At 71.1% G+C, this 52226-nt stretch carries 45 protein-coding genes and 1 pseudogene; 25 read left to right on the forward strand and 21 right to left on the reverse strand.

Features of this window, described 5'->3' with window-relative positions; translation table 11 throughout:
* Positions 1-454: pseudogene (locus ABT061_RS13475) on the reverse strand (hypothetical protein); the annotation flags it as partial.
* 743 nt (positions 455-1197) lie between these two features.
* Here ABT061_RS13475 and ABT061_RS13480 point away from each other — a divergent pair.
* The gene (locus tag ABT061_RS13480; protein WP_502991438.1) at positions 1198-1365 is read left to right on the forward strand and encodes an alpha/beta fold hydrolase; all 168 of its coding nucleotides are present in this window, start codon (positions 1198-1200) and stop codon (positions 1363-1365) included.
* A 172-nt stretch (positions 1366-1537) separates the two neighbouring features.
* On the opposite strand, the gene ABT061_RS13485 is transcribed toward ABT061_RS13480, so the two are convergent.
* On the reverse strand, positions 1538-3550 hold the full coding sequence (locus tag ABT061_RS13485; protein ID WP_350916065.1) for an ABC transporter ATP-binding protein: 2013 nt from the start codon (positions 3548-3550) through the stop codon (positions 1538-1540).
* Positions 3547-5280, reverse strand: coding sequence for an ABC transporter ATP-binding protein (locus ABT061_RS13490; RefSeq protein WP_350916067.1), 1734 nt, complete (start codon positions 5278-5280; stop codon positions 3547-3549). Before ABT061_RS13490 ends, ABT061_RS13485 begins: the two co-directional genes overlap by 4 nt.
* Before the next feature lie 642 nt (positions 5281-5922).
* On the opposite strand from ABT061_RS13490, the gene glyA reads away from it, so the two are divergent.
* Together glyA and ABT061_RS13500 are read left to right on the forward strand one after the other, a co-directional pair.
* A complete protein-coding gene (gene glyA / locus ABT061_RS13495; protein ID WP_350916068.1) occupies positions 5923-7260 on the forward strand; it encodes a serine hydroxymethyltransferase in 1338 nt (445 codons plus the stop codon).
* A 188-nt stretch (positions 7261-7448) separates the two neighbouring features.
* On the forward strand, positions 7449-7802 hold the full coding sequence (locus ABT061_RS13500; protein WP_350916070.1) for a DUF3140 domain-containing protein: 354 nt from the start codon (positions 7449-7451) through the stop codon (positions 7800-7802).
* A gap of 168 nt (positions 7803-7970) precedes the next feature.
* Here the strand turns inward: ABT061_RS13500 and ABT061_RS13505 are convergent, their stop codons facing one another.
* From ABT061_RS13505 to ABT061_RS13515, 3 genes are all read right to left on the reverse strand, one after another.
* Complete coding sequence (locus ABT061_RS13505; RefSeq protein WP_350916072.1) at positions 7971-8945, reverse strand: NAD-dependent epimerase/dehydratase family protein; 975 nt, start codon at positions 8943-8945, stop codon at positions 7971-7973.
* A 133-nt stretch (positions 8946-9078) separates the two neighbouring features.
* Positions 9079-9549 (reverse strand): MarR family winged helix-turn-helix transcriptional regulator, encoded by a 471-nt coding sequence (locus tag ABT061_RS13510; protein WP_350916074.1) that lies wholly within the window; start codon positions 9547-9549, stop codon positions 9079-9081.
* A gap of 174 nt (positions 9550-9723) precedes the next feature.
* Positions 9724-10179: a hypothetical protein gene (locus tag ABT061_RS13515; protein WP_350916076.1), complete on the reverse strand. Its 456-nt coding sequence runs from the start codon at positions 10177-10179 to the stop codon at positions 9724-9726.
* A gap of 660 nt (positions 10180-10839) precedes the next feature.
* Between ABT061_RS13515 and ABT061_RS13520 the strand changes: the two genes are divergently transcribed.
* Positions 10840-11877 (forward strand): iron-containing redox enzyme family protein, encoded by a 1038-nt coding sequence (locus ABT061_RS13520; RefSeq protein WP_350916078.1) that lies wholly within the window; start codon positions 10840-10842, stop codon positions 11875-11877.
* A 62-nt stretch (positions 11878-11939) separates the two neighbouring features.
* On the opposite strand, the gene ABT061_RS13525 is transcribed toward ABT061_RS13520, so the two are convergent.
* The 4 genes from ABT061_RS13525 to ABT061_RS13540 all read right to left on the reverse strand — a co-directional run bounded on the left by ABT061_RS13525 (position 11940) and on the right by ABT061_RS13540 (position 15167).
* Positions 11940-12530 (reverse strand): hemerythrin domain-containing protein, encoded by a 591-nt coding sequence (locus tag ABT061_RS13525; RefSeq protein WP_350916080.1) that lies wholly within the window; start codon positions 12528-12530, stop codon positions 11940-11942.
* 116 nt (positions 12531-12646) lie between these two features.
* Positions 12647-13081, reverse strand: a complete 435-nt coding sequence (locus tag ABT061_RS13530; RefSeq protein ID WP_350916081.1) for a hypothetical protein — start codon at positions 13079-13081, stop codon at positions 12647-12649.
* Entirely contained in the window at positions 13078-13653 is a 576-nt protein-coding gene (locus ABT061_RS13535) for an RNA polymerase sigma factor (protein WP_343965779.1), read from the reverse strand. Before ABT061_RS13535 ends, ABT061_RS13530 begins: the two co-directional genes overlap by 4 nt.
* Before the next feature lie 65 nt (positions 13654-13718).
* Positions 13719-15167 (reverse strand): S8/S53 family peptidase, encoded by a 1449-nt coding sequence (locus ABT061_RS13540; RefSeq protein ID WP_350916083.1) that lies wholly within the window; start codon positions 15165-15167, stop codon positions 13719-13721.
* Between the two features lie 131 nt (positions 15168-15298).
* Between ABT061_RS13540 and ABT061_RS13545 the strand changes: the two genes are divergently transcribed.
* On the forward strand, positions 15299-17926 hold the full coding sequence (locus ABT061_RS13545) for a CHAT domain-containing protein (RefSeq protein WP_350916085.1): 2628 nt from the start codon (positions 15299-15301) through the stop codon (positions 17924-17926).
* A gap of 19 nt (positions 17927-17945) precedes the next feature.
* Here ABT061_RS13545 and ABT061_RS13550 read toward each other — a convergent pair whose 3' ends face one another.
* From ABT061_RS13550 to ABT061_RS13580, 7 genes are all read right to left on the reverse strand, one after another.
* Complete coding sequence (locus ABT061_RS13550) at positions 17946-19841, reverse strand: helix-turn-helix transcriptional regulator (protein ID WP_350916087.1); 1896 nt, start codon at positions 19839-19841, stop codon at positions 17946-17948.
* A gap of 111 nt (positions 19842-19952) precedes the next feature.
* A complete protein-coding gene (locus tag ABT061_RS13555; protein WP_350916089.1) occupies positions 19953-20834 on the reverse strand; it encodes an SRPBCC family protein in 882 nt (293 codons plus the stop codon).
* Positions 20827-21384, reverse strand: coding sequence for a helix-turn-helix domain-containing protein (locus ABT061_RS13560; RefSeq protein WP_350916090.1), 558 nt, complete (start codon positions 21382-21384; stop codon positions 20827-20829). The genes ABT061_RS13555 and ABT061_RS13560 overlap by 8 nt, the downstream gene beginning before the upstream one ends.
* A gap of 35 nt (positions 21385-21419) precedes the next feature.
* Entirely contained in the window at positions 21420-22895 is a 1476-nt protein-coding gene (locus tag ABT061_RS13565) for a glycoside hydrolase family 130 protein (RefSeq protein ID WP_350916092.1), read from the reverse strand.
* Positions 22896-22986: 91 nt separating this feature from the next.
* Complete coding sequence (locus ABT061_RS13570) at positions 22987-24030, reverse strand: glycosyltransferase (protein WP_350916094.1); 1044 nt, start codon at positions 24028-24030, stop codon at positions 22987-22989.
* A complete protein-coding gene (locus ABT061_RS13575) occupies positions 24027-25166 on the reverse strand; it encodes a glycosyltransferase (RefSeq protein WP_350916096.1) in 1140 nt (379 codons plus the stop codon). Before ABT061_RS13575 ends, ABT061_RS13570 begins: the two co-directional genes overlap by 4 nt.
* A 288-nt stretch (positions 25167-25454) precedes the next feature.
* Positions 25455-25706: a hypothetical protein gene (locus ABT061_RS13580; protein ID WP_350916098.1), complete on the reverse strand. Its 252-nt coding sequence runs from the start codon at positions 25704-25706 to the stop codon at positions 25455-25457.
* A 329-nt stretch (positions 25707-26035) separates the two neighbouring features.
* On the opposite strand from ABT061_RS13580, the gene ABT061_RS13585 reads away from it, so the two are divergent.
* The 6 genes from ABT061_RS13585 to ABT061_RS13610 all read left to right on the forward strand — a co-directional run bounded on the left by ABT061_RS13585 (position 26036) and on the right by ABT061_RS13610 (position 32041).
* Positions 26036-27229, forward strand: coding sequence for an esterase-like activity of phytase family protein (locus ABT061_RS13585; protein WP_350916100.1), 1194 nt, complete (start codon positions 26036-26038; stop codon positions 27227-27229).
* Between the two features lie 325 nt (positions 27230-27554).
* Positions 27555-28328 carry a MerR family transcriptional regulator gene (locus ABT061_RS13590; RefSeq protein ID WP_350916102.1) on the forward strand — a complete coding sequence of 258 codons (774 nt, stop codon included), beginning with the start codon at positions 27555-27557 and terminating at the stop codon, positions 28326-28328.
* Entirely contained in the window at positions 28325-28888 is a 564-nt protein-coding gene (locus ABT061_RS13595; protein WP_350916104.1) for a GyrI-like domain-containing protein, read from the forward strand. The genes ABT061_RS13590 and ABT061_RS13595 overlap by 4 nt, the downstream gene beginning before the upstream one ends.
* Positions 28889-29344: 456 nt before the next feature.
* Complete coding sequence (locus ABT061_RS13600) at positions 29345-29950, forward strand: GOLPH3/VPS74 family protein (protein WP_350916106.1); 606 nt, start codon at positions 29345-29347, stop codon at positions 29948-29950.
* Positions 29951-29978: 28 nt separating this feature from the next.
* On the forward strand, positions 29979-31451 hold the full coding sequence (locus tag ABT061_RS13605) for an APC family permease (protein WP_350916108.1): 1473 nt from the start codon (positions 29979-29981) through the stop codon (positions 31449-31451).
* Positions 31448-32041: a GNAT family N-acetyltransferase gene (locus tag ABT061_RS13610; RefSeq protein ID WP_350916110.1), complete on the forward strand. Its 594-nt coding sequence runs from the start codon at positions 31448-31450 to the stop codon at positions 32039-32041. The genes ABT061_RS13605 and ABT061_RS13610 overlap by 4 nt, the downstream gene beginning before the upstream one ends.
* 197 nt (positions 32042-32238) lie before the next feature.
* Here the strand turns inward: ABT061_RS13610 and ABT061_RS13615 are convergent, their stop codons facing one another.
* Entirely contained in the window at positions 32239-32481 is a 243-nt protein-coding gene (locus tag ABT061_RS13615; RefSeq protein ID WP_350916112.1) for a hypothetical protein, read from the reverse strand.
* Between the two features lie 195 nt (positions 32482-32676).
* Between ABT061_RS13615 and ABT061_RS13620 the strand changes: the two genes are divergently transcribed.
* From ABT061_RS13620 to ABT061_RS13635, 4 genes are all read left to right on the forward strand, one after another.
* Positions 32677-33339 carry a response regulator transcription factor gene (locus ABT061_RS13620; protein WP_350916114.1) on the forward strand — a complete coding sequence of 221 codons (663 nt, stop codon included), beginning with the start codon at positions 32677-32679 and terminating at the stop codon, positions 33337-33339.
* Between the two features lie 53 nt (positions 33340-33392).
* Complete coding sequence (locus ABT061_RS13625) at positions 33393-34508, forward strand: sensor histidine kinase (RefSeq protein WP_350916116.1); 1116 nt, start codon at positions 33393-33395, stop codon at positions 34506-34508.
* Positions 34509-34855: 347 nt separating this feature from the next.
* Positions 34856-35911 carry a TRM11 family SAM-dependent methyltransferase gene (locus tag ABT061_RS13630; RefSeq protein ID WP_350916118.1) on the forward strand — a complete coding sequence of 352 codons (1056 nt, stop codon included), beginning with the start codon at positions 34856-34858 and terminating at the stop codon, positions 35909-35911.
* Between the two features lie 288 nt (positions 35912-36199).
* Complete coding sequence (locus ABT061_RS13635) at positions 36200-37570, forward strand: multicopper oxidase family protein (protein ID WP_350916120.1); 1371 nt, start codon at positions 36200-36202, stop codon at positions 37568-37570.
* A gap of 13 nt (positions 37571-37583) precedes the next feature.
* Here ABT061_RS13635 and ABT061_RS13640 read toward each other — a convergent pair whose 3' ends face one another.
* On the reverse strand, positions 37584-38258 hold the full coding sequence (locus tag ABT061_RS13640; RefSeq protein WP_350916122.1) for a GntR family transcriptional regulator: 675 nt from the start codon (positions 38256-38258) through the stop codon (positions 37584-37586).
* Between the two features lie 73 nt (positions 38259-38331).
* On the opposite strand from ABT061_RS13640, the gene ABT061_RS13645 reads away from it, so the two are divergent.
* From ABT061_RS13645 to ABT061_RS13660, 4 genes are read left to right on the forward strand one after another with little or no spacing between them, the layout of a single operon-like run.
* Positions 38332-39552 carry a sarcosine oxidase subunit beta family protein gene (locus ABT061_RS13645; RefSeq protein ID WP_350916124.1) on the forward strand — a complete coding sequence of 407 codons (1221 nt, stop codon included), beginning with the start codon at positions 38332-38334 and terminating at the stop codon, positions 39550-39552.
* Positions 39553-39581: 29 nt separating this feature from the next.
* Positions 39582-39863, forward strand: coding sequence for a sarcosine oxidase subunit delta (locus ABT061_RS13650; RefSeq protein WP_350916126.1), 282 nt, complete (start codon positions 39582-39584; stop codon positions 39861-39863).
* Positions 39860-42742, forward strand: a complete 2883-nt coding sequence (locus ABT061_RS13655) for a sarcosine oxidase subunit alpha family protein (protein WP_350916128.1) — start codon at positions 39860-39862, stop codon at positions 42740-42742. Before ABT061_RS13650 ends, ABT061_RS13655 begins: the two co-directional genes overlap by 4 nt.
* A complete protein-coding gene (locus tag ABT061_RS13660) occupies positions 42735-43325 on the forward strand; it encodes a sarcosine oxidase subunit gamma (RefSeq protein ID WP_350916130.1) in 591 nt (196 codons plus the stop codon). Before ABT061_RS13655 ends, ABT061_RS13660 begins: the two co-directional genes overlap by 8 nt.
* A 59-nt stretch (positions 43326-43384) precedes the next feature.
* On the opposite strand, the gene ABT061_RS13665 is transcribed toward ABT061_RS13660, so the two are convergent.
* The gene (locus ABT061_RS13665) at positions 43385-44518 is read right to left on the reverse strand and encodes an AbrB family transcriptional regulator (RefSeq protein ID WP_350916131.1); all 1134 of its coding nucleotides are present in this window, start codon (positions 44516-44518) and stop codon (positions 43385-43387) included.
* Between the two features lie 243 nt (positions 44519-44761).
* Here ABT061_RS13665 and ABT061_RS13670 point away from each other — a divergent pair, with 243 nt between their 5' ends.
* Together ABT061_RS13670 and ABT061_RS13675 are read left to right on the forward strand one after the other, a co-directional pair.
* Complete coding sequence (locus ABT061_RS13670) at positions 44762-45427, forward strand: response regulator transcription factor (protein ID WP_350916133.1); 666 nt, start codon at positions 44762-44764, stop codon at positions 45425-45427.
* Positions 45424-46737: an ATP-binding protein gene (locus tag ABT061_RS13675; RefSeq protein WP_350916135.1), complete on the forward strand. Its 1314-nt coding sequence runs from the start codon at positions 45424-45426 to the stop codon at positions 46735-46737. The genes ABT061_RS13670 and ABT061_RS13675 overlap by 4 nt, the downstream gene beginning before the upstream one ends.
* 51 nt (positions 46738-46788) lie before the next feature.
* On the opposite strand, the gene ABT061_RS13680 is transcribed toward ABT061_RS13675, so the two are convergent.
* Positions 46789-48108 (reverse strand): sensor histidine kinase, encoded by a 1320-nt coding sequence (locus ABT061_RS13680; protein WP_350916137.1) that lies wholly within the window; start codon positions 48106-48108, stop codon positions 46789-46791.
* A 67-nt stretch (positions 48109-48175) separates the two neighbouring features.
* Between ABT061_RS13680 and ABT061_RS13685 the strand changes: the two genes are divergently transcribed.
* The 4 genes from ABT061_RS13685 (at position 48176) to ABT061_RS13700 (ending at position 52153) form a co-directional block, all read left to right on the forward strand.
* Positions 48176-49411 carry an MFS transporter gene (locus tag ABT061_RS13685; protein ID WP_350916139.1) on the forward strand — a complete coding sequence of 412 codons (1236 nt, stop codon included), beginning with the start codon at positions 48176-48178 and terminating at the stop codon, positions 49409-49411.
* On the forward strand, positions 49408-49788 hold the full coding sequence (locus tag ABT061_RS13690; protein WP_350916141.1) for a BlaI/MecI/CopY family transcriptional regulator: 381 nt from the start codon (positions 49408-49410) through the stop codon (positions 49786-49788). The genes ABT061_RS13685 and ABT061_RS13690 overlap by 4 nt, the downstream gene beginning before the upstream one ends.
* Positions 49788-50660, forward strand: a complete 873-nt coding sequence (locus ABT061_RS13695; RefSeq protein ID WP_350916143.1) for a M56 family metallopeptidase — start codon at positions 49788-49790, stop codon at positions 50658-50660. The genes ABT061_RS13690 and ABT061_RS13695 overlap by 1 nt, the downstream gene beginning before the upstream one ends.
* 428 nt (positions 50661-51088) lie before the next feature.
* Positions 51089-52153, forward strand: coding sequence for an iron ABC transporter substrate-binding protein (locus tag ABT061_RS13700; protein WP_350916145.1), 1065 nt, complete (start codon positions 51089-51091; stop codon positions 52151-52153).
* The last annotated feature ends 73 nt before the right edge of the window (positions 52154-52226 follow it).

The raw sequence follows: 52226 nt of genomic DNA on the forward strand, positions 1-52226 counted from the left end.
TGCGGGCTTCTGCCTCGGCCTTCTGTCGGGCTTCTGCTTCGGCCTTCTGCCTGGCCTCTGCCTCTGCCTCGGCCCTGTTCCTGGCGTCCGCATCGGCCTTCTGCCTGGCCTCTGCCTCCGCATCGGCCTTCTGCCTGGCGATACTGTCGGCGTCGGCAGAAGTGTTCAGATGGAAGTTGACATTCTGGTGAATTCTCTGCGACTGGTTCTGCAATTGGCGCTGGAACTGGCGATGCCACGACCGTTGCCTCTGGAACTGCCTCAGCACCTGATGACGCCAGGAACGCCCACAGCCGCTGCCACCGCACCAACTGCCTAGAGCGGCGCCGGCTGTAGCGCTGGCTGCAGCGTTGGCCGTGGTGGCGGCGGTCGCGGCACCGAGGCCAACGGCTCCGCCTGTCAGCATCGTGCTGCCGACGGCGAATACTGCGATGGCGTTTTTGATCTTGGACACTACATGTCCCCCTCGAAAGGATTGATTGCCCCCTGCTTCGACGTTCTCAAAATCGGCCGGAAAGTATCTTCTCTAGCCCTTAGGGATCATCGCTGCGAACCCTTGATTTCCTTTTGTATCGAGGGATAAACGGTGATCATCCACCTCTTTTGCTTGATTACCTCTTGTTGGCGATATTGAACTTATTTGTTAACTTACGCACCTCTGTATCAAGGTGCAATGTCGCCAAGTTTACGATCTTTTCGGCAAGTGACTATAATCTCAATCATTCAACCTCAAGTCCGATAGCCAACCTTTGGTGCTGAATGCTCCTTTTTTGATGGCATCTATCGAGGCAAGGGTGGATTGCCGCACAATGCAGTTGGATGTCGCTGGTGAATGGATTATTGGCTTTGATCATCCAGCTTCGTGAAATATACTTATCCGACATGCGACTGATTTAATGGGTGACGGCCCTGTATATGGTGTTTCGATCCACTGGGCCAAAAGAACTTTCGCGGGTCTTCCGAGTCGACCGGGGCGGTGCTGTCGCCTGACCGCTGTCGCACTCCTGCGCTGGGCGCGTGCGCGGGCTCGCCGGCGACATCTTCGATGGCGGAGCGGGGCGAGGGGGCATCGCCCGCCGGGATCGGCTCCGCAGCCGTCCTTGCTCGGGAGAAGGGGGAACTTGTCGGTCGCGGCCCGCGTCAGGTTCTGACTCCCGCGAGAACGGGCCGCCGGTTCTGCCGGTGCGGGGGCGTGGCGTGTCGGTCGTCGTCCGCCGGATCCTGCCGATCGGCGCCACCGCGCGGCCCTTCCACAAGCCGGCTCCGCGGGCCACCTACGTCGAGATCGAGGGCGCGCCCCATGGCCTGCTCTGGACCCACGCCGCCGAGGTCACCGAGGCACTCCTCGGCTTCGTCAAAGGCTGAACGGTCACGGTGAGACCGTCTCGCCACCGGTGACGGGCGGCTCGGGCGAGTTCGGTCGTTCTCGGTGACCGCGTCGTGGCCGGTCGCCTCCGGCCGGCGTTCCGTGCTCCCGGGGGCGGCCGTGGCGACAACGATGCCACGGCCGCGCCGACCCGTCACCAAGCCGGACGGATCACGGTGAGACCGGCGTGGGCACCTCCTCCGCGGTCGTCTCGTCGCCCTCGATCGCCGCACCGCTGAACTGCGCGGAGTACAGGCGGTGGTAGGCGCCGCGGGCGGCGAGCAGCTCGTCGTGGGTGCCGTGCTCGACGATGCTTCCCTCCTCCATCACCAGGATGAGGTCGGCGTCGCGGATGGTCGACAGCCGGTGGGCGATGACGAAGCTGGTGCGGTCCGAGCGCAGCGCGGCCATGGCGTGCTGCACCAGGACCTCGGTGCGGGTGTCGACCGAGCTGGTGGCCTCGTCGAGGATGAGCAGCGACGGGTCGGCGAGGAAGGCGCGGGCGATGGTCAGCAGCTGCTTCTCACCGGCGCTGACGTTGCTCCCCTCCTCGTCGATCACCGTGTCGTAGCCGTCCGGCAGGGTGCGCACGAAACGGTCGACGAAGGTGGCCCGCGCGGCGGCGAGGATCTGCTCCTCGGTGGCCCCGGGGTTGCCGTAGGCGATGTTCTCGCGGATGGTGCCGCCGAACAGCCAGGTGTCCTGGAGCACCATGCCGATGTGCGAGCGCAGGTCGTCGCGGCGCATCGCGGTGATGTCGATGCCGTCGAGGGTGATCCGGCCCGAGTTCAGCTCGTAGAAGCGCATGATGAGGTTGACCAGGGTGGTCTTGCCCGCGCCGGTCGGGCCGACGATCGCGACGGTGTGCCCGGGGTCGGCCACCAGGGACAGGTCCTCGATGAGGGGCTGCTCCGGGTCGTAGCTGAAGGACACGTGCTCGAACTCGACGCGGCCCCGCCTGGCGGTGGGCACCACCGGGTCGGCCGGGTCGGGCTCCTGCTCCGCGGCGTCGAGCAGCTCGAAGACCCGCTCGGCCGAGGCCACCCCCGACTGCAGCAGGTTGGCCATCGAGGCGACCTGGGTCAGCGGCTGGGTGAACTGCCGGGAGTACTGGATGAATGCCTGCACGTCACCCAGGCTCATCGCCCCGGTGGCGACCCGCAGGCCGCCGACGACGGCGATGGCGAGGTAGTTGAGGTTCCCGATGAACATCATCATCGGCATGATGATCCCGGAGATGAACTGGGCGCCGAAGCTGGCCTTGAACAGCTCCTCGTTCCTCTCCCTGAACACCTCCTCGACCTCGGGGCGGCGTCCGAACACCTTCACCAGCTCGTGGCCGGTGAACGCCTCCTCGATGTGGGCGTTCAGGCTGCCGGTGTGCTTCCACTGCGCGACGAAGTGCTTCTGCGAGCGCTTGGCGATCATCCCGGTGGCGACCATCGTCAGCGGGATGGTCACCAGGGCGATCAGCGCGAGCAGCGGTGAGATCACGAACATCATCGCGAGCACGCCGATCACCAGCAGCAGCGAGTTCAGCAGCTGGCTCATGGTCTGTTGCAGGGTCTGCGAGACGTTGTCGATGTCGTTGGTGACCCGGCTGAGCAGCTCGCCGCGCGGCTGGCCGTCGAAGAACCTGAGCGGAAGCCGGTGCATCTTCTCCTCGACCTCCTCCCGCAGCCGGTAGACGGTGCGCTGCACCACGTCGTTGAGCAGGTAACCCTGGTACCAGGAGAAGAGCGACGACGCGATGTAGAGCCCCAGCACCCAGAGCAGGACCGTGCCCAGCGCGCCGAAGTCGATGCCCTGACCGGGGACGACGTCCATCCCCGCGAGCAGGTCGGCGAAGTTGTCGTTGCCGGAGGCGCGGGCCGCCTCGATCGCCTGCTGCGTGCTCGTCCCGGCGGGCAGTTGCTTGCCGATCACCCCGGTGAAGATCAGGTCCGTCGCGTACCCGAGGATCTTCGGCCCGATGACGGAGAACACCACGCTGATCACGGCGAGGCCGACCACGGCCAGCAGCCTCGGGCGATCGGGGTTCATCCGCCGGACCAGCCGTCGCGCGGAGGGCCCGAAGTTCATCGACTTCTCCACGGGCATCCCGGCCCCGCCCATGGGGCCCCGGCCGAAGCCTCCGCCGCCGACGGGTGGTCGCGGTCGCGCGGTCGTGGGACTGTCACTCATGCTGCGGTCTCCGCGGCTAGTTGGGACTCGACGATCTCGATGTACGTCGGGCAGGAATCCAGCAGCTCGTCATGGGTTCCCAGGCCGACGATCACGCCGTCGTCCAGGACGATGATCTGATCGGCGTCGGCGATGGTGGAGACCCGCTGGCCGACGATGATGACGGCGGCCTCGGCGGTGTGCGGGCGCAGGGCGGCGCGCAGCCGCGCGTCGGTGGCCAGGTCCAGGGCCGAGAACGAGTCGTCGAACAGGTAGATCTCGGGCTTGCTGACCAGTGCCCTGGCGATGGACAGTCGCTGTCGCTGCCCGCCGGACACGTTCGTGCCGCCCTGGGTGATGGGCGCCTCCAGGCCCTCGGGCATCGCCTCGACGAAGTCGCGCGCCTGGGCCACCTCCAGCGCCTGCCACAGCTCCTCGTCGTCGGCGTCCGGGTTGCCGTAGCGCAGGTTGCTGGCGACGGTGCCGCTGAACAGGTACGGCTTCTGCGGCACCAGGCCGATGCGCGACCAGAGCACCTGGGGGTCGAGGTCGCGGACGTCGACGCCGTTGACCGAGACCGTGCCCGAGGTGGCGTCGAACAGCCTGGGCACCAGCGAGACCAGTGTCGTCTTGCCGGAGCCGGTGCTGCCGATCACGGCGGTGGTCTGTCCCGCCGTCACGCGGAAGGAGACGCCGGACAGTACGGGTGCCTCCGCGCCCGGGTAGCGGAACTCGACGTCGCGCATCTCCAGCTCGGCGCGGCCGCTCACCTGCCGTACCGGGTCGCTGGGCGGCGTCACCGACGACTCGGTGTCGAGCACCTCGGTGATGCGCTCGGCGCAGACCGCGGCGCGCGGGATCATCATCGAGATGAAGCTGGCCATCATCACCGACATGAGGATCTGCATCAGGTACATCAGGAACGCGGTCAGGGCGCCGATCTGCATCTCGCCGCTGTCCACCCGCCCGGCGCCGAACCAGAGCACGGCGATGCTGGAGACGTTGAGGATCAGCATCACGGTGGGGAAGATGAGCGCGGTCAGCCGTCCCACCCGCAGCGCGGTGTCGGTCAGCTCGTCGTTGGCGCCGGCGAACCGGCGGGTCTCCTCACGCTCGCGGACGAAGGCGCGCACCACGCGGATGCCGGTGAGCTGCTCGCGCAGCACCTGGTTCACCCGGTCGATGCGCTCCTGCATCGCGCGGAACTGGGGGACCATGCGGACGATGATCAGGCCGATCGAGATCAGCAGCGCGGGGACGCAGACCAGCATGAGCCAGGACAGGCCGAGGTCCTGGCGCAGCGCCATGATGATGCTGCCGACGCCCATGATGGGGGCTGAGACCAGCATCGTGCAGGTCATCACGACGAGCATCTGGACCTGCTGCACGTCGTTGGTCCCGCGGGTGATCAGGGAGGGGGCGCCGAAGTGGGAGACCTCCCTGGCGGAGAAGCCGCCGACCTGGTGGAAGATCGCCGAGCGGACGTCGCGCCCGAACCCCATGGCCGCGTGGGAGCCGTAGTAGACCGCCGCGATCGAGCAGGCGATCTGCACGAGGGAGACGGCCAGCATCCAGCCTCCCGCGGTGAGGATGTAGCCGGTGTCGCCGGTGGCCACGCCCTGGTCGATGATGTCGGCGTTCAGGCTGGGCAGATAGAGCGAGGCGATGGTGCCGACCAGTTGCAGCACCACCACGGCGGTCAGCACCGCCGAGTAGGGGCGCAGGTAGGTGCGGAGCAGGCGGGTCAGCATGGGGTCTCTTTAGGTGGGGTGGCCGGGAGAGGGGCGTCGTGCCGGGGGACCGGCCGTCGGCCGGTCTCGCCCGTCGTCCCGGTAGCCGGGATCATGAGGATTTCCTCCAGCGGGGGAGTGTCGGACTCAGCCTGCGACCTGAACTTCGGTTGAGGTCAAGGGAGCGGGCCGAGGTGGGGATAGGTGCGGTCCCCGACCGGCGGCTTGGAAACGGTCTCCGAGAGCGGCGGCGGGTCGCCTTCGACGAACTCCCGATGGTCGCGCGCGACAGGCGGCGGCCATGGCGCAGCCGGTCGTGGGGGCTCGATCGGGCCGGTGAGCACCTGCCGGATGAGGGAGCCCTGGCACGTCGGTCATCCTACAAAGCAAGTGGACAGGCTGCTCGCCCATTTATTGCGGTTCAGCCGCATGTGGTGTTCGGGGCGGCGTTTCGAGGGCCAGAAGGTACGGGTGGGGCTCCTGTGAAAGAAGTGATCGTTTCCGACGGAGCACGGAATCTTTTTCCGGCAAATGTAGGAAAACAGCGCGAAAAACCCCATCTTTCACCCGATGCGGCGGGCATCATCTGCGATCTAACGTCGTGTGGCAGACAACCAGACATCACCACGACAGCCGTCTGCCTGTCGGCCAGGAGATCACCTGATGCCCCGTGCCCTCGCCCACCGTCCGTGGGTGCCCACCGTCACCGAGGATCGCGTCCAGTCCGTACTGAAGGCCGTGACGGACCAGACCGCCTCCTCGATCCAGAGCGAGATCGAACGGCTGGTGGCCGGCAACCACCGCATCCACGACATCGAGTCGGTCAACCTGAACCCGGCCACGAACATCATGAACCCCCGGGCCGAGGCGCTGCTCTCGGCCGGCCTCGGGTCGCGGCCGTCACTGGGGTACCCGGGCGAGAAGTACGAGATGGGCCTGGAGGCGATCGAGCAGATCGAGATCATCGCCGCCGAGCTGGCCGCCGAGGTCTTCGGCGCCGGCTACGCCGAGGTACGCGTCGGCTCGGGAGCGCTGGCGAACCTCTACACCTTCATGGCCGTCTGCGAGCCCGGTGACACGATCATCGCCCCGCCGGCGAGCATCGGCGGCCACGTCACGCACCACGAGCCCGGCGCGGCCGGCCTGTACGGGTTGAAGATCGTTCCCGCCCCCATCACGCCGGACGGCTACACGGTGGACGTCGACGCCCTGCGCGAGCTCGCCGAGCGGGTCCGGCCGAAGCTGATCACCATCGGCGGCAGCCTCAACCTGTTCCACCACCCGGTGGCGCGCATCCGCGAGATCGCCGACTCGGTCGGCGCCCGCGTGCTCTTCGACGCCGCCCACCTCTGCGGCATGATCGCCGGAAAGGCGTGGCCGCAGCCGCTGGTGGAGGGCGCCCACCTGATCACCATGAGCACGTACAAGAGCCTGGGCGGGCCGGCGGGCGGGCTCATCGTGACCAACGACGCCGAGCTCGCCGAGCGGCTCGACGCGATCGCCTACCCGGGACTGACCGCCAACTTCGACGCGGGCAAGACCGCCGCGCTCGCCATGACCATGCTCGACTGGAAGGCGGCGGGGCCCGCCTACGCGCAGGAGATGATCGCGACCGCGCGGCGGCTGGCGGACGAGCTGCTCGCCCTCGGCGTCCCGATCTTCGCCGCCGACCGGGGGTGCACCCGCTCCCACCAGTTCTCCGTGCTGGCCCACCGCTACGGCGGCGGGCAGCGGGCCGCCCGGCGGCTGCGCGAGGCGAACCTGCTCAGCAGCGGCATCGGCCTGCCGGTGGAGGCGGTCGAGGGGGACGTGAACGGCCTGCGGATCGGTACGCCGGAGATCGTCAGGCTCGGGATGACCGAGGCGGACATGCCGGAGCTGGCCTCGTTCATCGCCCGCGGCCTGGACGAGAACGTCGACCCGGGCACCGTGGCGCCGGAGGTCACCGAGTGGCGGAGCCGCTTCTCCGGCGTGCGCTTCACGGTGGACAACCCCTCCTGAGGGGGGCATACGTCGCGCCGTGCTGAAATCCGCCCATACCCCGGTTCCCGTGTTAGCGGCGTGGCAGCCGGGGTAGGGGCGGCCGTGCGCCCGCCGTCGCGCGTCCCCACCAGGGGAGATCCGATCCGCCGGCGGCCGGTCCTTGTCCGGGGCGTGACCGCAGGGGCCCGGTGTGAGAGGAGAGCACGGTGGCCGACCAATCGGATCTGATCCTCGATCTGGTGTGGCAGGAGTTCCACGAGGTCGTGAACATGACGTCGGAGGAGCTGCGCGCCTTCCTGCTGGCGTCGGCCTCGGCGGACGGGGGCGTCGCCAGGAGTCCCGAGTCGGTCATGCCGCCGCTCGGACGCCAGGTGCTCGGGGTCCTCGGCAAGCGGAAGGACGACCTGACCGCGGACGACATCGAGACGATGCGGCAGGCCGTCGACCGCGTCGAGGACACGCTGGCCGAGGGGAGGGTCGGCGATGACGACGACGACCGGCGGCGGGCGCTGCTGGAGGTCGGGCACAACCCGCTCCGGCCGTCCCGGCTCCGGGGCTGACCCCGGCCGAGGGCACCCGCGAGCCGTGCCGGAGCCGTGCTGTGTGGCAGGGCTCGAAAGCCACCCATGACCTGGAAGGCGACCTCGGGGAGCGGCCCTGAACGGGAGAGCGCACCGGACTCGCCGGTGGGTCGCCCGCCGCCGCGTCCCCGATCCGCGAAACACGCCTCAGGCGCGGGCCGACCAGCGGGAGAGCAGTTCGGCCTCCCGGTCGGGGGTGATGGTGGCGGCCGTGCCGAAGGACGCCTCCGCCTCGCGGATCTCGCGGATCGACCGTCCCAGGGGGCGCGGGTCGAGCCCCGCGGCGCGGGCGGCGGCGGGGTCGGCGGCGTTGATCGACTTTTGCGGGTCGCCCTCGGACCACAGGGGCAGCGACAGGCCGTTCTCACCCTCGGCGAGCAGGAAGTCCTGCCCGACCCAGGTCAGGGTGGTTCCCGGCGGCCCGACCTCGGCCACGATCGCCTCCAGCAGGTCGCCGAAGGAGAACGGCGGGGGAGGGCTGACCGCGTGGAAGGTGCCCGGATGCCTCCCCTCGACCATGGAGACGATCCAGGAGGCCATGTCGCGGGCGTCGATCACCTGGATGGGGTCGCCGGGGTCGCCGGGCGCGAGGACCTCGCCGCCGCGCGCGATCCGGTTGACCCAGTAGGTGAAGCGGCCGGTGTGGTCATGCGGGCCGATGACGTACGTGGGCCGTACGACCAGCGTCGAGGTCCCGAACGCGTCCACCGAGGCCCGCTCGCACAGCACCTTCATCGGCCCGTACACCTCGCCGGTCACCGTCTCGGGGATCGGCCCGTCGAGCTCCGCCAGCGGGGAGTCCTCGGTGAAGCCCGGCCGCTCGGGCGCCCGGTAGACCGCGGTGGTGGAGACGAAGGCGTACTGGCCGGTGGAGAGCGCGCCGGCGAGCGAGGTGACCTGCGACGGGTGGTAGGCGCTGACGTCGATCGTCGCGTCCCACCGGCGGTCGCGCAGCACGGACAGGTCGGCATTGCGGTCGGCGAGCAGGTGCTCGGCCTCGGGGAACAGTTCGGGGCCCGTCATACCCCGGTGCAGCAGGGAGATCTGGTGCCCGGCCGCGATCGCGGCCGCGGTGATGTGCCGGCCGACGAACCGGGTACCGCCGATGATCAGGATTCGCATACCTCACATTGTGGCGAATCTAGTGAGGTAACTCGCGACGCGTTTCGCGTCTGGCCGGGGTGACGGCGGATCGGTCGAAAGGCCGCCGGGCGGCGGCTCCGCGAACGCCGGCACCCGTTCCGGCGATCAGCGGTCAGGAGCCGCCGAACCAGCCGGGGACGTCGAGCCGGAAGACGTCCCCCGTGGTCACGGCGCGCAGGTCGGACTCCAGGGCGCGCAGGCGGTCCTCACCGAGGGTCCTCGCCCAACCGGCGCGCAGGTCCTCGAAAATGCGCGCGGACCGGGCGAGGCTGTCGACGCCCCGCTCGGTGAGCCGCACTACCTTGCGGCGGGCGTCGTCGGGGTCGGAACGCCGCTCGACGTAGCCCAGCTGCTCCAGGGTGTCCACGGTCTTGCCCGCCGCCTGCTTGGAGACGCCCAGCCGCCGGCCGAGTTCCACGGCGGTGGTGCCCTCGGGGCCGATCGCCTGCAGCGCGAACCCATGCATCGGACGCATGTCGGGGTGTCCTTGGCGGGCGAGCTCCGCGTGGAGCTCGTCGATGAGCATCCGGAAGCCGAGGAAGAGCCTGAGCGGGAGTTCGAAGCCCGGGGGGTCGGCCGGCACGATCGCCTCCCGCCTCGCTGTTTCGACAATGGTGTTGTCGAGCTTAGGGACTCTCGCCGTACCTGTCATCCGCGGGGTGGCACACACCCCGGGTGGGCATTCGGGCGGGCGCCGACCCCACGCGCGCCGACGGCGTCGCCCGGCCGGGCGCACCGGCTCCGCGAAGGGTCACCCTCACCGCAGCCGCCCGTCGGGGCGGCGCGGGTCCTGGAGCCACTTGTCGGTCTGGCGGGTCGCGTTGGGCGCGCCGGGGGTGCCGGGCGAGCGGCGGGTGGCGCGGGTCTCGGTCACGGTGAAGTCGGCCACCACGTGCCGGTTGTGCAGCAGGAAACCGACGACGCCCGCGATCGCCTGCACGCTGCCCCCCGCGCGGGCGCGGCCGGTCAGGAGGTAGACCAGCGGCGTGGACGGCTGGTCGAGGGCGAAATGGCGGCCGTGGTGGTGCGCGTCCTGGAGCGTTCTTATCGGGATCGGCCGTGAGGTGGTGAACCACGCGGCGACCTCCCAGAAGGGCTGGGCCTGGTCGCCGTCGGTCGACTCCTCGTAGCAGGTCGTGCAACCCCGGCGAGCGTCCTGCCCGTGGGGGCACGCCCAGGCGGCGAGGTCGTGCGGCATGCTGCGCTCGGACATGAGCTGACCGTACCTTCCCGTACGGGGAGACCGGCGTTTCGCCGTCCCCCCGCGCCGGGGCATCGGGTTTTCCGCTGGATGGCCCCGGCGTCGTGCTGTCTCGGTGCTGTCGCCTGCCCGTTTCCGGTCCCGGTACTCGTCCGCTCACGCGAGTGCGCCCGGGAAATATCCATGTATTTCGTGGTTTCTGCAGGTCATCGAGAGGAAGGAGCGATCTTGGGGGCGTTTCGAGGGCTTCGGTGTGGGCATCGGACCGATCGGGGGGCATCGAACGGGGGACGCATGGCGCGTGGGTTTGACGCGTCCGCTCACTACGGGCGGCGCATCGCCGACGTTCACGACGGCGGCATCACGGTGAACGACTCACCCGGGGGCGTGTGCAGACCCCTGACGGCTTCCGGGCTCCCGGCGGACCCGGATCTCCCGGCGTCTCCGGAGCCGCCGAGGTCTCCTGGGCAGCCGCGTCTTTCGGATCTCCCGGAGTCCTCGGCACTGTCGCGCCTCCCCGAACTGCTGGGCTCTCCCGGACCGTCACGTGCCACGAAGCCCCCGGGCTCCCCGAAGGCCCCGAGATCCCTGAAAGCCCCGAGATCCCTGAAGCCCGCGAAGTCTCCGGAGCGCTCGAAGCTCGCCGAGCGCCCGGACCCGCTGGACCTGCCGGTGCCGGGCAGGGCTCCGGCGCTGCCCGCCGCGCGGGGCCCGATCAGCGCCCTGCTCTTCGAACGGCTGGTACACCCACCGCACCGCTTCGGCCTCCTGTCGCTCCCGCTGCTGTCGTTCCCCGCCCGTTTCGCGGGCCCGGTCCTCGCGGACGAGGACGTGCAGCTGGCGCTCTTCGTCTGCTACGAGCTGCACCACCGGGGCTTCGAGGGCGTGGACGAGCGGTGGGAGTGGAACCCCTCGCTGCTGGAGGTGCGGGAGATCCTGGAGGCACGGTTCGAGGAGGGACTGGCGCGGGCCGTGTCATGCCCGCCCACCCAGCGGGCCGAGCAGATGAGCCAGGCCCTGACCGATCTGGTGGCCGCCGCCGTCGACGGCCCCGACCTGCCGGGGTTCCTCCAGCGGCAGGCCGACCTCGCGCAGTTCCGCGAGTTCGTCGCGCACCGGTCGATCCACCACCTGAAGGGGGCCGATCAGCGCACCTGGGCGATCCCCCGGCTGAGCGGACGTCCCAAGGCGGCGCTGGTGGAGATCCAGGCGGGCCAGTACGGCGGCGGGCGCGTCGAGCGGATGCACTCCGAGCTTTTCCGTACCACCATGCGCCGGCTGGGCATGGACGACTCCTACGGCGCCTACCTCGACCAAGTCCCGGCGATCACGCTGGCCGTCTCCAACACGATGTCGCTGTTCGGGCTCCACCGGCGCCACCTCGGAGCGCTGCTCGGCCACCTGGCGGCCGCCGAGATGACCTCCTCGGTCCCCAACCGTCGCTACTCCGGGGGGTTGCGGCGACTGGGGGTGGGCGAGGCGGCGAGCCGTTTCTACGACGAGCAGGTGCGGGCCGACGCCGTACCCGAGCAGACCGCCGCGCACGACATGTGCGGCGGGTTCGTACGGCAGCACCCCTCGCGGGCCGATGACGTCCTGTACGGGGCGGCCTGCGCGCTGACCCTGGACCGGCTCTTCGCCGAGCACGTCATGAGCCGGTGGCGGCGCGGCGTCTCGTCACTGCGGGAGGTGGGCGCGGCGCGGCCGTGACCCCGGCCACCGGTGGCGTGACGACCGGACCAGGTGGTACCCGGCGGGGGGAGGCCCGTACCTCAGTCTCCGCGCCCGCCCATGGCCTGGCGGATCACGTCGCGGGTCCGGTCCACGAGCGCCAGCGGCGTCCCGAGCAGCAGGTTCCTGACCGCCGACTCGGTGCCCGGATGCGGGTGGGTCGGCGCCAGCGCCTCGGCCGCCTTCACCCCGGCGGCCAGGGCCCGGCGCTCGGCCTCGCTGGTCTGGGTGCGGAACCGGGGAAACTCGTGGCGTTCCTCGGCGTGGGCGTGGGCCAGCACCGCCGCCCGCAGGACCTGCAGGTGCCCGGAGAAGTCGGGATGGTCGGTGCCCAGTCTCTCCAGGTCGGAGAGCATCTGCTTGGCCTCCCGCTCCTCGGCGAGGCGCTCGTCGACCACCTCGTCCCCACCTTCGATCTTGCGGCGTGCGTAGGGGTGCACGACCTCCTCCTCGGCGGTCTCGTGCACGGCCAGCATCCGCACCAGGCGCTGGAACGCCTCGGCCCGCCGGCTCCCCGTGGGAGCGTCCTCCACCTCGTCGAACAGATCCCTGATCATCACATGCTGGCGCACCAGCAGGTCCACGACGTCGTTCTCATCCATCAGCTCGGGCACGTTCCTGTGGTCACTCATAGGTCCCCCTTGTCAACAGAACGCTTACCCCCATCCGGGCACCGAAACCTGGGGCGACCCGGCACGGGTCGCGCACCGGTGACCGCGTACCCGGAGACGTCCGCGCGAAGCCGCGGTCAGACGGTGATCCACTCGGTGACGACGGTCGCGCCCGCGAGGTGGCAGCGGAGGCTGAAAGGCCCGGCGGGGACGTCGTCGTGGACGAACCTGCCCAGCTCGTCCGTGGCCAGCGTGACCGGATGGTGCCCGAGGACCTCGACCTCCGCGGGACCCGGCGGCATCAGCTGGCCCACCACGCGCCCGCCGCCGGCGGTCACGGTGACCTCCAGGTCGACGGTCAGCTCCGCACCCTGGAAGGTCAGCATCCGCGGCGCTCTGTCACCCCGCACCCGTGAGGGCCCGCTCAGGGAGTCGAAGACCAGCTCGGCCAGCTCGGCGTCGAGCGCGCGGAGCGCGTAGGCCTCGACGGCGGTCTGCAGGAGGTCGGAGGGAACGGGATCGAACAACTCGACGGCGCGGCGCAGCTCCGCCTCAAGCGCGTCGTCGCTCATCGGAACCCCCGTTCCGCGAGGAGGACACGCAGCCGCCGCAGGCAGCGCTGCCTGATCGGCCCGATGCTCCCGACGGCGATGCCGAGTGTCGCCGACACCTCCTGGTAGCTGACCGGCGGCGAGGCCATGAGCAGGCGTAGCAGCCGTCGGCAGTTCTCACCCAGTTCCTGGAACGCCTGCCACATGGCCCGCATCCGCTCCCGCTCCATCGACGCCTCCTCGGCGTCGACCACGGCCTGCTCGGGTGTACGACCGTCGGCGGCGCGGTCGAACACCTCGGGGTCGTCGCTCGGCGAGACCCGCCGGGCGGTTCTGATCACCTTGACGCACTCGTTCCGCGCCGTGCTGGCCAGCCAGGCCCCGACCCTGTCCGGCTCGCGGATCCGCGCGAGGTTCTGCGCGAGCCGGAACCAGGTCGTCTGGTAGACCTCCTGCGCGTCCGCGTCCCTCAGCCCGTGGGCGCGCACGACGGACCACACGAGCGGGCTGAGGCCCTCCACCAGGGATTTCCACGCCGCTGTCTCCCCGTCCACCGCGGCGCGGAAGAGGATGCCGGTCGAGTCTCGATCCACGGTGACGTCCCCTTGCCTTCGGGACTGTCATCGTACGACGGAGGGCCGATTCGGCCGCACCGGTTTCAGGGCACGACCGGGACACTTTGCACGCTCGACGGCGTCCAGGTCGAGGGGATGAGGGCGGGGGCGGTCAGGCCCTGTACCCCCCTGCCGGACAGGGGGGTGGTCAGGAGTTCGGCGGCGGCCTGCCGGGAGTCGGTCACGTTGTTCCGCACCATGTGATTGACGATCATGCCGACGACCAGGGGCGCGGAGAAGGAGGTGCCGCTCCACTGCGCCAGCCCGTCGAACTCGACGCGTTCGCGGATCGCCTTCGGCGACGCCGCCATCTTCTCGCTGAGCTCGCCCCGGTGTGGGGGGAACTGGCAGGTGCAGTCGTAGGCGGAGCCGTACCGGCAGTGGTCGTAGGTCGAATGCTGGTAGTCGTAGGGCACCGGGGTGTCGTCCACCGCGGTGAAGGCGCTCACCAGGCGCTCCCCGGGAGCGTACGCCGTCACCCACGGCCCGTGACCGCTGAAGCAGGCCCGGTCCTGGCCGTCCTTCCGCAGCGCGCCCACCGACACGACGGCACCGGCGTAGTCGGGGTCGTCGGCGTAGGCCGCGGGATGGAACCGCTCGTCGCTGCCGTTGTTCCCCGCCGCGGCCACCAGCAGTGTCTCCGGATGGTCGGTCACCAGCTCCCGCATGAAGTCCTCGAGCCCCATGAGCGTCCTGTGGTCCGTGCTCAGGGTCCCCGCGGACAGGTTGATGATGTCCGGCCACCTGTTCAACGGCCGCATCTCCCTGAGCAGGAGGTCACCCAGGCACTTCTCGGAGATGGCGCCCGCGTTGACGAGCGCCCCGTTCACCGTGATGGCGGCGCTGGGCGCGACGGCGCTGATCAGCCCGGCGATGAAGGTGCCGTGACCGACGTACTGCTTGAGTATCCCCTCGGAGTCCAGCTCGATCTCCTTGCCCTCGCCCTCGACGAGGCTCATCCACGGGTGCGACCTGTAGTTCTCCACCAGTCCCGTGTCGATCACCAGGACGGACACCGGGCCGGCCGTCGCGCCGACGACCCGCTTGGCCACCGCCGGGTTGGGCGGCCCGCATCGGGCCACGGGTACCGGCTCGTCGCCGGGGCAGCAGTTCACCGCGATGGACACGATGTGGTTCCTGGACACCATCCGGCGGCCGTTGGCACGCTCCAGCTCGCCGACGGCCCGCAGCGCGTCCGACACGTCCCGGTCGCTCCAGCGCTCCGCACGGTTCAGCGGCCCGACCCGGATCCTGGACACGCCGCTCGGGCCGTCCTCCTCCTGCAACTCCACGCCACGGTCAGTGCCGCGCTCCCGGCGGAACGCCCTCCGGATCACCTGGGTGACCTCGGGGGCCTCGTCCCGCCTGGCGAGGACGCAGCCCTTCTCATAGAGGAACCTGGGCGAGTCGTCCGGGCCCGCCGCGAGCACGACCTCCTCTCCCATGGCGGCCTGGATCTGGTCGAACTGTTCCTGGAACCTGTCTGGTGCCATGTTCACTGTCCTGTCTTGGAGATTCCTCACGTCGCCATGGGTTAGGAGCCACGGGGCGCCCGGTTGATACACCCCTGCGTACGAGCACAGCGGCATGGACGCTCCGAACACATCACGTCTAACATCGATCCGTGACCGGGGGAAGCCCGCGGGTCCCGCCTTCCGTGGGAGATGCTCTCGACCTGTTGCCCCTGGTGTTCGCCCGTCCCGCCGACGCGCTGGCCGGAGCGCGGGCCGTGCTGGCGGGCGCCCCCTCCTTTCATGACGCCTCCGTCGCCCACCAGGTGATCGGCATCTGGCAGCGCGACTTCGGCGACCTCACGACGGCGATCGGCCATCTGCGGCAGGCCCGCGCCCTGGCGGCCAGGTCCGGCTCCGCGGACCGCGAGACGGACGTGCTGTCGACCCTGGGGGCCGCCCTCGTCCACGCGGGCCGTACCAGGCAGGGGATGACGGCGCTGGAGGCGGCGGTCGAGAGGGGCGGCGGGCTCACCGGGGCCCGCGCGCTGTTCCGGCGCGGCTACACCTGGTGGGTCCTCGGCGGGCACCGTGAGGCGCTCGACGACCTGCGCCGGGCCATCCCCGCCCTGCGCCGGGCACAGGACACGATCTGGACCGCCCGCGCGCTCACGCTCAGGGCCACGGTCCACCTGGCCATGGGGGCCGTGGAGCGGGCCGAGGCCGACTTCGTCGCCGCCGAGCGGCTGTGGGACACCACCGACCAGGAGCACGACAAGGCCGACGCGGTGGAGAGCAGAGGGCTGGCGGCGTTCAGGTCCGGTGACCTCCCCGCGGCGCTACACCACTTCGACGAGGCCGCGAGCCGTTACAAGGCACTCGGCACGCCCATGTTCGTGCTGCACATCCGGCGGTGCGGGGTGCTCCTGGCGGCCGGGCTGGCGCGCGAGGCGCTGGAGGAGGCCGACGCCGCCACGGAGCTGCTGAACCGTACGGGAGGGCAGACGACCCGCGGTGCCGAACTCCTCCTGATCGCCGCGCGGGCCGCGATCGCGGTGGGCGAGCCGCACGCGGCGATCGCCCGCGCGGGCACGGCCGTCCGGCTCTTCTCCAGTCAGCGCCGCGACTGGTGGCAGGCCCACGCTCGGCTGGTACTGGTCCAGGCCAGGTTCGCGGCCGGCGAGATCTCCGGCCGTTCGGTACGCGACGCCGCCGCGGTCGCCCTGCGGCTGGCGGAGCTGCGCGCTCCCGAGGCGGTCCAGGCGTCGTTGCTGGCCGGTCGCACCGCCCTCGCCCTCGGCGCCGACGCCGAGGCCGAACGGCACCTGGCCGCCGCGGCCAGGGGCAGATCGCGCGGTCCCGCCTTCGCCCGGGTGGACGGCTGGGTGGCGCAGGCACTGCGGGCGGCGGCGGCGGGGCGGACCCGCGGCGTGCTGGACGCCTGCCGACGAGGGCTCGACCTGCTGGACGAGTACCGGATGACGCTGGGCGCCTCGGAGCTGCGGGCGCGGGCCACCGCGCAGGGGGCGGAGCTGGCCCTGCTCGCGCAGCGGGCGACCCTCGCCGGAGGGAGTCCCCGCCGGTTCCTCGGCTGGAGCGAGCGCTGGCGCGCCACGGCGCTGGCGGTCCCGCCCACCCGGCCGCCGGACGATCCCGAGCTGCTGCGCGACGTGACGGCCTTCCGCGAGATCGGCAGCCGGATCGAGGCGGCCCGGCAGAAGGGCAGCCCGGCCCCCGCGCTGGAGCGCGAGCAGCGGCGGCTGGAGAAGGGGATCCGCGACCGGACGCTCCGGATGCGCGGCGAGGGCGGCACCGACGGGCACCGCTTCGACGTGGACCTGCTGCTCGACGAGCTCGGTGCCGGGTGGCTGATCGAGATCGTCGCCGTCGACGGCGACCTGCACGTCCTGCTCTGCGGCCGGGGCCGGGTGCGCAGGTTCGCCGCGGGACGGCTGGCCGACGCGGCGATCGACGCCGACCACGCCCGCGCGGGTCTCAGCAGGATCGCGTACGGGGGCTCCGCGGCCAGGCTGCCCGTCCTCGAAGCCGGCGGGCGCCGCCTCCAGGAGTCACTGCTCGGCCCCGCGGTGCGTCACCTCGGGGAAGGGCCGGTGGTCGTCGTACCGCCGGGCAGGCTGCACGGCGTGCCCTGGGCGCTGCTGCCCGCGCTGGGGACGCGGGTGCTGAGCGTGTCGCCGTCGGCGAGCGCCTGGCTCCGCGCCCGGCGGATCGAGCCGTCGCCGTCGCGGGAGCGGGTCGTGCTGGTCAGAGGCCCGGGGCTGGCGACGGGTGGTGCCGAGATCCCGCCCCTGGCCGCCGGGTACGGCGAGGCGACGGTGCTGGAGAACGGCACCGCGGTCACCTCGGCCGTGCTCGCGGCGCTGGACGGCAGCAGGCTCGCGCACATCGCCGCGCACGGCACCTTCCGCTCCGACAGCCCGATGTTCTCCTCCCTGGGGATGGACGACGGCCCGCTCACGGTGCACGACCTCGAACGGCTTCGCAGCGCCCCGTACCGGATCGTCCTGTCCAGCTGCGACTCCGGCAGGCTGCAGCCGGTCGGCGCGAACGAGCTGCTCGGCCTCGCCACGGCGCTGCTGCCGCTGGGCACGGCCGGGATCGTGGCGAGCCCGGTGCCGGTCGACGACGAGGCCGTGGTGCCGCTGATGCTCGCCCTGCACGAGGGGCTGCGGCGCGGTCTGAGCATGGCCGAGGCCCTGCGCGACGCCAGGTCGTCGATGCCCGGCGACGCGCTCCACCGTGCGACGGGCTGGTCCTTCTCCGCCATCGGAGCGGCCTGACCCGCCCCGCCGGCTCCTCTCATCGGTGCCCGCCTGTCCGGCCGCCGCGCTGGCCGACGGTGAAGAGCCCTTCCAGGCCGGCGCGGTCGCTGCTGCCGAGCCGCGCGTAGGCGTCGCACAGGTGGTTGGCGACCGTGCGGATCGACACCGTGAGCTGCTCGGCGATCTGCCGGTTGGTCAGGCCCGCCGCGGCGAGGCTGACGATCTGCCGCTGGCGGGCGGTCAGCCTCGGCAGCGCGAGGTTGACCAGCGCGGAGCTGCGCGCCCCCTGGCAGGCGCCCGCCAGCGCCGAGGCCCGGTTCCTGGACGCCTGCGAGGCGCGCCGGTCGGAGTGGACGAGGGCGGCGTGCGCGGAGGCCTCCGCGGCGTGGAGCATCAGGCCGAGGTCGGCGAGCCCCCGCGCCACCTTGTCCAGGGCGTCCCCGTCGCGCCGGGCCAGCGCGCGGGCGTGCCGCGCCAGCAGGGGAGCGAGGTCCCCCTCCGTGCGGTCGGCCAGTTCCCCGAGCCGATCGGCGACCAGCTCGGGGGAGCCAAGCCGTACCACGTCGTGCAGGGCGAACAGATCGTCTCCGAACAGGCCGTCTCCGGCGACGCCGAGCGCGGACCGCAGGGCGCCGTCGAGGTCTCCCTCGGCGGCGAGTACCCAGGTCCGCGCCGGTACGGCGGCGGACGCCCACGGTCGGTCCTGGGTGGGCGCGGGCGACCGGAGGTTCCCCGCGGGCGCCGGAGGCCGTGCGCAGGCCGCCTGCCACGGGCGCGTCCGTGCCTCCCCGGCGGGGGCGGGACCGCGCGAGAGGGCCTGCCAGGCCGTCGTCAGGTCGCCGACGTAGGCGGCGGCGTGGGCGAGTTCGGCCAGGCAGGCGCGATGGTGGGGAGAGCGGCGCAGTCCCTCGCGGCTCCAGGCCATGGCCTCGCGGGTCTCCCCGCGGAGCCGGGCGACGCGGGCGCGCCGCGCGCAGAACTCCGGCATCGCGGGCTCGTCCCAGCCGGTGTCGTCCTCGGCCATCCGCTCGCCGATGCCCCGGGGTATCTCCGCGAGCCTTCCCGCGTACGCGCGTGCGGCCAGCTCCTCGCACTCGGCCGCCAGCGCCGAGGCCCTCGGCGGCCTTCGCCCGCCGGAAGGCCCGCCCGCGAGGGAGGGCTCCGCCGCGGCGGCCCGCAGCACCGGGCCGTGCAGCGGGTGGACGAGCCGGCCGTCCACGGTGACGAGTCCCCTCACCCGCAGGCGTTCGAGGACGGCGGGGGCCACGAAGGCGCCCGGCACACCCGCACCCGTGCCCGGTGACTCGCCGCACGCGATGAGCTCCAGCGTGTCCCGCTCCTCGGTGTCGAGGTCGCGGATCGTCTCCTCCACCAGCTCCCGGACGCGCGCGGTGATCGGCGGCGTGCCCCGCCAGGTCCAGGTGCCCGACACGTGGCTCAGGTCTCCGCCGGCGTGCACGGCGACGACCAGCTCGCGCAGGAGCCGCAGGTCGCCGCGGCTCGCCCGGTACAGGCGCCGGACGGTGAGGGCGTCCACGTAGCCGTCCACCGCCCGCGCCAGCAGCTCGGCGCAGGCGCGCTCGGTCAGGGGGGCCAGTGCCAGGCGCGGCAGCAGGTTCTCCTCCCAGAGCCTGGAGACGCCCTCCGGTGCGGGCTCGCCCTCCCTGACCGTGACGAGCAGGCGGGTACGCCCGCCGAGCGCCAGCTCGTGGACGAGCGCGGCCGAGGCGTCGTCGAGCAGATGGGCGTCGTCCACGACGAGCACCGACTCACGCATCGCCTCGGGTACGGCCTCGGTGGTCAGGCGGCTCCGGCCGCTGCCCGCCGCACCGGTCACGACGATCCCCCGGCGACCGGCGGAGAGGTTTCGCCGTACGAGATCAAGCTCCTCAGCTCTGGCCGTGAACGGCCAGGGAGACCGTGGGTTTCTCACAGCGATATGAGGCGCGCCGCCCGCCGGTGATACACGCGGAGCCGAGTTCTCCGACATCCGGCTGAAACCGGCTCTCGCCGGTATTCGTGCCTGAGGGCGGGTGGCACGCGGTCACCTGGTCGCGGTGGTCTCCTCGGGCAGGGTGGGGGGCTCGAAATCGAACCAGATCGGCTGCCAGTCGCTCAGCTCGTGGAAGCGGCGCAGCTCGGCGGCGCCGCTGAGCCAGCCCATCCACCCGGCGTACGGGGGGTTGCCCTCGTCGAAGCCGCTCATCATGAAGGTGAGCCGCGTCGCGCCGTCCGAGCCCTCCAGCTCCCAGCTGGAGACGCCGAAGCCCGGCCACTCCAGGGAGAACCTGCGGCCCGGCTCCACCTCGACGACCTTCCCCGGCGCCTCGTCCACCTCGAAGCCGCCCATGGCGAAGCGCCCGCCGACGTACGGCTCGATGTCGATCCGGTAGCCGAACCACCGGCTGAACTTCTCCGAGTCGACGAGCGAGTCGTACACCTCCTCGGGCGAGGCGCCGATGAGGAACCGCTCCTGCATTCGCGGGGAGGTGAAGTCGCACTTCGGGGTGAGCTCGCGACCCTCCAGGTGGTCGATCAGGTTCGCGATCGACAGGCACCAGAACGTCTGCAGCGTCCCCAGGACGCCGCCGTCGCCGGAGATCGCCTCCCGGTAGTCGAAGTGGGTCTGGGAGAGCGACAGGGTGGTCGACTCCGCGCTCTCCTCCTCCAGCCGGATCTCGACCGTCGTCTCCTCGCCGTCGATCAGCCACGACAGGCGCAGTGTGTGGTCGTCGACGTGCAGCGGGCGCTGGTGGGGCGCGTGGCCCTCGGGGGTGTGGCGTCCCCAGAACTCGTACCGGTGCGGCAGCTCGACCTCGGCGTGTTCGGCCAGCCAGATCCGCAGCTCGCCCGGGTCGGTCAGGGCGTGGTGGACCGCCTTGAGCGGTGCGGCCACGCGTGCGTTCAGCCTCATCGGCTCACTCACGGGGTTCTCCCTTGGGGTAGCAGGCCACGGCGAGCTTGAAGGCGTCACCTTCGGCGCCGCCGTAGCGGGTGAAAAGGTCCTGCAGGGTGGACTGGAGGTCGTTCAGGAACTCCTGGCGCCGTTCCGGCGGCACCCGGATCTCGCCGGACACGCCGAGGGACGGCAGCTCGGGCGCGGTCCTGTCCAGTGCGCCGATATCGGCCTGGACCTCCTCCATGAGGTCAAGCAGGTAGCCCAGGCCCAGCTCGTCCTGGGTTCTGCGCAGGCCGATCCGGCCGACGAGACGGGGCGAGAGCCAGTAGGAGCGGGCGCTCGCCTGATAGACGCCCTCGTGGATGCCGCGCACCCTGCGCTCGGACACCTGGGTCACCAGGCCCGCCTCCACCAGGCGTTTCACGTGGTAGTAGACCCGCTGCGGGGTCTGGTCGAGCAGGGCCGCCACCTCGGTGCACGAGCGCGGCTCGGCGAGCCGCCGCAGCACCTCGATACGCTGCGGTTTGAGCAGCGCCTCGGCCTGATCGATCTGCTCCAGATACAGGACATCTCTCATCGCAAAATCGAGCCTGTACATAAAATTCTATTTTGTCAATGACGCGGGCGCATCGCTCCCAGAAGGTCGGCGAGGTTCACGTGGGCGAACTCGATCCGGGCGTCGCTCGCCCCGTACGGCAGCCACAGGGCGTCCCCGTGCAGCAGGCCGCCACAGGAGTACACGACATTGGGCACGTACCCCTCGCGCTCGGCGTCGTCGGGGGCCAGAAGCGGACCGGGGAGCGCGGCGATGACGCGGTGCGGCTCGTCCAGGTCGAGCAGGAGCGCGCCGATGGCGTAGCGGCGCATCGGTCCGACACCGTGGGTGATGACGAGCCAGCCGACGTCGGTCTCCAGGGGAGATCCGCAGTTGCCGACCTGGACCAGCTCCCAGCCGCCGCAGGGGGTGTGCAGCGGCACCGGACGCTGCCACCTGCCGCGCTCGTCGAGGACGGTCAGGCCGGTGGTCTCGCCGTCGGAGCGGCACAGGGCCAGGTGGCGCCCGCCGACCGGGCGCGGGAACAGCGCCATCCCCTTGTTGGCGGCGGCGGGCCCGCGCAGTGAGGTGACCTCGAAGGTGCGCAGGTCGTCGCTGGTGAGCATGCGCGAGCGGATGTGCCGACCGTCGTAGGCGGTGTAGGTGGCACGGTACGAGGGGGTGCCGTCCTCGTCGATGAACCGCACGAAACGGGCGTCCTCCATCCCGTTGCCCTCGACCACCGTGGCGGGCCAGAGCACCCGCCGCTCGATGGGCACATCGGCGGGGAAGGCCACGGCGTACTCGGAGGCGGTCGCACGGCGCAACTCCTCCACCGTCGCGTACGTGGTGGTGCGGGTGAGCAGGTCGGCGGGGAGGCGGGTGACCGCCTGCTCGAAGTCGTCGTCGTCGAAGAGTTCCGGCAGCGAGCCCAGCACGGTGGCGGAGACCTCGTTGTCGGAGCCCCCGTCGGTGAGCGCCGCGGCGAGCAGGTCACGCCGGTGAGGGGTGCCGTGCCGGGGGCCGACGGTCAGCGGTCCCGAGCGGTCGGCGACGGCGAGGCCGTCGCCGGGGCCGAGCAGCGCCGTGGCGAAACCGATGGACGACAGGTGTCCCTCGCCGATCTGCCGCACGCTGATCACCACGCGCAGCCGCCCGGGGTCCAGCCCGGACTGGTCGGGGTGGGCGACCATCGAGGGGTTGCAGAGCGCCGCGCCCTCCACGGAGTACTCGTGGCTGAAATAGGCGCCGATGAGCAGGCGGGCGGCCGGGCTGAGGTCGGCGTGACTCGGAACCCGGTAGCGGACCAGGTCGTAGTGGTGCAGGAAGGTCGCCGCGAGGTCGCGGTGCCGGCCGCCGAACAGCCGGAGCGTCTCCTCCAGCGACTCCTCGGCCTCCCGGTGGCCGAGGAGCATGATGCGGTCGATCAGGACGGTGGTACGGCTGCGCACCGGTGCGGTGTCCTCGCCGGGAACGAACAGCTTGATGATCACCCTTCGCGGGTCGGGGGCGAGGGTCACCCCGAGCCGGGTGACCAGGTCCGGGACGGTCATGGCACCTCGCTCGCCGGTATTCCGCGGCGTCCCGGCAGGACACCGTCGCGACCGGCCCGGTGACCGGGGCGCCGTGCCGTCAACCGTGCCTTCAGAGGACCTCACCCCGTTCGGACATCAGGCGCTCGGCGTGCTGCAGCGTGGAGATGAGCGCGATGGTCGACTCCGCGCCCTGGTTGAGGTTGGGACCGTTTCCGGTCAGGCCGTCGTAGCCCCCTCCGGTCGCGACGTCCCACATCGCCGTGCCGAGGTCGTTGGCGCCCTGGAACCACGCCGCCGCCCGCCACACGCCTGCTCGCCAGCCCGGCTCGCCGGTGACGGCGCCCGCGGTCGCGCAGGCGTCGGCGAGCGCGGCGACCTCGATCGGCTGCTGGTCGTAGCGGTCCCGCGGCGCGTGCCGCCGCCAGCCGGCGGCGGGGACGACGGACAGCCTGCCGTCCCTGCTCTGGATGTCGCCGAGCCAGGCCAGCATCCGCAGGCCGTCGGCGAGCATCGGGCCGTCGCCGCCGAGGTGACCCGCGGCGATGAGCACCTCGGCGAGGGCGGCGTTGGCGTAGGTCAGCCGAGGCTGCGGCCATGGCCAGTCGGGATCGTCTGCGGGGACGCCGATCGCGAGGGCGGCGTCCGCGAGCAGGGCCGAGGCCGGGGCGCTGTCCGGCAGGACGCGCAGGACCTCCGCCGCGCCGAGTCCGGCGAACGCCATGGCGCGCGGGTGCGGGGATCGCCCGGCGGCACCGAGGGTGAAGGCGATCATGGCCTCGTCGCGGATCCACGGGGCGGGGTTGCGTGCCGCCGCGGTGCCCAGGCCCCACAGCGCCCGCCCCCACCAGTCGCCGAGGCCGGGCTCGTCGGCCCAGCGCCGGTCGTAGGAGAGCCGGTTGTGGAAGGCGCCGGAGCCGTCCTGCGCGTGCGTGAGGAAGGCCAGGTAACACTCGGTGAGCCGCCGTACCTGGGGTGTCGGCGCCGGCTCGCGGCTGGTGATGACGAGCCCCCGGGCGACGTCGTCAGTGCAGTAGCCGTGCTGGCGGCGGACCACGGCGTTCCTGGCGTGTTCGAACAGGCCGGTGTCGTCGCTCAGCCGTGCCAGGTGCCCGAAGCCCGGGAAGGCGGGGGCAGCGGGGGGTACGGGGGTCACGACAGTGCCGCCGCCACGGCTGCCGGGCGTCCGGCCAGAAGGCTCCGGGCGAGGTTGTCGTAGCGCGCGGCCACGGCGGGCCAGAGCAGGATCGGGACCAGGGCGCGGGTACGGCCCCTGAGATCCTCGGCCAGGCCGGGTTCGGTGAGGATCCGGCGCACGGCCGCGGCGAGCGCCACGGGGTCCTCATGGGGTACGAGCAGGCCGGGCCCGCCGGTGAGCAGTTCCACGGCGTGCGGGAAGGCCGTGGCGACGATCGGGACGCCTGCGGCCACCGCCTCGATGAGGACACCCGAGGTGACCTGCTCCTGCGAGTCGTACGGCAGCACGACCACGTCGGCAGAGCGGATCAGCCGGATCAGCGAGTCCTGGTCGCGGTAGACCGGGTCGTACCGCACGGAGGTGGACACTCCAAGCCGGATGCCCATCCGCAGCAGGCGGTTGCGGTAGGTCTCCCCCTGGTGCTCGAGCACCTTGGGGTGGGTCTTTCCCGCGACCGTGTAGGTGGGAGAGGGGGACAGGTCCCCCAGCAAGGCGAGTGCTCGCAACGCCCACTCGATGCCCTTGCCGGGGCCGATCAGCCCCCAGGTGAGCAGGTGCGGCCGCGGGCGGCGCCGGGCGGGGACGCACATGTGGTCGGCGGCACCGTGCGGGATGACGGACACCTTGCCCGAGTCGACGTGGTAGCCGATGATCAGCCGGTCGCGGGCGGTGCCGGTCATGGTGACCACCGCGTCGGCGGCTGCCACGATCTGTTCCAGCAGCCTGCGCTGCCGGGAGGTCGGCCGGGTCAGGACCGTGTGCAGGACCACGATGCTGGGCACGGTGAGATGGCGCAGCAGCGGAAGGACGTCCTGGCCGTCCGTGCCCGGATAGATGCCGTACTCATGCTGGACCACGGCGACGTCGAACCGCTCCAGGGCCGATGTCGCGGCCTTCCAGCCCTCGTGCCCGCCGGGTGCCCAGGTGTGCACGACCCCGGGGGTGGGGCGTCCGTCATCGACGTCCGTGGTGACGCGGACGATCCCGCCGCGGGCACCGCCCTCGGTGAGGTGGGCGGCCAGGGCGGAGTTGAAGGTCGCGAGCCCGCACTGCGTGGGTGGGTGGGTGCTGAGAAATCCATATGTGCGGGCCAACTGACATGCCTTCCGGTCATCGGCCGCTCCGGATGGCGGATGCGGGCCTCACGCGGTGAAAGCGTCCATCGGCCGGCGTGGTGACGGATGGAGTCGAAAACTGGCGCCGGGGGCCGTCCTCATCGGGGCCCGGCTGACGCGACCCCGGAGTGGATCGCGGGGCCTGCGTCATTTCGACAGTATCAGGGACCTATGCTCAATCCGCTATGTCACGGTAGATGCGTAAATAGTCGGTCATCATTGGGTCCACCCCAAACCCGCGTTCGGCCTGGGCGCGGCAACCCTATTTCACGGATTCACCCCCCGGCCGGACTGGTAAGGGCAGATCCAGGCAAAGACCACGCTGCCGAAATTCACCAGCATGGTGTGCGGGGTGCGGCCTGCCGTCTCGGTGACCTGGAGTCTGATCACGGAACCGGCCCGCATCCAGCTCGCCACGTCGTCCTCGGTGGGTTCGTGGCCGTGCAGGCGCAGCATCAGGTCGTGGGGCTGACCGAATATCCGTAGATGCAGTTCGCACGTGGGTTCGATATCCGCCATGATTCGCCGTCCAATGTGGCATAGACCCGGCGGGGTTGTCGGCGTCCCTTTGAGCGTACTCCCGCCGTGCGCACGCCCCCGGACCCGTGTCCGGCGGGCGGCCGGCCATCCTGATCGGCGGTGATGGGATGCCCTGCCCGCATGCTTTCGGGCGCATTGTCGTAATCCTCGACTTCAAAACTGAAAATGCAGGAAAAATGGCTGATTCTTCCTTGTCATTGAGCGGCCAATGAGCATTCAAGTGCTGATTCTCGTGGATATTCTCAGCAATCCGCGATCTCATATTCCCGCCAGTCCTTCGGGATCTTTTCTGGGATGAGGAGAGTCATATGGCCAATTCGCGAAGAATCGCGGCGATCGCGGCCGTGATCGCGACGGCGGTCAGCCTCGGGGCCGTCGGCGCGCAGGCGTCGACGGCGGACGCCCGACGGTCGACGGCGGACGCCCGGTCGGAGGCCGCGGCGCCCACGAGGGGGGTCCGGATCACCCGTTTTCTCGGCGAGCAGCGCCTGCCGAACAAGATGCGGTTCCGGGGGACCACGGTCGGCGGCATCTCCGGCATCGACCGTGACCCGCGTACCGGCACCTGGTACTTCATCTCCGACGACCGGTGGCGCTACAACCCGGCCCGCTTCTACACCGGCCGCCTTGACATCAACCCGGTCACCGGAGCCTTCACCGGGGTGAACCTCACCGGGGTCACCACCCTGCGGCGTCCCGACGGGACCCCCTATCCCGCCTACGGCCAGGCCGAGTCCGCCGATCCCGAGACGATCCGCTACGACAGGTGGAGCAACCGGCTGCTCTGGGGCCACGAGGGCGACCGGCCGGACGCGACGCATCCCGAGATCCCGGTCTCCGACCTGTTCGTCCGCTGGACCAACACCCGGGGACGCCACCTCGGAGAGCTGACGACCCCCCGCAACATGAAGATGACCACCACCGACAGCGGCCCCCGGCGCAACTTCGGCTTCGAGGGCCTGACCTCCACGGAGCGCACCATCACGGCGGTCACCGAGGGCCCCAGGTACGAGGACGGCGAGCCACCGACCGCCACCAAGGGCGCCCCGGCCCGCATCACCGTGTGGAGCCGCGACGGCAGGCCGCGCGGGCAGTACGTCTACCCGATCGACCCGCTGCCCGCGGCGCCGATCCCGCCGACCGGTCAGTCCGACAGCGGCGTCTCGGAGATCCTGGCGATCGACGACTACCGCTACCTCGCCCTCGAACGCTCCTGGATCGAGGGCGTCAACTACAAGGTCAAGCTGTACGAGATCGACCTGCGCGGTGCCACGAACGTGCTGAACAGGGACAGCCTGTCGACCGGCCGCCCGTACCGCCCGGTTTCCAAGCGCCTGGTCTCCGACCTCAGCACGGTGCGGACGCCGGTGCAGAACCTGGAGAGCCTCGCCTGGGGACCGCGTCTGCGCAACGGTGAGTGCACGCTGGTGATCGGTTCCGACGACAACTTCAGCGAGCAGGAGGTCACCCAGTTCCTGGCCTTCGCCGCCAGGGGCTGCTGACAGGGCGGTCGGCACCAACCCGGACGCTGAAAGACTCCGGCGCGGCCGGGACCCACGACACGGGTCCCGGCCGCGCCGGCCCATGTGGGGTCACCTCGTGGGAGGCCGACGAGGATCCCCGGATGCGATCTCCGGGGCTGGTTCTTGAGCGTGCCGTCACGGAGTGGCGGGACGGTGGGGACGAGGCCGGATGTGATCTCCGGGGCCGGTTCTTGAGCGTGCCGAACCCCGCTGGGGCGATCTCCCGGACGCGCTCCGGCCCTCCGGCCCGATCGATTCCCGCCCGGTTGGACTCTCCCACTGTGGGAGCCTCCATGCTGATGGCGTGAACGAGGGATATCTGCCGATCGGGCGGTTCGCGAGGCTCTGCCGGCTCAGCGTCAAGCAGTTGCGGCACTACGACGAGCTGGGCCTGCTGACCCCGGACCATGTCGATCCGGACACCGGCTACCGCTACTACCGGCCGGACCAGGCACGCGCCGCGATGCTGATCAGCCTGCTCCGCTCCATCGACGTGCCGCTGCCCTCGATCGGGCGGGTGCTGTCCGGCGACACGGCTGCGCTCGGTGACGTACGCGACCGGATGGAGGCCGATCTGGCGCGTCGCGAGCGCAACTTCACCACGCTCGAACGCATCCTCTCCGAAGGGCTGCACCGGCCGGAGGTGACGGTGGTCCGAGAGCCCGCCCGGCGGGTGGCCGTCGTCAGGGACGTCGCGACACTGGACCGGGTCGGCGTCGTCACCTCGGCGTGCGTGGCCCGGCTGCTCGCCGCCGTGGGTGACCCGAGGGGGCTGATGATCGGGCTGTTCCCGCTCGACCTCGCGCCGGAGCTCCCCGTGGCCGTCGCCGTGGAGACGTCCGAGGACGTGCCGGGGACGTCCCCGGACGTCCTGCCCGGCGGTCTGTACGCCTCGGTGACGCACGTCGGTCCTTACCACCAGATCCCGCTCACCGCGCACGCGCTGCTCGCCTGGGTGGGCGAGCGCGGGCACACGCCCGAAGGCTCGCTGCGCGAGGTGTACGTCTCCAACCCCGTCACCACGCCGCAGGACCGGCTGGTGACCCATCTGATGATCAAATTGGAGGACCCGGAATGAACTGGTACTCGGCCGCGGACGATCCCGAAGTGGTGGAGTTCGGCCCCGCGCGCGGGCTCTCGGTCACCGGGCAGGGAGCGCCGGGCGGACCGGTCTACACGACGAGCGTGGGAGCGCTGTACGCCGTCGCCGGGGCGCTGCTCGGCATCGCGGCCCGCTCCGTACGGCCGTTCGAGATGCCTCCCCTGGAAAGCCGCTGGTGGGCCGAGGACGAGAGGCCGCCGCTCGACGTGCCGCGCGAGGAGTGGTGGTGGCACCTGTTCCTGCGGCTGCCGGAGCCGGTGGACGAGGCATGGGCCGACGAGGCGTGCCAGTCCGCGGGGCACCCGGCCGCCGCCAGGGTGCAGCTCGTCACCTTCACCGAGGGACTGTGCGTGCAGGCCCTGCACCGCGGACCGTACGCGGAGGAGCCGAAGACCCTCGCCAGGATGGACGCGCTGATGCGGAGCGAGGGGCTGGTCCGGAACGGCCTGCACCACGAGATCTACCTGTCCGATACGTCGGAGACCGACCCGGAGAAGATGCTGACCGTGCTCCGCCAGCCCGTTCGCGTCGCCTGAACCCGTGGCCGTGATTCGACACCGAGTGTACGGAAGCCGTTACCGAACAATTCCGGTCCCTGGTCGGCGTAACTTTCCGCATTAAAGACCGACACTAATTATCCGGGCCCCGCTGATTCCCGCTCCGCGCGGCTCGCCCGGCTGGATTCTCCCGGCTGGGAAAACCTTCGAAGGCCTGCCTCGCACTGCCGGTGTGAGGCGGGCCTTCGCCTTTGCGTACCAGGTCATCCGGGTGATCGCCGATCTCCGGGAGGGGGCGTCCGCGCCCTCCCGGGAGCTTTCGGGCCGGAGGTTCCGGCCATTGCCACCTTGGTCGCCGGCGGGCGACTTCTTTTTCTCCGATTCTCGCTCCGAGTCATCCGCTACGCACCAGAATTTTGTTCGTGTAATGACAGATTTAACAATTTGGCTATACGATCGCCGTTCGTGGTTGGAGTTGATCTTTCAGGAACCCGATTGGCCAACGACCTGTTCTTTGTCATGCATGACAACGCGACCGGCCGGATGAGGCTTCATGCCCGCCTGACCGGTCTGGGGCTGGCCGCCGCCATCCTGGGAGAACTGATGCTCGCCGGGCGGATAACCGTGGGATTGGCGGCGGGGCAGATACGGCTCGTCGTTCTCGACGCGGCGCCGCCCGAAGACGCGCTCACCAGGAGCGCCCTGGACCACATCGTCGCCGAACCCGCACACCGCTTCGGTACCTGGTTGCAGTTCTTCGCCCGTGCGGCACTCGCCGACGTGGCGGCCCGGATGACCGCCGACGGGCTGCTGCGTCCGCCCGGCAGACGCCCGTCGCGGAGGCAGGTGCCGGTCGACGTGAACATCGCGGCGTGGCCCGGCGGACGCGTCAACCTGGCGATCCAACGCCGTGAGCCACTCAGCGTCCAGGACAGCGTCCTGCTGGGGCTGCTCGTCGCGACCGGCGGCAACCAGCTCGTCCTGTGGGAGCAGAACCCGAGATACCTCTCCGATTCGATCACCGCTCTCCCGGCGCCGCTCCAGGAACTGATCGCCCAGACCGAGGCTGCCGTAGGTGACTCCGTCATCAGCCGCCGGTGAACCCACCCCCCTCATTTCAAGGATCCCAATGTCCGTGACAGAACGAAGGGCCAGCGCCGTTTCCGCCGCGCTCGCCCAGGACCGCCTCGGTGTGCCGTCGGTGGTGTTCTTCGTCATCTCGGCGGCGGCGCCGCTGACCGTCATCGGTGGCTCGGTGACCGCCGCCTACGCCGCGACCGGCGTGACCGGCGTGCCGCTCGCCTTCATCCTGCTGGGAACCATCCTGGGCCTGTTCGCCGTCGGCTACGTGACGATGGCCCGGTACGTCGTCAACGCCGGGGCGTTCTACGCGTACACCGCGAAAGGGCTCGGCAGGCCGGTGGGTGTGGCGACCGCGTGGGTCGCGTTGCTGGCCTACAACGCGCTCCAGGTGGGTCTCTACGGCATGATCGGTGCGGCCGCCCAGCCGCTGATCGCCGACTGGTTCGGAAGCTCTCCGCCCTGGTGGGTCATCGGGCTGGTCGCCTGGGTGCTGACCGGGGTGCTCGGCCTCCTGCGGGTCGACGTGAACGGGAAGGTCCTGTCGGTCCTGCTGCTGACGGAGATAGCCGTGGTCGTCGTGTTCGACATCGCGGACCTGATCAACCCGGCGGCCTCGGGCTACAGCCTTGACGTCTTCGACCCGTCGAACCTCTTCGTCCCCGGGATCGGTGCGGTGGTCGCGATCTGCATCGCGTCCTTCGCGGGCTTCGAGTCGTCGGTGGTGTTCTCCGAGGAGACCAAGGACCCGAGGCGCACGGTGCCGATCGCGACCTACGTCGCACTCGCCGTCATCTCCGGGCTCTACGCCGTGTCGTCCTGGGCTATGACCGTGCCGATCGGCTCGGACAAGATCGTCGAGACCTCGCGCGAGCAGAGTTCGGCCCTCCTGTTCAACCTGGCCGGGCAGCACCTGGGGGCGACCGTCGCCACCATCGGCTCCCTCCTCTTCGTGACGAGCCTCTTCGCCGCGCTGATCGCCTTCCACAACACGATCTCCCGCTACGTCTTCGCCCTCGGCAGGGAGAGGGTGCTGCCCGAGATCTTCGGTCGTACTTCCCCCCGGACCGGTGCCCCGGTCAACGGCTCGGTGGCGCAGAGTGTCATCGGGCTGGTCACGATCGTCATATACGCGGTCTTCGGCCTGGATCCGGTCGTCCAGCTGTTCTTCACCGTCGGATCGTTCGGTGGCCTGGGACTGCTCATGATGCTGGCGGCCACCTCGATCTCCGTGCTGGCCTTCTTCGCCAGGAACCCCAACGAGGAGAACGTCTGGCGGACCAGGATCGCCCCGGGTATCTCCTCGGTCCTGCTGATCGTGGTCATCGTGCTCGTCATGGCCAACTTCGACACCGTGCTCGGCGTGGCCCCCGACTCCCCGCTGCGCTGGATCATGCCCGCCGTCTACTTCGTCGCCGTGGGGCTCGGCGTCATGTGGGGACTCGCCCTGCGGGCCAACCGGCCGAAGGTATACGCGAACATCGGGCGGGGCGCCCAGGCGGCCGTGGGAGGGACCGAATGACAGAGATCATCCGAGTTCAGAACGCTCCCGGAGCCGCCGAGACCATCGGCGCGATCATCGCCACCTCCTTCCACGAGCAGGAGATCTCGGCCTGGATGATCCCGCCGGACGACGACCGCCGCCGGGTGATGCCCCCCTTCTTCTCCATGGTCACCGAGAGCGCCCTCATCCACGGCGAGGTCCACGCGACGGCCGACATGTCCGCCGTGGCCGTATGGTTCCACAAAGGCGCCGAGCCGCTTCCCGAGATCCCCGACCGGGACGCCCGGGTGGAGGCGTTCGCCGGTCCCCACGTGGAGCGCATCGGGCAGATGGGGGAGGTGATGGACAAGCGCCACCCCCACGACCCGCACCACTACCTGGCGTTCCTCGCCGTGCTCCCCGGGCACCAGGGACGGAGGACGGGGACCCGGCTGCTCGAGGAGTACCACCGCGGGCTCGACGAGGCGGGCATACCCGCGTACCTGGAGGCCAGCAGCACCCGCAGCCGCAGGCTCTACCTGCGCCACGGCTATCAGGACCTCGGCGACCCGATGTTCATGCCCGACGGCCCGCCGATGTTCCCCATGTGGCGCCCGCCGAGCCCCTGACCGGATCTTCCGCCGGTCACCGTGTCATGACCGGACCCGATGTGGCGCCCGCCGAGCCCCTGACCAGGCCTTTCGCCCGTCACCGTGTCATGACCGGACCCGAGTCCCCGAACGCCCGGTCCGGGGATCGGTGAGGGTTCCGGCAGGCGGGCCGGGGCGCCGGGGTATGGTTCCCGGCGCCCCGGCCGGGAACGCGCCTACTCGGCCGCGGGGGCCACCGGAGCGGCCGGGATGGCCGGGACGCACAGCGGCCCGTCCTCGGCTGCTCGCTGCTCGGCGTCGGCCGGGGCGCTGCCGGCCGGCCTGGCCGCCTTGGTCAGCAGACCGGCCACCACGCAGACGTCACCGTCGTTGGCGGCGTACGCCACACCGGCGGCGGCCAGCCCGCCCACGACCAGCGCGGCGCCGATCACGGCCGCGAGCTTGCGGGGGATGTTCATCAAAGCTCTCCCTCTGTCGGGGTTCCTGTTTCGGATCACCGCCCATTCAGCCGCACCCGGCATTCGGCCGGCGTTCGGGAAAATTCGGAGCCCTCCGCGGCCGAACGCCGGCCGGGAATACCAAACGCGGGACGAACACCTCGTCGGCGAGGATGAAGCCGTGTGCGTGCGGGACGCTCGAGGAGGGACAGGCTTGTGCGGATCTTGATAGCCGAGGACGAGCCGCTGCTGGCCCGGACCCTGGCCGCCGGGCTGCGCCGGCAGGCCATGGCGGTGGACGTGGCCGCGGACGGGGCCACGGCGCTGGAACGGCTCGCGGTCACCGACTACGACGTGCTGATCCTCGACCGTGACCTACCCGTCGTGCACGGCGACGAGGTGTGCCGGAGGCTGGTCGAGGCCGGGACGCCGTGCCGGATCCTGATGCTGACCGCGGCGCGCACGCTCGACGACACCGTCACCGGGCTCGGCCTCGGCGCCGATGACTACCTGACCAAGCCGTTCCGGCTCCCGGAACTGGTCGCACGGGTACTGGCGTTGCGGCGCCGCCCGTCACAGGCCCGCCCGCCCGTACTGGCCGCCGCCGGGGTACGGCTCGATCCCTACACCCGGCAGGTCAGCCGGGACGGCCGGCAGATCCGCCTGCCCCGCAAGGAGTTCGCCGTACTGGAGATCCTGCTGGCCGCCCGGGGCGGTGTGGTCAGCGCCGAGTACCTGCTGGAGAAGGCCTGGGACGAGCACGCCGACCCCTTCACCAACGCGGTCCGGATCACCGTCCACTCGCTGCGGCGCAAGCTCGGCGAGCCACCGCTGATCCACACCGAGATCGGCGTCGGCTACCGGCTGGCTCCGGAATGAGTGTCCGATCCGGTGGCGATCGGCCTGGCCACGGGATGACCGCCCGGCGCCGGATGACGATCCGTACCCGGCTCACCCTGCTGTACGGCGTCACCTTCACCGCGGCCACCGCCGCCGCGCTGGCCGCCGTCTACCTGCTGATGTCCGGGCTGCTCACCCCGGCGGTGGCCCCGGTGGCGCCGGTACCGGCAGGCGTCACGCCGGGCACGTCGGCCGGACCCGGTGTCCAGGACGCCCCGCAGGTGCTCGACAACCTGCTGCGCGTCTCCGGGCTGGCGCTGGCGGTGTGCTCGCTGGGCGCGGTGGCCATCGGCTGGATCGTGGCCGGGCGCATGCTGGCCCCCATCCGCCGGGTCACCGCCACCGCGGCGGGAATCGCCGGGGGGAACCTACACGAGCGCGTCGCCCTGCACGGCCCCGCCGACGAGCTCAAGGAACTGGCCGACACCTTCGACGGCATGCTCGCCCGCCTGCAGTCCGCCTTCGACGGCCATCGGCGTTTCGCCGCCAACGCCTCACACGAGTTGCTCACCCCGCTGGCCACCAGCCAGGCACTCCTCGACGTCGCCGCGGCCGAGCCCTCGGCCTGTGACGTGCCCGCGCTGCTCGCCGACCTGACCGAGGTCAACGCGCGCAGCGAGCGGATCGTCGGCGCGCTGCTCGACCTCGCCCGAGCCGACCACGGCGTCAGCGCCGTCGTGACCGCCGATCTGGCCGACTTCGCCCGCGACGCGATCGCCGTCACCTCCGGCGAGGCCGACCGGCGGGGCGTGACGGTGGTCTCGCGGCTGGAGGCGGCGCCGGTCATCGGTGATCCGGCCCTGCTCCGCCAGCTCGCCGTCAACCTGATGACCAACGCGATCCGGCACAACCAGCCCTCCGGCCGGGCCATGGTCACCGTCACCACCGAACGGGATCGGGCCGTGATGGCCGTCGGCAACACCGGCCCCCCGGTGACACCGGACCGGCTGGAGCAACTCTTCGAGCCCTTCGTGCGGGGTGCGGGCCGCATCCGTCACGGCCCCGAGGAGGGCGGGCGCGGGCACGGTCTCGGGCTCGCGATAGTCCGCGCGGTCGTCACCGCGCACCACGGCACGCTCACCGCGACCGCCAACCCCACCGGCGGCCTGACCCTCGTCATCGGCCTGCCGTCCGGAGGCTCGACATGAGGGTGGGCCGAACAGCGCGAGCCGCCGCCATCCGGGTCGGTTCGCGGACCGGTGTCGCGTAGGCTCCTGAGCCGATACAGCGCTGGCTGATCACGGACTGGGACTGTTACCATCCGTTCCATGATCTTCTTCTTCCACCTGCGTTAAGGGACCGTCGGCGAGGCGAGGAACCCCCGTCGTCGACGAGGCGGGGCGGCGTGGCGCCGTCCCGAACCTTGACGTGGGAGAAGAACGATCATCATGCGCACCCGCGCGCGTTTTCTCACCGCCCCGCGTCCCAGCGCCCTCGCCGTCTCGTGACGGCGGCGCGCCTGGTGGCGCGGTGCGTCCGGGGACTGGAGCCCATCGTGGCCTCCGAGATCCTCCAGCTCGGACTCGGTCCGATCACCCATCTGGGCCACCGTGAGGTGCACTTCCGCGCGCCTCGACCGGAGCCCGGGGTGGTCCGGCTGCGCACCGCGGACGACGTGTTCCTGCTCGCCGCCCGACTGCCGGACATCGGAGCGGCCAGAACGGGGGTCGACGCGCTCGCCGAGCTCGCGGCCGTCACCGACGTGGACAGGCTGCTCCGGCATCGGCTGGGCTGCGGAGGCTCCGGCGAGCTCACCGGTGTCGAGGTGTCGGCGTCCTTCCTGGGAAGGCGGAACTTCAACCGGTACGACGCCGAGGACGCCGTCGGCCGGGCCCTGGCGCGGAGGCTGGGAGCCGGCTACCACTCGCGGCGCGGGGGCGTCGCGCCCCCACCGGCCTACAGCGCGTGGCGGCTGATCCTGGACGGTACCCGGGCGACGCTCATGCTGAGGATCACCGACCGGCCGCTGCACCGCCGTACCTACAAGCGGTGCACGATCCCGGGCACCCTGCATCCTCCGCTGGCCGCGGCGATGGCCCTGATGGCCGACATCCGGTCCGATCACCGGGTGCTCGACCCCTGCTGCGGTGCCGGAACCCTGCTCATCGAGGCCGGACACCTGCGGCCGGACGCCCGCTTCTGCGGCTTCGACCTGGACCCGGACGCGCTGCGGGCGGCGCGCACGAACGCGGCGGACTCCCGGGCCATCACCGTCCGCCCGGCCGACGCCGGCGACCTGCCGTTGGCCGACGGCAGCATCGACCGCGTCGTGTGCAACCCACCCTGGGGTACGCAGGTCGCCGCGCACGGCCTGCTCGACGGGGCTCCCTCCCGCTGGTGGACGGAGCTGCGACGGGTCCTCGCCCCCGACGGAATGGCGGTGGTGCTGATCCCCGACACCGACGACCTCGGCACCGCCATCCGGCATCGGCTGGTCCCCGTCCATGTCCAGCAGGTCCGTCTCTCCGGCGCCAGGTCGTACATCGTCCGGCTCATGGCGGGGGAGAGGCGTCAACAACAGACGTCCCGGCGCCGAGCACAGGGAGGATGAGCGCGGAGGCCGAAGGGGAAGGTCAGGGGCCGGGTACGGCGGGGGCGACGCCGTACCCGGACCCTGACCGCTCCAGCAGGGGTCGTCCGTACGGGGGCCCAACGGCGGCGGGAGTCAAGGAAGGCAGGTGTCGGCCGGTCAAATATTCGGCACGCAAAGGCCCCCGTGTCCGAGGCGGCAGTTTGGCCCGTCCCGTACCGGCCGATAACGACAGACGGCTCGGTAACCTCAGAGCGCTTCACATCGGGGGGTGGGATGCGGTCTCGATGCGGTCTGTCCCGTCTCGCCGTGGTCGCGATCCTTGTCGTCGCCACGGTGGTGAGCGGCTTCGCCGGTAGCCCGTCGCCGTCGGTTCGGGAGGGGGCCCCACTGCGGGACCCGTCGCAACTGGTGAGCCACAGGGGGGTCCTGCGCGCGCGACTCGTCGTGGAGAGACGGCAGGTGGAGGTGGCCGGGCACCGGCTGTGGTCCCTGACGTACAACGGCGACTACATGCCGCCCACGCTGCGGATCCGGCCGGGGGACAGGCTGGAGCTGGCGATGGAGAACCGGCTGGGCAGGTACACCAACCTCCATGTGCACGGGCTGCACGTGTCGCCGAGCGGCAACTCCGACAACGTCTTCATCCACATCGATCCCGGACAGACGTTCCACTACTCCTACCGATTCCCGGACAACCTCGCGCCAGGCACCTACTGGTACCACTCGCACGCGCATCCGATATCCGGGGTGCAGGTCGCCGGGGGGCTGTCGGGCGTCATCGTCGTCGAGGGGCTGAAGCGGTATCTCCCGCCCGGCCTGCGCGACATCACCGAGCACGTCATCGCGCTCAAGGACTTCCAGATCCAGGGCGACGCGATCAGGACCCGGGATCTGCACATCGGTGCGCCCACCAACCGTACGGTCAACGGTCAGCTGAACCCGACCATCCACATCCGGCCGGGTGAGACCCAGCTGTGGCGGCTGGCCAACATCAGCGCCAACATCTACTACAAGGTCCATCTGGACGGGCAGCGGTTCCAGGTGATCGCCCATGACGCCAACCCCGTCGACCGGATCTGGTCGGCGGACTCGCTCCTCCTCGCGGCCGGTTCCCGGTTCGACGTGCTCGTACGAGGTGGTCCGCCCGGCCGTACCCGGCTGCAGACGCTCCCGTACAGCACCGGATCGGCCGGGAACACGTTCCCGCAGGCGACCCTGGCCACCCTGGTCTCCGAGGGCACGCCGACGCACCCGGTGGAGCTGCCCGCGACCTTCGCGCCGACGGAGGACCTGAGCCACGCAGCCCTCGCCGCGCGGCGCACCATCGTGTTCTCCGAGAACAAGGCGGGGACCGAGTTCTACATCAACGGCAGGCAGTTCGACATGAACCGGGTGGACATCCGGTCGAAGCTGAACACGGTCGAGGAGTGGACGGTCCGCAACGACAGCGACGAGGAACACTCCTTCCACGTCCACACCAACGACTTCCAGCTGATGAGCACCAACGGGCGGCCGCACCACGCCCACGGCTGGCAGGACACCGTGAACATTCCCCCCAGGGGGCAGGTCGTCATCCGGATCCACTTCACCGACTACACCGGCAAGACCGTTCTGCACTGCCACATCCTCAACCACGAGGACGCGGGCATGATGGCGGTCCTGGAGATCGTCAAGTGATCGGGCCGGGAGGTCAGAGCAGGGCGCGGACCTCGCGTTCGAAGCCCGCGACGTGTTCGGCGGCGAGCCGGGCGGCCCGCTCCTCCTCGCCGTCGACGACGGCGCGCAGCAGCGGGCCGTGTTCTCCGACATGGCCCGCCATGCCGGGAAGCCGGTCGACGAACAGGCACCAGATCCGGGTGGCCAGGTTGTCGTAGCGGACCAGGGTGTCCTCAAGGTAGGGGTTTCCGGTGGCGGCGTACAGGGCGCGGTGCACGCGCAGGTCGAGACGCATCAGCTTCTCCGGCGGCAGGGTGGAGATGCGCTCGGGGGCCAGTTCCGCGCCGAGCTCGCCGAGTGCGATCCGGTCCGCCGGCGTGGCACGCAGGGCCGCCCTGGCCGCGGCCACCGGCTCCAGCTGCTGCCGGACCTCGGAGATGTGGGCGAGGTCGGTGATGTTGACGTCGGTGGCGAAGGTGCCGCGGCGCGGGTAGGCGACCACGAGCCGCTCACCCTCCAGCCGTTTCAACGCCTCGCGGACGGGTGTCCTGCCCATGTCGAGTGAGGCGGCGAGGTGATCCTCCTTGATCGGCATCCCGGGGCGGATGTCGAGCATGACGAGCTTGTCGCGGATGGCGCGGTATGCCTGCTCAGCGAGCGAGAGCGGTGACTCGTCGTCCCCGCCCCCTACGTTGACCGTCGCTCGCACCTGACGTAGGTTACCCCACTAACTGATATATCAATAGTTTTCTAGGCGGCCTCGACCCGAACGGAGCCTCGGCGTGACCACGAATCCGCTCCCCGAGCACCCCGCCCTGCTCTGGCGCAACCCGGAGCCGAAGCCGTCGTACGACGCGATCGTCGTGGGCGGCGGCGGGCACGGGCTGGCCACCGCCTACTACCTGGCCAGAAACCACGGCATCGGCAATGTGGCGGTGCTGGAGAAGGGCTGGCTGGCCGGCGGCAACATGGCCCGCAACACCACGATCATCCGCTCCAACTACCTGTGGGACGAGAGCGCCGGGATCTACGAGTTCGCGCTGAAGCAGTGGGAGCGGCTGCCCGAGGAACTGGACTACGACTTCCTGTTCAGCCAGCGGGGCGTGCTCAACCTCGCCCACACCCTCCAGGACGTCCGCGAGGCCCGCCGCCGGGTCGGCGCCAACCGGCTCAACGGCGTCGACGCGGAGTGGCTGGAGGCCGAGGAGGTGGCCGAGGTGTGCCCGATCATCAACATCTCCCCGGACGTCCGCTACCCGGTGCTGGGCGCGACGTTCCAGCCCCGGGCCGGCATCGCCAAGCACGACCACGTGGCCTGGGCCTTCGCCCGCGCCGCGGACGCGCTGGGCGTGGACCTCATCCAGAACTGCGCGGTCACCGGCTTCGTCAAGGACGGCGACCGGGTCGTCGGCGTGCGCACCACGCGGGGCACCGTCAACGCCGGGGTGGTCGGCCTGGTCGCCGCCGGTCACAGCGGCGTCCTGGCGGAGCAGGCCGGCTTCCGGCTGCCGGTCCGGTCGCAACCGCTGCAGGCACTGGTCTCCGAGCTGTACGAGCCGGTCCACCCCACCGTGGTCATGTCGAACCACGTGCACGTCTACGTCTCGCAGGCGCACAAGGGCGAGCTGGTCATGGGCGCCGGAGTGGACTCCTACAACGGCTACGGCCGGCGCGGCTCCTTCCATGTCATCGAGAAGCAGATGGCGGCGGCGATCGAACTGTTCCCGATCTTCGCCCGCGCGCACGTGCTCCGTACCTGGGGCGGCATCGTCGACGTCTCCCCCGACGCCTCGCCCATCATCGGCAGGACGCCCGTGGAGAACCTCTACGTCAACTGCGGCTGGGGGACCGGCGGTTTCAAGGCCACCCCGTCGGCCGGATGGACCATGGCCCACACCATGGCGACCGGGGAGCCGCACCCGCTGAACGCGCCGTTCTCCCTGGAGCGGTTCACCACCGGCGCCCTCATCGACGAGCACGGCGCCGCGGCCGTGGCCCACTGACCCTCGCGATCTCGCCAAGGAGCCACCGCATGCTGTTGCTGAACTGTCCCTGGTGCGGTCCACGGGACGAGACCGAGTACCACTACGGCGGGCAGGCCCACGTCCGCTACCCGCAGGCCCCGGCCGACCTGACCGACCAGGAATGGGCCGAGTACCTCTTCTACCGTGACAACCCCGAGGGCCCCTTCGCCGAACGCTGGGTGCACAGCACCGGCTGCCGCCGCTGGTTCAACGTCGTGCGGGACACCACCAGCTACCAGGTGCTCGCCGTCTACCGGCCCACCGACCCCCGCCCGGAAGGATCGCGATGAGCGCCCAGCCCCACCGGCTCCCGTCCGGCGGCCGGATCGACCGTGACACGGTGCTCCGCCTCACCGTCGACGGCCAGGAGCTGACCGGCCACCCGGGTGACACCGTCGCCTCGGCGATGCTGGCCGCGGGCAGGCTCGACGTCGCCCCCTCGATCTACCGGGGGCGACCGCGCGGCATCGTGGCGGCCGGTGTCGAGGAGCCGAACGCGCTGCTTGAGGTCCTCGGGCGGTGCTCGGAGTCGATGCTCCCGGCCACCACGGTCTCCCTCGTCGACGGGCTGGCCGTGCGGACGCTGTCCGGCCTGGGCCGGCTCGACCCCACCGGTGACGAGGCCGTCTACGACAAGATGTTCGCGCACACCGACGTCCTGGTCATCGGTGCCGGCCCGGCGGGGCTCGCCGCGGCCTCCGCCGCCGCCAGGTCGGGCGCCCGGGTGATCCTCCTCGACGAGCAGTCCGAGCCGGGGGGATCGCTGCTCTCCTGCCGGGAGGAGACGGTGAACGGCTCGCCCGCGCTGGACTGGGTGCGCGAGGTCGTGGCCGAACTCGAATCCGCCCCCGAGGCGAGGGTGCTCAGCCGCACCACCGCCTTCGGCGGCTACGACGACAACTACGTCGTCGCCGTCCAGCACCGCACCGACCATCTCGGGCATCCGGCCCCCGAGGGCGTGTCCCGCCAGCGGGTCTGGCACATCCGGGCGGCGCGGGTCGTGATCGCCACCGGCGCGCACGAGCGCCCGCTGGTCTTCGCGGGCAACGACCGCCCCGGGGTGTTCCTGGCCTCGGCCGTGCGCGGCTACCTCAACCGGTACGCCGTGACGCCCTGCTCCCGCGCCGTGGTGAGCACCACCAACGACAGCGCGTACGACACGGTGACCGACCTGGTCGCGGCCGGCGTCGAGGTGGCGGCCGTGATCGACGCCCGTCCCGCCCTGTCGCCGCGCGCGGCCGAGGTCGCCGGGACCGGAGTGCGCGTCGTGCCGGGCAGCGCGGTCGTCGAGACGGCCGGTACCCCGCGGGTCGACGGCGTCCTGGTCAGCGCCCTGGACGACGACGGACTGCTCAGCGGCGACGTCGAGACCATCGCGTGTGACCTGCTCGCCGTCTCCGGCGGCTGGAGCCCCGTCGTACACCTGCACAGCCAGCGGCAGGGCGGGCTGCGCTGGGACGACGTGCTCGCGGCCTTCGTCCCCGAAGGGACCGTCCACGACCAGCGGGTGGCCGGTTCGGCCCGGGGCACCTTCGACCTCGGTGGCTGCCTCTCGGAAGGCACCGAGGCAGGGGTCGAGGCCGCCGTGGCCGCCGGGTTCCCGATCGAGGCCGAGGCTCCGGTGGGACGGGCGGCCACCGGCGAGTACGGGCCGGTCCGGCAGCTCTGGCTGGTGCCGGGGCGGACCGGCGAGCCGGCCGACTGGCACGAGCACTTCGTCGACCTGCAGCGCGACCAGACCGTCGCCGACGTCTGGCGGGCGACCGGTGCGGGCCTGCGCGGCATCGAGCACGTGAAGCGCTACACCACGATCGGCACCGCGCACGACCAGGGCAGGACCTCCGCCGTCAACGCGATCGGCGTGATCGCCGCCGCTCTCGGCGGCACCCCCGGGGAGATCGGTACGACGTCCTACCGGGCGCCGTACACCCCGGTCTCCTTCGCGGCCCTCGCCGGGCGCGAGCGAGGCGACCTCTTCGACCCCGAACGGACCACCCCGGTCCACCCCTGGCACGTCGCGCACGGCGCCAGGTTCGAGATCGTCGGGCAGTGGCTGCGCCCCCGGTACTTCCCGAGGGACGGCGAGGACATCGACGCGGCGGTCGCCCGTGAGAGCCGGGCCGCCCGGCGGGGCGTCGCCATGATGGACGCCTCCACACTGGGCAAGATCGAGGTCTGCGGCGCCGACGCGGGCGAGTTCCTGGACCGCGTCTACACCAACGCCCACCGGAGACTGCCGGTCGGCTCCGCCAGGTACGGGGTCATGTGCAAGCCCGACGGCATGATCCTGGACGACGGCGTGAACCTGCGCCTCGGCCGGAACCGCTTCCTCCTCACCACCACCACCGGCGGTGCGGCCGGTGTCCTCGACTGGCTTGAGGAGTGGCTGCAGACCGAGTGGCCCGAGCTGGACGTGTACTGCACCTCGGTGACCGAGCAGTGGACGACGATCGCGGTGGTGGGCCCGAAGTCACGGGAGGTGGTCGCGCGGGTGGCCCCGGACCTGGACGTCTCGGCCGAGGCGTTCCCGTTCATGACCTTCCGCGAGACCACGCTGGCCTCCGGCGTACCCGCCAGGATCTGCCGGATCTCCTTCTCCGGCGAGCTCGCCTACGAGATCAACGTGTCGGGCTGGTACGGCCTCGCCGTCTGGGAGGAGGTGTACGCCGCCGGGGCGGACCTCGACATCACGCCCTACGGCACCGAGACGATGCACGTGCTCCGCGCGGAGAAGGGTTACCCCATCGTCGGGCAGGACACCGACGGGACCGTCACGCCGCAGGACGCCGGCATGGACTGGGTGGTCTCGAAACGCAAGGACTTCATCGGTAACCGCTCCTACACCAGGGCGGACACCGCGCGGGCCGACCGCAGGCACCTGATCGGCCTGCTGCCGGTCGACCGGGTGACCCGGCTGCCCGAGGGCACGCAGATCATCGCGCCGGACACGCCGGTCACCCCGGAGCAGGGACCCGTCCCGATGCTCGGGCACGTCACCTCCAGCTACCACAGCGAGGCGCTCGGCCGGCCGTTCGCCCTCGCGCTCGTCGCCGGCGGCCGGGACCGGATCGGGGAGATCCTCATCGCCCACGTGGGCGACTCCCTGGTCGAGGTCCAGGTCGCCGAACCCGTGCTGTACGACCCCGAAGGGAACAGGCGTGATGGCTGAGACGGGTCCCGTCGAACTGCGGCGCAGCCCGCTGGCGCACCTGGAGGACCGGATGCGCGGTGCCCGGGGCGGGTCACTGCGGGAGCTGCCGTTCCTGACCATGGTCTCCGTCCGGGTGGCACCCGGATCCGCGGCCTTCGACCGGATCGGGGCGGCCCTGGGGACCGGCCTGCCGGAGCGGGTCGCGGACACCGCTCGGGCGGGAGCGCACACCGCCCTGTGGCTGGGCCCGGACGAATGGCTCGTGGTCTCGTCGGCCGACCCCGGCCCGCTGGTGGCGGACCTCGTCGAGGCCCTGGCGGGTGATTCCGGCACGGTGGTCGACGTGTCGGCGAACCGGACGACTCTTGAGCTCAGCGGGGCCGCGGCGCGTCAGGTGCTGGAGAAGGGCTGCCCCGCCGACCTGCATCCCCGGTCGTTCGGCCCCGGCGACGCGGTGACGACCACGCTCGGGCCGGTGCCTGTGCTGCTCTGGCAGTCCGGTCCCTCGACGTACCTGATCCTGCCCCGCGCCTCCTTCGCCGACTACGTCGCCCGGTGGCTGCTCGACGCGATGACCGAGTTCGCCTCACGAGCCGGGTGACGTCGACGCGGTCGCCGACGGCCAAGGGGATGCCGTCGGCGATCATCGGGCTCTCCCGGTCAACGCCTCGCTCCGCCGGTCCGGGACCTGTGGACGGTCAGGCGGATCAGCAGCGGTGCCAGGAACGCCATCGCGAAGAGCCGCAGGCTCTGCACGCTGGAGATCAGTGGCAGGTTCGCGTGCGCGGAGGAGGCCGTCGCCAGGACCGCGTTGATCCCGCCGGGCGTCGTGGCGAGATAGGTGTCGCCGAACGGGATGTGGGTGACGGCGGAGAGCGTCCAGGCCATGGCTGCGCACGCGGCGCTGACGGCCAGCGTGCAGGCCAACGCGGCGGGCAGGATCCGGCGCAGACGCCGCACGGCTCGCCGGGAGAACCGCAGGCCGACATCGAGCCCGATCATGGTGAACAGCAGGGTCCGCAGCATTCCGCTGGGGGCGAATCCGCCCGCGAGGCCGGTCGCGGTGAGAACGGCGGACACCAGCATGGGGCCCATCATGGCCGGGCTGGGCAGTCTCAGGCGGGAGCCCAGCAGCACGCCGAGCAGTGCGACGGCCGCGAGCACGCTCAGGCCCCATGCCTGGTCGTGGCCGCTGACCAGGTGCCAGAGGCCGCCGGTACCGCCACGCGCGCCGGTGCCGGTCCCCTCCTGTGGCAGGGGGGAGATCCAGCTCAGCAGGACCGGTGTGCTCGCCACGATGAAGCCCAGCCGCAGATACTGCATGAACGCCACCAGGCGGCCGTCGGCATCGAGATCCTCGGCGGAGGCGACCGCGGCGGCCGATCCTCCAGCGATCATGCCGAGGGTGGCCGTGGCTCGATCCACTCCGCTGAAACGGGCCATGGCGAACGCGGCCGCCTGGCAGAGAAGAAGCGTCACCAGGGTCACCGCGGCCAGGGGCGCGATCGATCCGGCCACGTGGCCCAGTGCCGACAGGTCCAGGTAGGTCCCCATCAGCACGCCGAGCAGTACCTGTGAGGTTCGGTTGAGCACGGCAGGAGCGTGATCACGCATCCGGCCGGTCAGAGCGATCGTCAGCCCGAGGAGCAGTGGTATCAGCATGTGCGAGGAGGGCACGGCAGGTTCGCCCAGTTCACCGGCCACCACAGTGATCGGCAGCACCGCCGCCCACGCGACGAGCCGGGAAGCCCGGCAGGTGATGCCACGGCCGCGGGCCGTGCGTGGTGTGTTCAAGCCCTGCCGCCCTCTGCGGCGGTCATCCGGTGACGGTCAGGTGGACGACGGAGATCAGGGTGGGTTGTCACCGCGCCAGGCTGGCACGTTCCACCTGAACGCGACCTGACTGCGTTTCCGGACCGGCGATCGGCCGTCCTCGCTTCACGAGAGCCGCCGAAAGGCGGTTTCACCTGCGGTTTTCCGCGTCGCATACGCTGAGGTAGCAAACCTGCCGACAGCAGGAAGCGAGGAAACGATCTTTTGACTCCAAGCGTCGCCATCGTCGAGGACGACCTGGCCCTGCGTGCCGGTCTGAGCCGCGGCCTGCGGGAGGAGGGGTTCGAGGTCTCCCTGTCGGTGGCCGGTGGGACCGCTCTGCTGCGCGGCCTCGAGGATCTCCCGCCCGATGTGTTCGTCATCGACATCGGCCTTCCCGACGTCGACGGCCGTGATCTCTGCCTGGCCCTGCGCGCGCGCGGCGTGCACGCGCCGGTCCTGCTGCTCACGGCGCGCGGAGGCATCACCGACCGGTTGTCGGGCTTCCACTCGGGCGCCGACGACTACCTGCCCAAGCCGTTCCACTTCGAGGAGCTGGTGCTGCGGCTGCGGGCCCTGGTACGGCGCGGAGGCAAGGCCGCGGACCCGCCCTCTGGCCTGTATCTGGACCTCGCAGCACACGAGGCGCGCAATGAGGGCAGGGGTGTCGGCCTCACTCCGACGGAGTTCCGGCTGCTGGCGGCCTTGCTGGCGCGCCGCGGGGAGGTCGTCCGCCGTCATTCACTGATCGCCGCGGCCTGGCCGCCGGGGGCGATCGTCCATGACAACACCTTGGACGCCTATGTCGTACGGCTTCGCCGCAAGCTCGACGGCATCGACCAGTCGTCGGCGATCACGACGGTCCGCGGCGTCGGATACTCGGTCGGGTGATCCGGCGCAGGCTCGTCGTCACCGCGACCGCAGCACTCGCCGCCGCCCTCGTGGTTTTGACCATGGGCTTCTACCTGGTGCTCTCCCGGCAACTGGAAAAGGGCGCCGACGGTGTCCTCCGGGCGCGGGCCGGAGCGGCGGCGGCCACGGTGACGACCTTCCAGGGTCGGCTGAAGGTCAACGAGACACCATTCGACGAGGTTCTCGACAGTGGGGTGTGGGTGTTCGACGCCGGCGGTGTTCCGGTCAGCACACCGCCCGTACCCGGCCCCCTGGACTCCTCCGCTCAAAAGCTCAGCGCGGCCTCCCGCCCCACCTTCCGCGATGTCGGCGACGACGTGCGGATGCTGGCGGTACCGCTGCACGACCCTCCGACGCCGGACGCGGTCGTGGTGGTCGCCCTTTCCATGATCCCGTACCGGGATGCCGAGCGGACCGCGCTGATCGGCGCGCTGGTCTTCGACATGCTGGTTCTCGGGCTCAGCACCCTGCTCGTCCGGCGTTCGGTGACGCAGGCCCTGCGGCCTGTCGCGCAGATGACCGCCCAGGCGGCCAAGTGGTCCGAACGGGACCTCGATCGCAGATTCGGCCTCGGCTCGCCCCGTGACGAGCTGACGGGCCTTGCCTCGACCTTGGACGGCCTGCTCGGCCGGCTCTCCGCGGCGCTCCGTCACGAACAGCGCGTCACCGCCGAGATCGCTCACGAGCTGCGTACCCCGCTCACCCGGCTACGGCTGGAAACGGAGGTGGCTCTCCGCCGGGATCGCTCGGCCGCCGAACTCCAGGCCGTGCTGCGGCGTGTTCTCGACGGGACCGACCGGATGACCACGGCCCTCGACACCCTGATCGGCCTGGCGCAGCGGAGCATAGATCCCTCCGCGGGCACGGCCGCGGCCGTTGACGTGGCGGCGGACGTGCTGCGGGCCTGCCGTGCGCGGGGACGTGAGATCCAGCTCGATCTGGAGTGCGCCGCCGGACTGGTCGTCGGCTGTGATCGGGAGGTGGTCCTGCGCATGCTCCAGCCGTTACTGGACAACGCGCTGCGGTACGGCCGTTCGGCGGTGCTGCTCCGCGTCTCGCGATCCGGGAACGACGCGGTGTTCGCCATCAGCGACGACGGCCCCGGATTCGGCGTCGGCGAGCTTGAGGCCGTCCTCGGTCCAGGAACACAAGGACGGGCGGCCGCGTCCGGCGAGGGCGCCGGGCTGGGCCTCGCGCTGGCCCGCAGGCTTGCGGAGGCGGCCGGCGGCACTCTGACCCCCAAGGTGTCCCGGGGCGGTCTGGTCGAACTGCGCCTTCCGGTGGCCTGAGCTCACGCCGCCGTGCGGTTCGTGGCTCCGGGCCGGGCGCCGCAGGATCCGTCAGGTGCTCCTCGAAGGCGACAGCAGCAGGCTGAAGATCGGCGGCGAACCACGGCTCAGGACCAGCCGTCCCGCCTCGGCCTCGGCCAGGGAGCGGGCGAGCGCCAGGCCGAGGCCGTGCCCGTCACCTGTGGAGGCGCGGCGCACGAACGGGTCGCTTTCCTCCGGGACGCCGGGCCCCTGGTCGGAGACCTCGATGGCGAGCGCGTCTCCGATTTCGACGACGCCGACGCCGACCTTCCCCGCCCCGTGGACGAGCGCGTTGTCGACGAGCACCCGCAGGATCTGCCGTACGGCGGGGAGCGAGGCGACCACCGGGGGCAACTCGCTCGGCAGGTCGATGGTCAGCCGGCGGCCTTGTGCGGCGAGCCTGCCGTGCCAGTCGGAACGGACCTCCTCCAGCAGGGCGGCCACGTCGAGGGGTTCGGAGGCGGTGCGCGTGTCGCGGGCCAGCCGTACCAGGTCGTCGATGATGGTGTGGAGGCGCCGGCCGCGCTGGACGGCGACGGCGATGGCCCGGGTCAGGTCGGCGCCGGGCCGGGTGAGGGCCGATTCCAGGCCGAGGAGCAGGCCGGTGAGCTGGGTGCGCAACTGGTGGGAGACGTCGGCGCTGAAGGAGCGCTCGCGGTCGAGGACTTCGCCGAGGCGGTGCGCGGTGGCCGCCAGCGCCTGCCCGGCGGCGTCGGCCTCGATGATGGCCGAGCGGAGCGGCCTGATGGAGAAGTCACCCTCACCCAGTGCCTGGGCGGCCCTGGTCAGCTGCTCCAGCGGAGCCGCCAGGCGAGCCGACTGGCGCAGTGCGAAGGCGGCGGCGAGCGCGACGGCGAGGGCGGCGAGAGCGGCCATCAGCAGCCATGCGAGATGGATCCGGTCCTCGACCCCGTCGTACGGCGTGGCGACCCGCACGACCCCGAGCTGGGTCTCGTCGGTGGGGATCGGCGCGGAGGCGACGAGGAATCCGGCCTCGACGCCCTCGTGGGGGTGCCCCTCGACGGCGGCGGCCACCAGGCCGGAGACGGCGGGACCGCCGCCGTGCAGCAGATGGCCGGAGGTGGAGTAGACACCGACCGTGAGACCGGCGGGCACGCCGGTCGGCAGGGTGATCGCCCGGGCGCCGTTCTCGACGTCGTCGTCGGGGATGGCGGCGGCGATCCAGGTGGCGTCACGGCTGAGCGCGTTCATGGTCTCGCTGCGGTAGAGATGGCTGACCGCGATGGCGAGTGGCACCGCGAACAGGGTGACCGTGAACGCCGCCACGACGGTGATCGCGACGAGCACGCGTCGGCGCAACGAAGCCGGTCGCGGCGGGGTCGAGGGCATCGGGCCAGGCTCCCAAGCCGAAGGTAAACGTCGCGCTAACCTTACCTTTCGTATCGTCTTTGTCACTATGAGTAACGAAAATCTCGTGCGGCTGCTGCTGCTCAACCAGTTCACGATCAAGCTCGGTTTCAACATGCTGATGCCGTACCTGGCTTTCCACCTGACCCACCAGCTCGATTTGGCAGCCTGGGTGGTCGGCCTGGTGATGGGGGTGCGCAACGCGAGCCAGCGCGGAATGGCGCTGGCCGGCGGCTACCTGGCGGATCGGCTGGGGGGCCGTGTCACGGTGGTGGCCGGATGCGCTCTTCGTGCGGCCGGCTTCGCGCTGCTCGGCTTCGCCGACGGCGTCTGCGCGCTGGTGGTGGCGTCGGTGGCGACCGGGTTCGCCGGGGCCCTGTTCGATCCGGGGGTGCGCTCGTTGCTGGCCGTCGCCGCCGCGGACCGGCGGGTGCGGGTGTTCGGCTGGTTCAACATGGCAGGGCAGGCGGGGCTGCTGCTCGGCCCGCTGGCCGGGCTGGCCATGTCGGGGCTGGACTTCCGCGTCGTGGCGCTGGTCGCGGCCGGGGTGTTCGTGCTGCTGACCATCCTGCAGGGGGTCGGGCTTCCGGCCGTCTCACCCGAGCTTCGCCGGGAACGCCGGGGATGGCGGATCGTGCTGGGCAACCGGTCCTTCTGGTACTTCTCGCTGGCGATGTCGGGGGCGTACCTGCTGTCCTTCCAGGTCTATCTGACGCTGCCCCTGGCCATGGGCCGGGCGCTGGGCGCGCAGCGCGATCTGGGCGTCGGGGAGATGTTCGCGCTGTCGGCGCTCCTCGTCATCACCCTGCAGGGGCGTGTCACCGCGTGGGCGGCCCGCACGATGACCGCGCCTCGCGCCATGAGCGCCGGGCTCGCCGTGATGGGGCTGGCCTTCGTCCCACTCGTGGCCTGGTCCGGTCCCGTCCCGCTCGTGGCGGTGGCCGACGAGGGCCTCGCCGGGCAGTCGGCCATGGCCCCGATGCTGGTCGCGGCCGCGCTCCTCGCGCTCGGCACCATGCTGATCTGCCCGTTCGAGATGGAGGTGATCGTCGCGATGTCCGGCGGACGGCTGGTCGCCACCCACTACGGGCTGTACGCCACCCTGTCGGGCATCGGGGTCACGGCCGGCAGCGTGCTGACCGGCACGCTGTGGGACGCCGCCGGGCGGTGGGGCCTGGCCTGGCTGCCCTGGGCCATCCTGGTCGTGATCGGGTGGGGCTGCGCGCTGGCGATGACGCTGCTCGCTTCCGGGCCGGTGGCGGGGGCCGCTATGGTCGTCCGATGAGCTCTCGCCGATCCCCGGGGGTCCTGGAAGCGGAGATTCTCACCGTGCTTCATGAGGCGTCCGGCGCCCTGTCACCGGGGGAGGTACGTGACCTGCTCAGCGGCAAAGGGGGTGGCGAGCTCTCCTACAGTGCCGTGGTGACCACCCTGACCAGGCTGCACGACAAGGGCGTCGTGACGCGTGAGCGGTCCGGGCGGGCCTACCGCTATGCCGCGCCCGCCGACCCCTCGGGGCTGGTCGCCTGGCGGATGAGACGATTGCTCGACGCCGAGGCCGACCACGCACCCGCCCTGACGCATTTCATCTCCGGGCTCTCGGCCGGCGACGAGGAACTGGTCCGGCGACTGCTGCTGGGGCAAGACGAGAGCGAAACCTGATGATCGACCATTTCCTGCTGTCAACGCTCGTGGCTCCCGTGGCGCTGGTCGTCTCAATGGCGGTGCTGGTCGACCGGCAACATCCGGCACCGGCGGCGGTGGCCTTCGTATCCTCAGCCGTCGTGGTCACGGCCGCGAGTGCGGTGAGCGTGGTGGCTGTCTCGATCCACGCCCTCCTGGTCCTCATCCGAGGTGATCTGCTGGAGTGGCCGTACTGGATCGCCCTGGCCTTCCTGGTGATCGTCGTCGCGAGCTTCGCCGGCGGCGCCCGGCGGGAGCGGCGGTCGCTGTGCGCCGCTCGTGAGCAGGCCGCCGCCCTTCCCGGCGGCGACGTCGTGGTGGTGGCCGAGAAACGACCGGCTGCCTTCACCCTCCCCGGACGGCCGGGCCGGATCGTGGTGACCCAGGGCATGCTGGACGCTCTCGGCGAGGAGAGTCACGCGGCGGTCATGGCGCACGAGCACGCCCATCTGAGCGGCCATCATCACCGATGGCTGCTGGCCAGCCGGTTGGCCGTGGCGGCGCACCCCTTTCTGTGGCAGGTTCGTCACCTGGCGGGATACATGATCGAGCGCTGGGCCGACGAGCGGGCCGCCGAGCAGACCGGTGACCGCAGGGCGACGGCCCGGGCGATCGGTGAGGCGGCCCTGCTGTCCCCCGACGGCGAGATACCGTCCGGGGCGGTGCCGTTCCTGGGCCTTCGAGGTCCCGGGCCCGTCCCGCGCCGGATCGCCGCCCTGCTCAAACCGCTGCCCAGCCCGCGCGGCGCGTTCCTGCTCGCGGTTCCCGTCCTGGTGGCAGCGGGATCGGTGGTGTGGACCGGAGAGGCCATCGTCGACCTGACGCAGTCCGGCGGCCCCTGCGAGCAGTGAACCTCAGCGGCGTCGACACCCGCCGCTGACTCCGCCCAGGCCGGTACGGCGATGACACCCGTGGCGTCCACCGCACCCCCGCCGGCAAGTGGGCGCCGCTGACTCCGCCCAGGCCGGTACGGCGATGACACACTCGTCCTCCCGCCGACGCCGGAAGTGCTCGGTCCGTTGCGCGCAGGCGGTCCGGTGATCGTCCCGGCAGGCCCGCAGCCGGGTGCGCTCCTCGCCTCGCCCCGTACGACGTGCGTAGCCGGGGACCTCTCCTGGGGCCGCGTGTCGCGGTTCCGTCGCGTCGTCACGTCGCCGACCTGGCCCCTTACCGTGGCCGGCCCTGGCCCTGCGGCGAACACTTAGGTTAGGCTCTGCTAACTTCTACAGCGATGTAGCTGTAATCGGGAATTCTTCTCCATGACCGAAGGAGCACCACGGTGCCGACGTTCCTCCCCAAAACCGTGCTCGCGCTGGCCACCACCGGTGTTCTCGTCCTCGGGCTGGCCGCCTGTGGCGGCGAGTCCGCGGACACCACCGGAGCCGCTGCCGGCCCGACGGCCGACAAGAAGATCACCGTCTACAGCGGGCGCAGCGAGTCGCTGGTCAAGCCCTTGCTGGACAAGTTCACCGCGCAGAGCGGCATCGCCGTCGAGGCCCGCTACGCCAACACCGCGGCCATGGCCGCCCAGCTCCTCGAAGAGGGGGAGAAGTCACCGGCGGACGCCTTCTTCGCCCAGGACGCCGGCGCGCTCGGCGCCGTGGCCAAGAAGGGCATGTTCGCGCCGCTCCCGGCCACCGTGCTCGACAAGGTGCCGGCGACCTACCGCGCCAAGAGCGGGGAATGGGTCGGCGTCACCGCCCGCTCGCGGGTGCTGGTCTACAACCCCGACCTGGTCCCCGCCGCCCAGCTGCCCGCCTCGGTGTTCGACCTCACCGATCCGGCCTGGAAGGGCAAGGTCGGGGTGGCCCCGACCAACGCGTCCTTCCAGGCGTTCGTCACCGCTGTGACGGTGCAGCACGGAGAGGCCAAGGCCAAGGAGTTCCTGGCCGGGCTCAAGGCCAACGACCCGCAGATCCGTGAGGGCAACGGCCCCATCCTGGAGGAGGTCGACTCCGGCAAGCTCGCCGTCGGCCTGATCAACCACTACTACCTGGGCGAGCTGGCCAAGGAGAGGGGTAAGACGCCTGACACGCTCACCGCCAAGCTGCACTTCTTCCCCGACGGCGACAGCGGCGCCCTGGTCAACGTGGCGGGCGTCGGCGTGCTGAAGAAGGCCGCCCAGAATCCTGACGTGCAGGCGTTCGTCACCTACTTGCTCGGCGCCGAGGCACAGAAGTACTTCGCCGAGGAGACCTACGAGTACCCGGTCCTGGCCGACGCCGCACCGCCCGCGGGAGTGCCCGCTCTGGACGAGCTGAAGGTTCCCTCGGTCGACCTGAACGACCTCGACCAGCTCGAGGCGACGATCGCGCTCATCAAGGAATCGGGACTGGTCCCCTGAGAGCGTCACCGCTCTGTGCACCGCGGCCAGGTCGCGGGGGGGGCGGCCGGGGCGGGGGGGGGGGGGGGCGGGC

This window comes from Streptosporangium sp. NPDC002544 (assembly GCF_040295965.1).
GTDB lineage: Bacteria > Actinomycetota > Actinomycetes > Streptosporangiales > Streptosporangiaceae > Streptosporangium.

What these genes read in the sequence shown, in the direction of transcription:
- ABT061_RS13485 (WP_350916065.1), bottom strand. Translation starts at nt 3,550, where the DNA reads ATGAGTGACAGTCCCACGACCGCGCGACCGCGACCACCCGTCGGCGGC.
- ABT061_RS13490 (WP_350916067.1), bottom strand. Translation starts at nt 5,280, where the DNA reads ATGCTGACCCGCCTGCTCCGCACCTACCTGCGCCCCTACTCGGCGGTG.
- glyA (WP_350916068.1), top strand. Translation starts at nt 5,923, where the DNA reads ATGCCCCGTGCCCTCGCCCACCGTCCGTGGGTGCCCACCGTCACCGAG.
- ABT061_RS13505 (WP_350916072.1), bottom strand. Translation starts at nt 8,945, where the DNA reads ATGCGAATCCTGATCATCGGCGGTACCCGGTTCGTCGGCCGGCACATC.
- ABT061_RS13515 (WP_350916076.1), bottom strand. Translation starts at nt 10,179, where the DNA reads ATGTCCGAGCGCAGCATGCCGCACGACCTCGCCGCCTGGGCGTGCCCC.
- ABT061_RS13525 (WP_350916080.1), bottom strand. Translation starts at nt 12,530, where the DNA reads ATGAGTGACCACAGGAACGTGCCCGAGCTGATGGATGAGAACGACGTC.
- ABT061_RS13530 (WP_350916081.1), bottom strand. Translation starts at nt 13,081, where the DNA reads ATGAGCGACGACGCGCTTGAGGCGGAGCTGCGCCGCGCCGTCGAGTTG.
- ABT061_RS13540 (WP_350916083.1), bottom strand. Translation starts at nt 15,167, where the DNA reads ATGGCACCAGACAGGTTCCAGGAACAGTTCGACCAGATCCAGGCCGCC.
- ABT061_RS13560 (WP_350916090.1), bottom strand. Translation starts at nt 21,384, where the DNA reads ATGAGAGATGTCCTGTATCTGGAGCAGATCGATCAGGCCGAGGCGCTG.
- ABT061_RS13565 (WP_350916092.1), bottom strand. Translation starts at nt 22,895, where the DNA reads ATGACCGTCCCGGACCTGGTCACCCGGCTCGGGGTGACCCTCGCCCCC.
- ABT061_RS13580 (WP_350916098.1), bottom strand. Translation starts at nt 25,706, where the DNA reads ATGGCGGATATCGAACCCACGTGCGAACTGCATCTACGGATATTCGGT.
- ABT061_RS13585 (WP_350916100.1), top strand. Translation starts at nt 26,036, where the DNA reads ATGGCCAATTCGCGAAGAATCGCGGCGATCGCGGCCGTGATCGCGACG.
- ABT061_RS13595 (WP_350916104.1), top strand. Translation starts at nt 28,325, where the DNA reads ATGAACTGGTACTCGGCCGCGGACGATCCCGAAGTGGTGGAGTTCGGC.
- ABT061_RS13605 (WP_350916108.1), top strand. Translation starts at nt 29,979, where the DNA reads ATGTCCGTGACAGAACGAAGGGCCAGCGCCGTTTCCGCCGCGCTCGCC.
- ABT061_RS13610 (WP_350916110.1), top strand. Translation starts at nt 31,448, where the DNA reads ATGACAGAGATCATCCGAGTTCAGAACGCTCCCGGAGCCGCCGAGACC.
- ABT061_RS13615 (WP_350916112.1), bottom strand. Translation starts at nt 32,481, where the DNA reads ATGAACATCCCCCGCAAGCTCGCGGCCGTGATCGGCGCCGCGCTGGTC.
- ABT061_RS13625 (WP_350916116.1), top strand. Translation starts at nt 33,393, where the DNA reads ATGACGATCCGTACCCGGCTCACCCTGCTGTACGGCGTCACCTTCACC.
- ABT061_RS13650 (WP_350916126.1), top strand. Translation starts at nt 39,582, where the DNA reads ATGCTGTTGCTGAACTGTCCCTGGTGCGGTCCACGGGACGAGACCGAG.
- ABT061_RS13655 (WP_350916128.1), top strand. Translation starts at nt 39,860, where the DNA reads ATGAGCGCCCAGCCCCACCGGCTCCCGTCCGGCGGCCGGATCGACCGT.
- ABT061_RS13660 (WP_350916130.1), top strand. Translation starts at nt 42,735, where the DNA reads ATGGCTGAGACGGGTCCCGTCGAACTGCGGCGCAGCCCGCTGGCGCAC.
- ABT061_RS13680 (WP_350916137.1), bottom strand. Translation starts at nt 48,108, where the DNA reads ATGCCCTCGACCCCGCCGCGACCGGCTTCGTTGCGCCGACGCGTGCTC.
- ABT061_RS13685 (WP_350916139.1), top strand. Translation starts at nt 48,176, where the DNA reads ATGAGTAACGAAAATCTCGTGCGGCTGCTGCTGCTCAACCAGTTCACG.
- ABT061_RS13690 (WP_350916141.1), top strand. Translation starts at nt 49,408, where the DNA reads ATGAGCTCTCGCCGATCCCCGGGGGTCCTGGAAGCGGAGATTCTCACC.
- ABT061_RS13695 (WP_350916143.1), top strand. Translation starts at nt 49,788, where the DNA reads ATGATCGACCATTTCCTGCTGTCAACGCTCGTGGCTCCCGTGGCGCTG.